The organism is Flavobacterium poyangense (assembly GCF_011751075.1).
Classification (GTDB): domain Bacteria; phylum Bacteroidota; class Bacteroidia; order Flavobacteriales; family Flavobacteriaceae; genus Flavobacterium; species Flavobacterium poyangense.
On record NZ_JAALLN010000001.1, the window covers coordinates 990,157 to 1,047,827 of the forward strand.

At 35.6% G+C, this 57,671-nt stretch carries 46 protein-coding genes and 2 tRNA genes (1 of these 48 running past the window's edge); 5 read left to right on the forward strand and 43 right to left on the reverse strand.

What is annotated here, in order from left to right; all coding sequences use genetic code 11:
- On the reverse strand, positions 1–588 hold the 5' portion of the coding sequence (locus G3A47_RS04060) for an ABC transporter ATP-binding protein (protein WP_166920653.1). It extends 114 nt beyond the left edge of the window; only the first 588 of its 702 coding nucleotides appear in the window; it begins with the start codon at positions 586–588; the stop codon falls past the left edge of the window.
- A gap of 179 nt (positions 589–767) precedes the next feature.
- Between G3A47_RS04060 and G3A47_RS04065 the strand changes: the two genes are divergently transcribed.
- Positions 768–2,174, forward strand: coding sequence for a DUF4403 family protein (locus G3A47_RS04065; RefSeq protein ID WP_166920656.1), 1,407 nt, complete (start codon positions 768–770; stop codon positions 2,172–2,174).
- 22 nt (positions 2,175–2,196) lie between these two features.
- Here G3A47_RS04065 and G3A47_RS04070 read toward each other — a convergent pair whose 3' ends face one another.
- The 29 genes from G3A47_RS04070 to G3A47_RS04210 form a co-directional block, all read right to left on the reverse strand.
- Positions 2,197–2,457 (reverse strand): hypothetical protein, encoded by a 261-nt coding sequence (locus tag G3A47_RS04070; RefSeq protein WP_166920658.1) that lies wholly within the window; start codon positions 2,455–2,457, stop codon positions 2,197–2,199.
- The gene (locus G3A47_RS04075) at positions 2,447–2,989 is read right to left on the reverse strand and encodes a DUF420 domain-containing protein (RefSeq protein ID WP_166920660.1); all 543 of its coding nucleotides are present in this window, start codon (positions 2,987–2,989) and stop codon (positions 2,447–2,449) included. The genes G3A47_RS04070 and G3A47_RS04075 overlap by 11 nt, the downstream gene beginning before the upstream one ends.
- Positions 2,990–2,991: 2 nt before the next feature.
- Positions 2,992–3,681: an SCO family protein gene (locus G3A47_RS04080; RefSeq protein WP_166920662.1), complete on the reverse strand. Its 690-nt coding sequence runs from the start codon at positions 3,679–3,681 to the stop codon at positions 2,992–2,994.
- Between the two features lie 12 nt (positions 3,682–3,693).
- Complete coding sequence (locus tag G3A47_RS04085) at positions 3,694–4,335, reverse strand: hypothetical protein (RefSeq protein WP_166920664.1); 642 nt, start codon at positions 4,333–4,335, stop codon at positions 3,694–3,696.
- A gap of 78 nt (positions 4,336–4,413) precedes the next feature.
- Positions 4,414–4,764, reverse strand: coding sequence for a cytochrome C oxidase subunit IV family protein (locus G3A47_RS04090; RefSeq protein WP_166920666.1), 351 nt, complete (start codon positions 4,762–4,764; stop codon positions 4,414–4,416).
- 18 nt (positions 4,765–4,782) lie between these two features.
- Positions 4,783–5,766 carry a cytochrome c oxidase subunit 3 gene (locus tag G3A47_RS04095; RefSeq protein ID WP_166920668.1) on the reverse strand — a complete coding sequence of 328 codons (984 nt, stop codon included), beginning with the start codon at positions 5,764–5,766 and terminating at the stop codon, positions 4,783–4,785.
- Positions 5,767–5,808: 42 nt separating this feature from the next.
- Positions 5,809–6,396, reverse strand: coding sequence for a cytochrome c oxidase subunit 3 (locus G3A47_RS04100; RefSeq protein WP_166920670.1), 588 nt, complete (start codon positions 6,394–6,396; stop codon positions 5,809–5,811).
- Between the two features lie 2 nt (positions 6,397–6,398).
- The gene (cyoE, locus tag G3A47_RS04105) at positions 6,399–7,301 is read right to left on the reverse strand and encodes a heme o synthase (RefSeq protein ID WP_166920672.1); all 903 of its coding nucleotides are present in this window, start codon (positions 7,299–7,301) and stop codon (positions 6,399–6,401) included.
- A gap of 518 nt (positions 7,302–7,819) precedes the next feature.
- The gene (locus G3A47_RS04110) at positions 7,820–9,958 is read right to left on the reverse strand and encodes an energy transducer TonB (protein WP_243860376.1); all 2,139 of its coding nucleotides are present in this window, start codon (positions 9,956–9,958) and stop codon (positions 7,820–7,822) included.
- Positions 9,959–10,702 (reverse strand): deoxyribose-phosphate aldolase, encoded by a 744-nt coding sequence (deoC, locus tag G3A47_RS04115; RefSeq protein ID WP_166920674.1) that lies wholly within the window; start codon positions 10,700–10,702, stop codon positions 9,959–9,961.
- A gap of 114 nt (positions 10,703–10,816) precedes the next feature.
- Positions 10,817–11,200 (reverse strand): VanZ family protein, encoded by a 384-nt coding sequence (locus G3A47_RS04120; protein WP_166920676.1) that lies wholly within the window; start codon positions 11,198–11,200, stop codon positions 10,817–10,819.
- Complete coding sequence (gene gcvH, locus G3A47_RS04125; RefSeq protein WP_166920678.1) at positions 11,193–11,573, reverse strand: glycine cleavage system protein GcvH; 381 nt, start codon at positions 11,571–11,573, stop codon at positions 11,193–11,195. The genes G3A47_RS04120 and gcvH overlap by 8 nt, the downstream gene beginning before the upstream one ends.
- A gap of 86 nt (positions 11,574–11,659) precedes the next feature.
- Entirely contained in the window at positions 11,660–18,913 is a 7,254-nt protein-coding gene (gene sov / locus G3A47_RS04130) for a T9SS outer membrane translocon Sov/SprA (RefSeq protein ID WP_166920679.1), read from the reverse strand.
- Between the two features lie 24 nt (positions 18,914–18,937).
- On the reverse strand, positions 18,938–19,519 hold the full coding sequence (ruvA, locus tag G3A47_RS04135; RefSeq protein ID WP_166920681.1) for a Holliday junction branch migration protein RuvA: 582 nt from the start codon (positions 19,517–19,519) through the stop codon (positions 18,938–18,940).
- Between the two features lie 336 nt (positions 19,520–19,855).
- Positions 19,856–22,147 (reverse strand): NADP-dependent malic enzyme, encoded by a 2,292-nt coding sequence (locus G3A47_RS04140; protein ID WP_166920683.1) that lies wholly within the window; start codon positions 22,145–22,147, stop codon positions 19,856–19,858.
- A 159-nt stretch (positions 22,148–22,306) separates the two neighbouring features.
- The gene (locus tag G3A47_RS04145) at positions 22,307–22,732 is read right to left on the reverse strand and encodes a CBS domain-containing protein (RefSeq protein WP_166920685.1); all 426 of its coding nucleotides are present in this window, start codon (positions 22,730–22,732) and stop codon (positions 22,307–22,309) included.
- Positions 22,733–23,202: 470 nt separating this feature from the next.
- The gene (gene queG, locus G3A47_RS04150) at positions 23,203–24,126 is read right to left on the reverse strand and encodes a tRNA epoxyqueuosine(34) reductase QueG (RefSeq protein WP_166920687.1); all 924 of its coding nucleotides are present in this window, start codon (positions 24,124–24,126) and stop codon (positions 23,203–23,205) included.
- A gap of 54 nt (positions 24,127–24,180) precedes the next feature.
- Positions 24,181–25,203, reverse strand: coding sequence for a Holliday junction branch migration DNA helicase RuvB (gene ruvB / locus G3A47_RS04155; protein WP_166920689.1), 1,023 nt, complete (start codon positions 25,201–25,203; stop codon positions 24,181–24,183).
- A 380-nt stretch (positions 25,204–25,583) separates the two neighbouring features.
- Complete coding sequence (locus G3A47_RS04160) at positions 25,584–26,153, reverse strand: hypothetical protein (protein ID WP_166920691.1); 570 nt, start codon at positions 26,151–26,153, stop codon at positions 25,584–25,586.
- A complete protein-coding gene (locus G3A47_RS04165) occupies positions 26,140–26,634 on the reverse strand; it encodes an RNA polymerase sigma factor (protein ID WP_166920693.1) in 495 nt (164 codons plus the stop codon). The genes G3A47_RS04160 and G3A47_RS04165 overlap by 14 nt, the downstream gene beginning before the upstream one ends.
- Position 26,635: 1 nt before the next feature.
- A complete protein-coding gene (locus tag G3A47_RS04170) occupies positions 26,636–27,472 on the reverse strand; it encodes an alpha/beta fold hydrolase (RefSeq protein WP_166920695.1) in 837 nt (278 codons plus the stop codon).
- Between the two features lie 528 nt (positions 27,473–28,000).
- A complete protein-coding gene (locus tag G3A47_RS04175; protein ID WP_166920697.1) occupies positions 28,001–29,803 on the reverse strand; it encodes a cytochrome c oxidase subunit I in 1,803 nt (600 codons plus the stop codon).
- A gap of 29 nt (positions 29,804–29,832) precedes the next feature.
- Entirely contained in the window at positions 29,833–31,026 is a 1,194-nt protein-coding gene (locus G3A47_RS04180; RefSeq protein ID WP_166920699.1) for a cytochrome c oxidase subunit II, read from the reverse strand.
- A gap of 19 nt (positions 31,027–31,045) precedes the next feature.
- A complete protein-coding gene (locus G3A47_RS04185) occupies positions 31,046–32,617 on the reverse strand; it encodes a quinol:cytochrome C oxidoreductase (protein ID WP_166920701.1) in 1,572 nt (523 codons plus the stop codon).
- Between the two features lie 27 nt (positions 32,618–32,644).
- Positions 32,645–33,190 carry a c-type cytochrome gene (locus G3A47_RS04190; RefSeq protein ID WP_166920703.1) on the reverse strand — a complete coding sequence of 182 codons (546 nt, stop codon included), beginning with the start codon at positions 33,188–33,190 and terminating at the stop codon, positions 32,645–32,647.
- An 8-nt stretch (positions 33,191–33,198) separates the two neighbouring features.
- Positions 33,199–33,723 (reverse strand): DUF3341 domain-containing protein, encoded by a 525-nt coding sequence (locus tag G3A47_RS04195; protein WP_166920705.1) that lies wholly within the window; start codon positions 33,721–33,723, stop codon positions 33,199–33,201.
- Positions 33,716–35,119, reverse strand: a complete 1,404-nt coding sequence (gene nrfD, locus G3A47_RS04200; protein ID WP_166920707.1) for an NrfD/PsrC family molybdoenzyme membrane anchor subunit — start codon at positions 35,117–35,119, stop codon at positions 33,716–33,718. Before nrfD ends, G3A47_RS04195 begins: the two co-directional genes overlap by 8 nt.
- Positions 35,120–35,152: 33 nt before the next feature.
- A complete protein-coding gene (locus G3A47_RS04205) occupies positions 35,153–38,212 on the reverse strand; it encodes a TAT-variant-translocated molybdopterin oxidoreductase (protein ID WP_166920709.1) in 3,060 nt (1,019 codons plus the stop codon).
- A gap of 32 nt (positions 38,213–38,244) precedes the next feature.
- Positions 38,245–39,573, reverse strand: a complete 1,329-nt coding sequence (locus G3A47_RS04210) for a c-type cytochrome (RefSeq protein ID WP_166920711.1) — start codon at positions 39,571–39,573, stop codon at positions 38,245–38,247.
- 219 nt (positions 39,574–39,792) lie between these two features.
- Between G3A47_RS04210 and G3A47_RS04215 the strand changes: the two genes are divergently transcribed.
- On the forward strand, positions 39,793–40,182 hold the full coding sequence (locus G3A47_RS04215) for an SPOR domain-containing protein (RefSeq protein WP_166920713.1): 390 nt from the start codon (positions 39,793–39,795) through the stop codon (positions 40,180–40,182).
- A gap of 117 nt (positions 40,183–40,299) precedes the next feature.
- Here G3A47_RS04215 and G3A47_RS04220 read toward each other — a convergent pair whose 3' ends face one another.
- The 9 genes from G3A47_RS04220 to rimP form a co-directional block, all read right to left on the reverse strand.
- Positions 40,300–40,773 (reverse strand): hypothetical protein, encoded by a 474-nt coding sequence (locus tag G3A47_RS04220; protein ID WP_166920715.1) that lies wholly within the window; start codon positions 40,771–40,773, stop codon positions 40,300–40,302.
- Between the two features lie 67 nt (positions 40,774–40,840).
- Complete coding sequence (locus G3A47_RS04225; RefSeq protein WP_166920717.1) at positions 40,841–41,302, reverse strand: hypothetical protein; 462 nt, start codon at positions 41,300–41,302, stop codon at positions 40,841–40,843.
- A gap of 38 nt (positions 41,303–41,340) precedes the next feature.
- Positions 41,341–41,820 carry a hypothetical protein gene (locus G3A47_RS04230; RefSeq protein WP_166920719.1) on the reverse strand — a complete coding sequence of 160 codons (480 nt, stop codon included), beginning with the start codon at positions 41,818–41,820 and terminating at the stop codon, positions 41,341–41,343.
- A gap of 133 nt (positions 41,821–41,953) precedes the next feature.
- Entirely contained in the window at positions 41,954–42,394 is a 441-nt protein-coding gene (locus tag G3A47_RS04235; protein WP_166920721.1) for a hypothetical protein, read from the reverse strand.
- 13 nt (positions 42,395–42,407) lie between these two features.
- Complete coding sequence (locus tag G3A47_RS04240; RefSeq protein WP_166920723.1) at positions 42,408–43,778, reverse strand: hypothetical protein; 1,371 nt, start codon at positions 43,776–43,778, stop codon at positions 42,408–42,410.
- 227 nt (positions 43,779–44,005) lie between these two features.
- Complete coding sequence (locus tag G3A47_RS04245; RefSeq protein ID WP_166920725.1) at positions 44,006–44,515, reverse strand: DUF4920 domain-containing protein; 510 nt, start codon at positions 44,513–44,515, stop codon at positions 44,006–44,008.
- 283 nt (positions 44,516–44,798) lie between these two features.
- Positions 44,799–47,690: a translation initiation factor IF-2 gene (gene infB, locus G3A47_RS04250; protein WP_166920727.1), complete on the reverse strand. Its 2,892-nt coding sequence runs from the start codon at positions 47,688–47,690 to the stop codon at positions 44,799–44,801.
- Between the two features lie 48 nt (positions 47,691–47,738).
- On the reverse strand, positions 47,739–48,992 hold the full coding sequence (nusA, locus tag G3A47_RS04255) for a transcription termination factor NusA (protein WP_017498147.1): 1,254 nt from the start codon (positions 48,990–48,992) through the stop codon (positions 47,739–47,741).
- A 13-nt stretch (positions 48,993–49,005) separates the two neighbouring features.
- Entirely contained in the window at positions 49,006–49,470 is a 465-nt protein-coding gene (gene rimP, locus G3A47_RS04260; RefSeq protein ID WP_166920729.1) for a ribosome assembly cofactor RimP, read from the reverse strand.
- A 176-nt stretch (positions 49,471–49,646) separates the two neighbouring features.
- Between rimP and G3A47_RS04265 the strand changes: the two genes are divergently transcribed.
- Positions 49,647–50,471: a universal stress protein gene (locus tag G3A47_RS04265; protein ID WP_166920731.1), complete on the forward strand. Its 825-nt coding sequence runs from the start codon at positions 49,647–49,649 to the stop codon at positions 50,469–50,471.
- A 233-nt stretch (positions 50,472–50,704) separates the two neighbouring features.
- Here the strand turns inward: G3A47_RS04265 and G3A47_RS04270 are convergent.
- Both G3A47_RS04270 and G3A47_RS04275 read right to left on the reverse strand, forming a co-directional pair.
- Positions 50,705–50,775 (reverse strand) — tRNA-Gln (locus G3A47_RS04270).
- 109 nt (positions 50,776–50,884) lie between these two features.
- Positions 50,885–50,955 (reverse strand) — tRNA-Gln (locus G3A47_RS04275).
- A 245-nt stretch (positions 50,956–51,200) separates the two neighbouring features.
- Here G3A47_RS04275 and G3A47_RS04280 point away from each other — a divergent pair.
- Together G3A47_RS04280 and G3A47_RS04285 are read left to right on the forward strand one after the other, a co-directional pair.
- Positions 51,201–54,482: a glycosyltransferase family 117 protein gene (locus tag G3A47_RS04280; RefSeq protein WP_166920733.1), complete on the forward strand. Its 3,282-nt coding sequence runs from the start codon at positions 51,201–51,203 to the stop codon at positions 54,480–54,482.
- A 92-nt stretch (positions 54,483–54,574) separates the two neighbouring features.
- Positions 54,575–55,216, forward strand: a complete 642-nt coding sequence (locus G3A47_RS04285; protein ID WP_166920735.1) for a polysaccharide deacetylase family protein — start codon at positions 54,575–54,577, stop codon at positions 55,214–55,216.
- A 24-nt stretch (positions 55,217–55,240) separates the two neighbouring features.
- Here the strand turns inward: G3A47_RS04285 and G3A47_RS04290 are convergent, their stop codons facing one another.
- Both G3A47_RS04290 and G3A47_RS04295 read right to left on the reverse strand, forming a co-directional pair.
- Positions 55,241–55,543 (reverse strand): thioredoxin family protein, encoded by a 303-nt coding sequence (locus tag G3A47_RS04290; RefSeq protein ID WP_047773070.1) that lies wholly within the window; start codon positions 55,541–55,543, stop codon positions 55,241–55,243.
- A gap of 73 nt (positions 55,544–55,616) precedes the next feature.
- Positions 55,617–56,852, reverse strand: a complete 1,236-nt coding sequence (locus G3A47_RS04295) for a metallophosphoesterase (protein WP_166920737.1) — start codon at positions 56,850–56,852, stop codon at positions 55,617–55,619.
- Positions 56,853–57,671: the final 819 nt, after the last annotated feature.

Consider the following 57,671-nt stretch of genomic DNA (forward strand, 5'->3'; position numbering starts at 1 on the left):
AATCAGGATCGTTTTACCCTCATCGTTAATTCCCTGAATAAGTTCCATTACTTCATACGAAGTTTTGGTATCTAAAGCTCCTGTTGGCTCATCTGCCAGCAAAACTTTAGGGTTTGAGGCTAACGCTCTTGCAATAGCTACACGTTGTTTTTGTCCTCCTGAAAGTTCATTTGGCAAGTGATGCGAATGCGATCCTAAACCCACTTTCTCGAGATATTTCATCGCAATATCATAACGTTCTTTTCTTTTTACTCCCTGATAATACAAGGGCATAGCAACGTTATCAAGTGCCGATTTATAATTGATTAAATTGAAAGATTGAAAAACAAATCCTAAAAACTTATTTCGATATCGGGAAGCTATCGTCTCGTTCAGTTTTTTTATTGGGGTTTTATCTAAAATATAACTTCCGGAATCTGCCTCATCCAAAATTCCTAAAATGTTAAGGAGTGTAGATTTTCCGGAGCCCGAAGACCCCATAATAGCAACCAATTCACCTTCTGCAATATTAAAATTAATTCCTTTTAACACATGCAATTCTGAACTTCCCATCTTATAGGATTTGTGCAAATCTTTGATTTCAATCATGGTGGTATTGTTAAATTTTAAAACAATAATAACATTTTTATTAAGCCGATTATGATAACAAAACGTTAATAATTATGCCTTACTATTCCAATAAGACTCCTTTTACTATCAATTGTTACACTTTTTTAAGATAATATAATTGTTTTCTTAATTTTGTATTATCTTAAATAGTATTACCAATGAAGTTTCTTTCAATTCTCTCTTTGTTCACAGTACTTAATGTACTTGTTGGCTGCTCCACTACTCAAAAATTAGAAACTTTAAAACCGGAGCCGGACGATGCCAGTCCTTTAGTTTATGAAAGTAATCCGTCGTTTATCAACTTACCGATTACGGTAAAACTTCGTGATATCGAAAACCAGACTAACGCTCTTCTAAATGGGTTAATTTATGAAGACAACAATATAGAAGACGACGATATTGAAATGAAAATATGGAAACTGGCACCTATTAAAATTCAGAATGACCCGGCGAATCCGGATAAAAAAATAAAAACCATTCTGCCCCTAAAAGCGACTGTCAAATACAGAATCGGTACTAAAAAACTGGGTGTTGCACTTTATGACATTCGTGAATTTAATCTGAATGGTGTAATCACCCTATCGAGTGAGGTTGCTTTAACCAACTGGAAGCTGAACACCAAAACAGAATTTAAATCCCTGGATTGGAACGAGAGTCCGACCATGATGGTTTTTGGAAAGAGTTTACCTATTACGTATCTAATAAATCCGGCAGTCTCTATTTTTAAATCAAAAATTGAGAAAAGCATAGACGATGCTATCGAAAAATCTATGGATTTTAAACCAAACGTTTTGTCTGCTTTAGAAAAAATCTGTACCCCTTTTCAGATGAGTGATACTTACGAAAGCTGGTTGCGCATTGTTCCACTCGAAGCTTATGCTACAAACGCGAAACTTAAAAACGATCAGTTTTTACTGGATATGGGTATGAAATGCAATATGGAAACCATTGTTGGCAAACAACCCGAATCAAAGTTTAGCGCCAACAAGATTGTATTGAAACCGGTTGCTAAAATTCCAAATCAAATTTCGGCTAATATTGCCGCTATTTCGACTTATACTGATGCCTCTAAAATCATGACCAAAAATTTTGCAGGTCAGGAATTTGGAACCGGAAGCAAAAAAATCACCGTAAAAAATGTTGCCATCTGGCATAAAAATGAAAAAATGGTAATTGCACTGGATGTTCTGGGATCTATCAACGGAACAATCTACCTGAATGGTTTTCCGCAATACAACCCACAAACCAAAGAAATCTATTTTGACAAACTGGATTACGTCCTGGACACCAAAAGTAAATTAATACGTACAGCAAGCTGGCTTGCTCAGGGATATATTCTAAGAAAAATGGAAGAAAGTTGTCGTTATTCTATTCAACCCAATCTCGATGAAGGTAAAAAAAGCATGGCAGCTTATCTTAAAAACTACTCGCCTATGCCCGGAGTATTTGTAAATGGAAAAATGGAAGACATACAGTTTGATAAAATTCAATTAACTAATCAGGCAATTATAGCCTTTATCAAAATAAATGGCACCGTAAATGTCTCGGTTGACGGATTGAAATAAAAGCAAAAAAAAAGCAGAATGATTATTCTGCTTTTTTCTTTTTAGATTGATACATTTTGTAAATTAGAACTCCTAATATCACTACTAACAGATAAGGAATCACCATCAGGAAAACGATCCCGTCATTTACTGCCTCTGCTTTCTTTATATTAGAATCACCTGACAAAGCAGCACGACACATAGCGCATTGCGCATTGGCCGAAATTCCAATTAAAAAAATACAAATTCCAAAAACAAAACTTTGGAATTTGGAGTTTGATCTGTATTTATTTTTAATATACATAATATGGAGATATCATTAAGTAAACCACTACACCGGTTACTGCAACATATAACCAAAGCGGAAATGTTATTTTAGCAATCTTTTTATGTTTGTCAAAACGTTTTGCCAAAGCTCTTACGTAGGTAATTAACACCAATGGGATAATGGCAATAGACAATAAAATATGCGTAACTAAAATAAAGAAATACACATAACGTATTGTTCCTTCTCCACCAAATTTAGTAGAATCAGAAGTCATATGATAAGCGACATACATCACCAAAAAAGCGACAGACAATGCAATTGCAAAGGTCATTAACCCCTTGTGCAGCTTTTGATTTCCGTTTTTAATGGCAAATACCGCCAAAACCAAAACAATCGCTGTAATACCGTTTGTTGTAGCATAAATTGGAGGCAAAAATGAAAGCGGCTCTACATCTACACCAAAATCTTTTAACTTAACTCCAAACAAAATAGCGACTACAAGCGGAATTATAATTGAAACTGCAATAATTAATTTATTGTATTTTTCTTCTAATGAACGTTCTTTCATTTTTATTCTTCTAATAATATTTTAATGTCTTCCTGAATGTCTCTAACTCCTTTTTTATCTAATCCGTCATAATACAAAATTGGATTCCCGAAATCGTCTTTACGACAACGAATATTTCCGTTTTTATCAATCAAGGCAAACAGTCCGGAATGCTCAAAACCACCGTTCACTTTCGCATTTTCGCCTGCATAAAGATTGAAACCTTTGTTAGACAAATCCATAATGGTTGCTTTCTCTCCGGTCAGGAAATTCCAATTAGACGATTTTACGCCTAATAGCTTAGCATGATCTTTTAAAACCTGTGGAGTATCATGACTTGGATCTATTGTAATTGAAACGATTCCGAAATTAGGATTTCCAAAAAAAGTCTTCTCGATTTCAAGCATGCTTAAATTCATCTTTGGACAAATAGAAGGACAGGTTGTAAAGAAGAACTCTAATACATACACTTTTCCTTTGTAAGACTCATTTGAGATTTTTTTATTCTCCTGATTCGTCAATTCGAATTTAGGTGCCGGTCCAATGGTCAGTAACTTTGCCTCTGACTTTGAATTTTTCGAACCCACATTATCCAAACGGTTTCCCTTTACAATTTCTCCATTTGTTACTCTGTCTACAATTTTTGGCACAGCGTAAATTCCAAAGATTAAAACAATAAACGAAATTCCGATATATGATTTATTTTTAAACATTATGATTGAAATTTAAAGTTGTTTAGTGGCATTGTGATTCTTTTTAAGCGCTGCACGGTATTCATACAAGATAATTTTAAAATCATCTAACATCTCGTTACTCAATTCAGACGGGTGAAAAGTATCGTATCCTTCTTTATAATCTTTCTCGTCTTTTCTGCCTCTTAAATTTCTTTCTTTATCTATAATATAAACATTCGAAGTCCCTAACTTATCGTCCAGCTTTCCTTTTAAATTTAACTGTTTATAAAAAGTATTAATTTCGTCCGGTGAAGCAAAAACAAAGTTCCATCCTGAAACATCAGTAAATGGCTTAAGAGCATCTAAAACCTTTTGCGCTTCTACCTCTGTACCTGTTGGACACAGCACTACAAACTGAAGGTCTTCGAAACCGTGGTAACGTTTGTAAATTTTTTCATTTAGATTAAAATAATTCCCGCGATTCTCTAAAATAGCTGTCCCTGAAAAACCTAAAACGGTTATCTTTTTGTTGAGAGAAACTTTTTTACCGTCTAACGATTTCCAATTCCCAAAATCAGCAATTTTTGGTGTTATTACGGGAAGAGTAGTGAAGCTGTTTACGCCCGAGGCAAAAAATAAATAGGCGACAATTGGCAAAATAAAAAGCGAAAAGAGAACTATATTTTTTTTCATTATTTCAGTAGAAGTTATTGAGGTACAAAAATAAAAAAAGCTCCGTTAAACGGAGCCTCTTTTCGAATTAATATCATGTTAAAAATTCCATTTAATAGTAGAATCTTTAAAAACCCCATAAATATAATGTCCTTCTGTAAGTAAAATAAACAATAGATATAAAACAAGGAAAATAACCGGTGATACAACAGACCATCTAAAGCTGCTTTTTTCACCTTCCATGTGCATAAACGCCCATACAATGTAATATGCTTTGAATATGGTTAGGATATAAAATATCCAGTTCAATAAATTCAAGCCTACAAAATGAGTGAATTCAAGAAATCCGGGTTTGTAAATCCCTAAAACTACCTCTACAGTAGTTACTATAGACAACAATATAAAAACAAACCAGATTCTTTTTGTATTTGATACGTGCTCGTGTGACATAATAATTAAAATCTAAAATTAAACTAAGTAGAAAACTGTAAATACAAATACCCAAACTAAATCGACAAAGTGCCAGTATAAACCAACTTTCTCTACCATTTCGTAGCTTTTTCTTTTCTCGTAAGTCCCTAACAATACATTAAAGAAGATAATGATATTGATAATAACTCCAGAGAATACGTGGAATCCGTGGAATCCTGTAATAAAGAAAAAGAAATCAGCAAACAATTTACTTCCGTATTCATTTCTAGTCAGGTTAGCCCCTTCTACTACATATTTTGCAGTACTTAAACGAGTCTCAGATTCGGCTCTGCTTAAAACTGTTTTTTTCTTTTTCTCCGTCAATTGTTCGGTTCTTACCAACAATTCAGGGTGCGCTTTAAAACCTGCTTGTACTTCAGCAACAGTAAAGCTTGGCTGAGTTTCGGCATCTTCCATGAACCAAGAAGTTTTGCTTCTTGTAAGGGCTTCTCTTTGTTCCGGTAATTTAACCGCAAAGTCAGCTAAAGCTACTCTTTTACCATCTTTATCAACAAACTGCAACAAACTTCCTCCTGCTGTTTCAATAGCACCATATTCCCCTTTAATGAAGTTTTTCCATTCCCAGGCTTGAGAACCAACGAAAATAAAACCTCCAATAATAGTTAAGAACATATAGATTGCAACTTTTGTTTTTTTCAATTGATGACCTGCATCAACCGCTAACACCATAGTTACAGATGAGAAAATCAAAATAAAAGTCATTAAGGCCACATAATACATCGGAGCCGAAACACCATGCATAAATGGAAAGTGAGTAAACACTTCATCAGCCAAAGGCCAGGTTTCAATAAATTTAAATCTTGAAAAACCATAAGCAGCAAGGAATCCGGAGAATGTCAAGGCATCTGACACGATAAAAAACCACATCATCATTTTACCATAACTTGCTCCTAATGGCTGGATGTCTCCGCCTCCCCAAGTTTTTTCGTCGTTATTTGCAGTAGTAACTGTCGCTTTCATAAAAGATATTCGTTAAAAAGTTCCCAAATTTACGTTTTTTTCTTATTTAAAGAAATATAAAAATAAAAATAATAATACCCACAATAAATCCAAAAAGTGCCAATACATCGCACCTAGTTCTATACCAAGAGTTTGAGTCGCATTGTATTTTTGTTTAAAATGATTATAAATTATAATTAAAAGTGAAATCAACCCTCCGGCCAAGTGCAATAAGTGTGTAACGGTTACTACATAAAGAAAAGTTGTAGTAATTGAACTACCCTGTCCCGTAAAATAATACCCTCTTTCTACAATTTGTGCAAATCCCTCAAATTGCAAAATCACAAACAAAACACCCAACACTAATGTTGTTAAAAGAAAAGCTGTTGTTGCACTTCTATTGCCTTTTTGAATGGCTTTTTTAGCCAGATAAAAAGTAACACTGCAACCAATAATTACAGCAGTACTGAAATAAAATGCGATCGGTAATTGAAAATCCTTCAACCAGTCCGGTCTTGATTTACTTACTACAAAGGCACTTGTAAGTCCGGCAAACATCATTGTCATACTTACCATTGCGAACAACAAAATCAATTTTGCCGACTTTGATTTTCTTTCTTGTTCTTCACTTATTTTCATTGTCATTTCCATAACTATCTTAAAAATTTATCTACTATATATATAATCTGCAATAATGAAATATACGAAACACTAACCAGCATTAATGTTCTTGCTGCTTTCGCTGTTCGCAATTTATACAGTCGTACCGCATAAAACAGCATCCATAATCCTAATAAGAAAACCAAAATCGCCGCAACAGGCGTAATAAACAACTGTCCTGTAAAGCCTAAACAAGGCAACAATGAAGCTATTATCAGCCAAACGGTATACAACATGGTTTGCATAGCAGTTCCTTTATCTTTTCTGCCTGTTGGCAACATAAAGATTCCTGCTTTTTCATAATCCTCATACAAGAACCATCCAATAGCCCAAAAATGAGGGAATTGCCAGAAAAACTGAATCAAAAACAAGGTTCCGGCTTCTATACCAAACTCTCCACTGGCAGCAACCCATCCTAGCATAAAAGGAATTGCTCCCGGAAAAGCCCCTACAAAAACAGATAATGGTGTTACCGTCTTTAAAGGCGTATAGACACTGGTGTATAAAAATATAGAGATCGCAGCAAACATAGCCGATTTTGCATTAATACTATAAAGCAACGCAATTCCGACAATTGTTAATAAACTTGCCACAATCAAAGCCATTTTTGGAGACATACGCCCTGAAGGAACGGGACGGTTTTTTGTTCGATCCATTAAAGAATCTATATCTTTTTCGATTACCTGATTGAAAGCATTTGAAGCTCCAACCATACAATATCCTCCAATAGACAAAATAATAAGAACACTCCATTTAAAAGGATGTTCATCATTAACACCTAACAAATATCCCGCAATAGAAGAAAACAAAACACTAATCGCCAAACCTGCTTTAGTGATTTCTTTGAAATCGAGAAACAATGATTTAAATGAAAATGTGTTTTTAGTAGCGTTCAATACGATAAAAGTTTTGAATGTTTTTTTTTGAGTGGTGCAAAGGTACAAATTGATTATAGAATCAAGACCTATTAAATTATATTTTTTTTCAATAAAACCTTTACAAAATAAGGACTTGCAGATTTTTAACACAATCTTTTTGAAAAATCTTATTAAAAACACACATTTTCTGTGAAGGAGGTTCAAAGGTGCAAAGGCTCAAAGGAGCAAAGGTTCTGGGCGGTGAGTTTTTTTTTGCCACGAATTTCGCAAATTCCCACGAACTGTTTTGTTTTGGTCTGAATTCAATCGTTGAGTAGTACTATTACTAAATGAATAATCAGGCTTAGATTCGTCGTTTTACTATGCGAAAGAAATGTGTTTCTCTTTTACATTCTTTTTTTCACAAACAAAAGCTATGTTTCTATGTGTTAGAATATAATTTGCACAAATTTCACACAACTGTTTAAACCACTGAAAATCTACATTTAAAAACAAAACTTAGAATCTTAGAGACTTAGAATCTTACCCCTTCCCTACTAGTAATCAAAATACCAGTTAAAGATATCAGAACGCAATCCTACAGTAAACCAGGTAGTACTTTGTTTGAACGTTGTTGCTGTTTCTTGTGTCGGATCAAAATTTCTGTAAATAAAGCTTCCGAAGAGTTTTAAGTTAGACATCGGATTAATTAAATAACCTCCTTGTATATCGGCAATAAAAATATCGGTTTTATTACCCTGACCTACTTTTACTCCTTTATCATACGGGCGTTTTTCGTCGTAACTCTTGTAAATATCACCTCCGTAATTAAAACTGTCTGTAGCGGTATTAAAATCCAGACCACGTTTTCCAACGGTTAGTTTTGCATCGGCAAAATAACGTCCTTTATGGTAACGTGCGATTGCTACTAATTCCTCAAAATTTCCTCCCCATTGATGCCCCATACTTTGGTTATTGTGACCATAGTTGGTAATAACAGCACTATGAGAATACACATACGGACGCACATGATTGTATTCTACCTGCAACAACAGATCTTTTACTTTGAAGGCATTAAAGTACTTCGCTCCTATCTGATATCCTATTTTATTTTTCCAACTGTTATCTCCTCCTTTTATATCTCCGAATGAAAATTCATCAATCAAAAGCTGAGCGTATAAATTAAACTCATTGCTCCATTTGTATTTGGAAGATAGTCCCAAAAGCGCATTCCCACTTTTTGAAGAAGAAGTAAATTCTACCGTACGGTAAAAAATAATCGGGTTGATGAAATTAACATCAAATCCTCTGTTGTTACTGTCGGTCCAGACTACAGACTCAAAGAAACCTAAATTTAACTTATTTGAAACATTCCAACTTAAATAATGATTCGCCATAAATTTTGTTGCATAGGTTTTTTCAACCGTAACATCCGGGCGAACATCTTTTAACCACATGTACGTATTGGTATATTTGATCTTCCAGAAAGTGGTATTGATTTTAAAGTACGGATACGGACTTGGTCCGTCACTTTCTAACAAAGAACGATATCCATCACCAATAAAATTTCTGCCATACCCCAATTGCAAATCGAAAAATTTACTTGGAGCAAACGTAATATTAGCTTCCGCTAAAGGAAAATCGTACGAATCTGTTTTAAATCGTTTTGCAATTCCAACTCCGGGAACAATAGCCGGATTTCCTCCTGAAGGTTTTATAGACTCAGCATAATCATTAAAATAACCTGCAAATCGGCCCTGACTTTCAAAAATTGTGGTTGTAAAATTAATTTGCTTTCCAAGACCACCTCTAAAATTCAAAGCACGTGTATTCACATAAGTCGAAGGATCAATATCTGAAGCCTTACCCACTTGCAAATCAAGAATAGGGTTTAATGCCAGCCAATAATCTTCTCCCTGAATTTGTACTAAATTCTCATTCCAGAATTTTCTTCCTAACCAGGTCGATGTCTTTTTCTGAAGCGATTCGTTAACCGCTTTCAGGTTGTAATATTTAGTAACCTCACTGTAGGTATACGGTTTAGAGGCCGTATGATTGTTACTTCCAACCTGATTCATTGCTCCGTCAAATTGTGCGTAGTAGCTATGCGAAAACGGAATATTTAAATGACTGCTAAACTCCGGATTGTTGTATTTTTTATAGACAATACTATCCAATTCAGTCATTGGTTTTTCTACCGGTTTTAAAATCTGAGCTGCCGCCAAAGCTTCTTCTGCAATCTGATCAGCACTTTTTAATGGTATACCGATTACAATTGTATATTTTGAATAGGTAGGTTTTCCGTTATATGTAGAAGGTTTTATTTTAGGAAACTTCCCAAAAACACGTTTTGCTTCTTGCGATAATGCTTCATTTAATGCATTTACATAAATTACTTTGAACTCTCCTTTTTCATCTACTTCAAAAAGAACTCTCACTTCTCCTTTATACTGAGATTGTTTTAAATCCTGAGGAACTTCAAAATTATGAAAGACAAAATCCTGAACTTCTTTATAAAAACAGTTCTCCAGTTTTTTAGATTGCAAATTTTCACAATTCGGAAAAACAGGAAATTGCTCTGATGCAAAACCGGAAGTAATAGAAGAATTTGGATTTTCCTGCGAAAAAGCAAACAAGACGGTTAATGTAAAAACGAAGGTTAAGAAAATCTTGCTCACGTAAATTTGGGTTTTCATTTAATATTGATTTGAGGTCTTCTCTCCATTGGCAATTGCTTTTGCCGCCGAAGTTCCGATACGTTTAACTCCTAAACGAATCATTTCTATTGCTTCATCATACGATCGCACTCCACCGGCAGCTTTTACCGATAAAGGCGATGCATTTTCCAGCATCATAATAACCGTTGGAACAGTAGCACCATTTGGCAAATCGTCTTTGGTTTTAAAAAAACCGGTAGATGATTTTACAAAAACTGCATTATAATTTTCTTCTTTAAAATTGGAGATAATCACATTTTTTATCAAAGCCGAAAGCTGAATAATCTCTTTATCATTTAAAGCTGCAACTTCAATAATCCATTTTACGGTTTTATTGTGCGCCAGTCCAACTTGTGTTCCAAGTAAAATTTCTTCTTTTACCAGCGCAATATCACCATTTTTAAAAGCTTCATAATTACAGACAAAATCCAAATCGTCTGCACCGTTTGCTATTGCTTCGTTTGCTTCTTTAATTTTTGTACTTATATCCGATTTGCCTTCCGGAAAATCAATTACAGTACCAACAAGCAAAGTCGAATTGGCTTTTAGAATCATTTCGTTAGCCAGACTCACATGTTCAGGACGGATCATAATGAGTTTAAATCCTTCTACAATTGCCTCGTTAACGGCCTTTTTGACCACAGCAAGATTTGCTACTTCAGAAAGCCCTGCTTGCGAAGCTGTTTTTAAGTAAGTGGAATCTAAATAATGCTTGACGTTCATGATTTTGTGAATTATAACCGGGAACAAAAATACGTTTAAAATTCAGAAAAAAAACACTCTTATCAGCACTTCATTTGTGGGCAATAAAAAACCCACCGAAGTGGGTATTTATTCTTATATTTTATCGATTTGCTTCTTTAAAGCTATAGCTGTAAAAATTGCGGTTGTACCTCCAATTGTATTTGCTAAAACATCTGCTACATCCGACGCTCTGGTGGTCGTAAAAACACTTTGCAAAATTTCGATTGTAATTCCGAAGAAAACGGAGAATATAAACGAAATCAGATACGCTTTAAAATCGTCTGTACTTTTTCCTTTTAATTCTTTTTTGAAAAATAAAATCCAGGAAATTGTAAATCCGAAATGAAAACAAAAATGTACTACTTTATCAATATTTGGAAAACTAACAGCAGGAATATTACTTGAATCTGTCAAACAGAAATAGGTGATAATTCCTGAACAAATAATTGCCCAGCAAAGTAATATTTGTTTAGGCACCGATTAGTTTTTTATAATCATCAGCACTTAACAACGAATCAATTTCTGATGCATTGGCAATTTCTAATTTGATCATCCATCCATCACCGTAAGGATCATCATTAACTGTTTCCGGAGCACTTTCTAATTCTTCATTAAAAGCAATGATTTTTCCGCTTAAAGGCAAGAACAAATCAGAAACTGTTTTTACTGCTTCAACTGTTCCAAAAACCTCGTCTCTATCCAGTGTCTGATCTAAAGTTTCTACTTCAACATACACGATGTCACCTAGCTCCTTTTGAGCAAAATGTGTAATTCCTACAGTTGCAACATTGCCTTCAATGCTAACCCATTCGTGATCTTTTGTGTACTTTAAATTTGTTGGTATGCTCATAATAGTTGTGTTTAAAAAATTGATATTTGATTATCTAGCCACAAATGTAATAATCTTCTAATAAAATCTACTTTAGAAATTCAAAATTAATTTCCGAAATTATATCGCAATGTAAATCCGGAGCGAATATTTGTTAATGGAAATGATGTTGAAATTACAGCCTTAGAAAACGAGTGATCGTAATAAAATATAGCCGTTAAGTTTTTACTGAACGAATAATCTGCTGTTAGTTTTAATGACCAGATATTTTGCCCTGCAGCCAGCTGATTGTTGTCATAATCTAAATAACGTACCAATGTTTCGTTATTACGTAAAGAGAAATCCGCTTTTATATTGATATCACTTTTAATAATTCCTGTCGGGCTGTCTGCCAGTCTTGACGAGATAATAACATCTTTGAAGCGATATCCTAAACCTATAATATATTCCATTCCCTTCACCTCAGTCAATAAATTATTATCAAAACTCATTGACAATGCTCTGTCTTTTTTGATTTCCGTAAGTACTCTCAGCGAACTTTTCAATTCGAAATCTACCCGAATAAGCGGACTAAACTGCTCTACCAAATTGACATTTGACATCACGGTTTTATTGTAAAAATTGAAATTTACATCTTTATTATCCGCTCCCGTTTTTTGATAATAATCAAAGTTCGATCGGAATTGATTAATCGTATAAGAAGCACGGTAATTGTGCTGTAAAGAAAAACGCTTAAATGCATTTTTAAAGAACTTATAGCGCATTAATCCGTTGTATTTTACACTCCAGTTCGGAATCGGAAAACTTCTGAAAATATCAGTAGACGCACCTTGCGCATTTTTCCCGGAATAAGCCGCAAGGAAAGAAGGCAACAATACCGCCTGATTGCTCTTCCCGAAACCTATCGGATACCCTACATTTGAGGAATAGATATCTCTTTTCCTTTTCTCAGTATCTTTAGTAGGATCAGGGTCAGTCGGAGGTCCGGGAATCGGATTATTAATATCTCCATATCTCGGGATCGGGTTTCCTGCTCCATAATAGTCTTCTGCCAGTCTATTGGCAATTATCAGACGATTGTTTCTGAAATCATCAAATGCAGCAGATTGCTTCTCGTTACTTGTAGAAAAAGAAGTTCCGATCAATACCGTTGAAATCGAGAACATACCATAGCTATAGCGTGACAAAGGCCTATACTCTCCGTCTTCACTTACACTATATTGTTCAGAACTGTTCTGAGAATACGATCTGTCCATTGCCAGATCAATCTTTAAATCAGGGAATAAATCTACATTGGCCGTCACTTTTAACAGTGTATTGGTTACTTGCGTAAAATTCTGATTGAAGTCCTGATACTTGGTAAGCCATCCATTTTTAGCCGCTTCATAACGCACATCATCCTGGCTACCAAAAACAAATCCTAATGTTGGCCTTGAAGTTCCGAAGAAACCAACGCTTGGCGTATATCCCGGTAAAACGGTTCCACTATTTTTAGTGTAATTGACCTGAATGTTTTTAACACTTGTCAATACCCCAATCAACCCATCATAAAATGGACTGCCACCGGAAACTGTTTTCGGTACATTTACAATTTTCTCTCCCGGTTTCGGCGGTGCTGCCGTTTTAGGTTTTACCGGTTTTTTACCTCCCGGCGTCAAGCCAACGTATTTGTACAACAGACCCATATTAAATGTTGTTGTCAACGTATTGGAGTTCGCATTTTGAATAGTATTTCCTAGATCATAAGTTAACCCATCAGCTGCTTCATATTTTGAAAAAGCCTCTGAAGAGCGTTGCCAACTGTAATCACCCGTATAAGAATAAGTTGCTTTTATAAAACTTAAGGCCGGAATTTTATTGATCGGAATTTCATAATTCAGCACCAATTGTTGTACATGCTGATTTGGCGTTCCGATATCTAAATAATCATCCCAGATTGTAAAATCTTCCTTAGGTGAATTATCATCGTTTAGGAAGTTTCTAACAATATTATTAGAGGCGGCTGTATAGTTCAACTTCAATGATTTTGTCAAATTATACCCGAAACCATATTGATAATTGAAAGCAAAATTTCTTCTGTAAAGCGGTCTTAGTCCAATCCCCTCTACTTCAACTTGTCTAAATTGCTGACGGTTACTTTGTCTTAAAATATTAGTATTGAAGGTAACATTGGAAGGCAGGTAATTAAAATTAAAATCACTTAACATTTTCCAATAATCACTTTTTTTCATGAACTGTGTCTTCTTAAAAGGAACTACTTCTTTGGGCTGAAACGTATAGGCATAATTTACCGCAGTACTTGATTGCTCGTCCTGATAGTCTTCAATTTCATAATCGTGACGTTCGACCTGATTGTAGGATTGCGAAAAGGTAAAATTCTCCACATCGTACACATGTGGTTTCTGCTCCGGAGCTCTGTCTTTTCTAACCCCAATAAAGTTAATACTTCTTCGTTTTGTATAATCAACAGCACGGGTTCTGATATTCTCTTTTTCAGCCTGATTCGTTGTTTCTCTTAACAACTGCTTCAATTTTATATCCTGATTAAACGGATCGTATTCCGGTGTAATTACTTCTTCTCCGATCGCATAATTAAAAGGCAAATTGATTCCCCATTTAGGAGGCAATAACTTCCCAAGATTTAAATTGGTTACAATGTTGTACTGTTGAATGTCTTCACGGTCTCTTTCATTGGCTCCTTGTTCAAGAGCTCCGAAACCAATCGTACTTTTACGTCCGGTAGCAGAAATGGTGGCAAAATCGGCCATATTAGTATCGATACTTAATACAGCTGCCATCCCTCCTTTATTTTCCAGATCGGCCATACGAAGTTCATTAAACCACACCTCACCTTTTATATCTTTATGATCGGCCGCACTTTTTACTCCGACCATTAAAGTTCGAATCAAACCAAAATTAGGATTTCCTTTTATTCCTAATCTTAGTCTGCTGTTACCGTCACCCCCCTCTACTGATATATCGTCATCAGGATAATAAACACCATTAATATCTCTTTTATCCGAATTAATATCCAGAGGCATCGCCTTAATTTTCATACGGGTCAATAACTCCAATGCCAAATCAATATTGTTATCATCATACCAGACATCCTCCGGGCTTACCGCGCAAGAACCGGCCGGTCTTGTTACTTTTAAAGGAATTTCGACTTGATAATAATTCTGCGTAAAGTCATTACCAAAACGAAGAAAACCGACCATTTCACCATCTTCCAACACATCATTTGGCAATGCTTCGGTATGCAAAAACATTTTCATTTTTTTGTACTGACGCATGTCAACACTTACATTTTTAAAAACAGCTCTTGAATCTCTAAACTGCAATCCACCACCCGAAACACGTAAAGCAAGTGATTGCTCATTTTGATTAATAACTGTATTATTATTGTACAACTGCTCTCTTCGCACTCCCGGAGGAATAACATAGTTAACAGGGCATTTTGTATTATTCTCCTGAACATTGACAGCCAAAACATCAAAATCGGTATTATCATCATCCGGATTTGGATCAGTTGCATCTAATGTTCCGGTATACCTTCTCCATTCTCCTCTTACTAAATCTAAAGCTCCGAAACGTACTGTCATCTGATCGTTAAAACCGGTCATAAACATACGCATGAATCGAATTGATCTGAAATCTGTAATATTTCCTATTGTATTCTGAGGCTGAGAAACCGGAATTTTAAACTGAATCCATCTTGCATTAGTGGTACTTCCATTTGGCAATTCGGCATTGCTTACTTCGCGAATATCTGTAATATAGTTTTGTCCTACCTGCATTCCGGGTTTAACATCAATACTATATTCATAATACGCATTGATGGTATTCATCGTATTGTCACGATTAATATCTTCGACATCCGGCAGTGTTGTAGATCCTCTATTCGGATCATTGATACTAACAGGTGAATTCCCTTCAAGACCATTATAATCTCTGTAACGTTCCTTAACACCACCTTCTCTGTTTAAATAATACGTATAGTTATCTGCAGCAGGATCCGCTTCTCCGGCGAAATTAGTATAAACCTCACTTTCTCTTGCATCCGAGATACCATCTAAACCAACGTCCTGATTTCTACGATTCCCTTCATTGGTATCAAAGGCATAAATTAAAGACTGTGATGCAGGAACCTCACCCCACAGTGCACGTGGTTTAACCATTATTTGATCCGGGCCCAATCCGTTTTCATATTGTTTCCTTCCGTCTTTTAAAACATCTTCAGAAACCTCTCCTAAGTTAAAATAGATTTTTCCTGTATTATTTCCTTGGGCCTGACCTGCTCCTACGTAAGGATCGAGTACCCAAAATTGAATATACTCCACATTCCCCTGCTCAAAATTCGTTGAATTTATCGCACGCATAATACCTCCAAAATTAGAGGCAGCCGGTTCTGTATTGAAATTTCGATTGTTGTTATACGGACCTCTTTCTGACGGATAATAACTTAAGTCAAGTGTATTAACCACCTGTATCTGACCCTGGGCTATATCGGTATTTGGATACAACTCTCTGCTATAAATTCTTCTTGTGGTATTGAGCGACAAATCATCGTTTGAAATACCGGATGGTTTGGAAGAGTAAAACACAGGATCAATTGTATACCATGATAATTTTGCTCTTTTTGACCCATACTCTAAAGTATTTGACTTGGCGAAAAAAGGATCGTTTGCTTCTGAATTTACAAATGGTGTTGATGCCAGACTCCATGCATAAGCCGAACGCATGTCAATAGTAGATTGCGAACCTTCAAAATCATCTATATAAATGGTTGGCTCTCCCTCAAAATCACTGGCTTTCGGAGCATCAGGTTTTAAAAAAGCAATTTCACCACGGATCGAAAGATTCGAAGGAACATCGGTATCGATATTAGGTAATTTATTTACCAATCTGGTAAAGAAAGGAACTTCTGTTGAATAATTTCCATTAAACCCAAAAATCGTGTTATTTACAGATTCCTGACCATAACTTGATTTTTGTGTAAAGGGTCTTTCTGTCATCTTTAAGAAAGTCCCCCCAACCACAAATTTATCCGAAATTTTGTGCTCAACATTCAACCCCATAAATCTTCGGGTCTGTTGCCCAAAAATAGAATTGTTTTCTAACGAAACCTGAATAGGTGTATTGGATGCCTGAAGTGAAGGATCTAAAATCTGAACTCTTCCTAATTGATAATCGACACTGTAATCAATACCCTCTACCAAGACTCTTCCACCGGCTGTTACCACAACAGAACCTTGCGGCACATTAAACGCTCCGATCGGAATACCGTTATTTCCCGTAGATTTGTATTTACCTCTTAATAAAAATTTATTTTTATCGGCATCCTGCAAAGCTCCTGACTGGGTATTTCTATACATGTTTCTAAACACGTATTTCTTTTGGTTGTCATTATAAGTCCCCGGATTATTATAATCTTCTCCCGCGGCACCCTTTAATTTCTGAAACAAAAGTTCTCCAAAAGGTTCTTTAGTTGTAAAAATAATTCGTCCGTTTTGAGAATCAACTGTTATCCCCGGTATATAATCGAAAAAACCATCCCCGCCTTTTTGAGGATCATTATTATAATTTAACTGATCAATATCAAAAACATTTAGTAACGGCGTTTTGGTAATATAATAATTAGCGGGATTTGGGTTAGGTCCTTGATCATCCGGAAAATGAGTTCCGGTCACCGGGCTAATATAATTTATAGGAGACGGGTCTGTATAAAGAATATTTAATCTGAAATCATCTTGTTTTATTTGATACGCCTGAGGAATCTGATAAACGTTTTTCATCATCAAATTCCAAACCGGATTTTTTACGTTTGTCAAACTGCTTTTCAGCATTTTTAAGATCAAACTCTGTGTAATAATGGTCTGATTAGGAGTGTTATTTCCTGTAACAAGCGTACCATCTCCTCCATCACTACCAAATTCCCCTACACGGTATATTTTATCTCCAACTGTATATTCATAAGCAACGGCTAAAATTTCATCATTGGCCAAACGCTGTTGCAAAGAGATATATCCTAATTGTGCATTAAAAGTATATTCATTTGAGGTTAGTTTTCGGGCATTTTCCAATACCGAATAATCTCTCCCTTCCTTAGCATCTACCCGTGGATCAAACCCTTTCTCTACTGTTGCAATTTCCCTGATAGTCTGATTCAGAAAACCTCCGCTACCTATAGTCGCGGGATCGAATTTGTTGTTGGTGTTACTACTTGGTTTATCTATACTACCGGGAATAAAAAAATCTGTAGTACTTCCTATTACCACCACTTCATTATCCGGAATCCCGGTAATTTGTGCTTCTCCCAAATCCTGAAGTGCCACAACATTACGCAGGTTGTTATTGGTTGTACTTACCCTGTTTTGTTTATTGGTTACCCAAACTTCAAGTCTTGTAATCTGAACACGACTGTCAATAAAGGGGTATTTTTTTAAAGACGCATCGTATTTATTTCTAAAATATTGAGATAAAAAGAAGTGTCTGTCATTATCATAATCTAAAGCATACAAATCAAAGTTCTGAACTGTACCGCCACCTTCTGCAACTATACTCTTTGTTTGTGACTTTTGTTCTGAGAAAACTCCTGTAATAGTAGTCTTCCCAAACTGCAGTTGTGCTTTTACCCCAAATAAACTTTGGGCTCCCCTGATTAAAGTACTGTTAAGTGGCATGCTAACGTTACCTACTTCAATTTTCTGAACAATATCGTCCTCAGAAGGGGTATAAGCGAGTTTGAATAAATTCTGGAAAGCAAATGTAGATTGCGTATCATAATTCGCATTTACCTCTAATCGGGTTCCCACTTTCCCCATTAAACTCATACTTATCCTCTGATCAAAATCAAAGGTTAGGTTAGATCGGTTTCTTGGCGAAAAAGAAGGATTGTCTTGTTTGGTATAACGAATCCCTAAGTCCATCTCAACTGATCCTGTGGGCTTTACATCGATGGTATTACTACCGAAAATACTCTCGAAAAGACTCGAATTAATATAATATCGCGGTAGCAAATCCTTTTTAGCGGCTTCACTTCCTGATTTTTTACCATCAATAGCATCTGCTTTTTTTCTGAAATAATCTCTTCTGGATTCTTTCAGTACTAAAGCTTCGTACTCTTTTGGTGTTAAGACAATTGGATAATTGATAGAAAAACCATCTACCGATTTGGTATAAATGTATCGGTCTGTAATGGGATCATATTTATAAGCCGAAAGTATACTGGGTGGATTTTCCAACTCTAATTTCCCAACAGAAAACTGAGTTTTAGTTGTATCTTGAACTGCTGGATTTACTTGCGCCCGCAAAACATTACCGCAAAATAAAACCAGTAAAAAAATACAAATTTTACGCATACAATTCGTTTATATAAATTGAGTTTATAAGCTTTTTAATGCCTTTTTAATGATCGTTTCGACAGTCGCCTCCGGATCTTCTTTTACGATTTTTTCGACTACTTTTTCAGAAGTCTTACGAACAAAACCTAAAACCTCCAAAGCAGATAACGCTTCATCACGGTTTGTATTGTTCTGAACTACTGAAACTTCGTCCAAATCGTACAATTTTAACACTTTTTCTTTTAAATCAAGTATAACTCTCTGTGCTGTTTTGTTTCCAATCCCTTTTATAGATTGTATAACTCCCACATCCCCAGAGGCAATGGCGTTTATAATTTGTTTGGGTTCAATTGAAGATAACATTGTTCTCGCAATATTAGCTCCTATTCCCGAAACGGACAATAACATTCTAAATATTTCCCGTTCTGATTTTTCTGCGAAACCAAATAAAGTATGCGCATCTTCTTTGATTTGAAGATGCGTATACAATTTTATAAAATCAGCATTGGGAAGCAACGAAAATGTATGTAGGGATATATTAACATGATAACCTACTCCACCACAATCAATTACGACTTCAGTGGGGCTTTTCTCTACTAATTTCCCTTGCAAATGTGCTATCATAGTATAATTTGTTATTGTCAAATATAATAAAAATAAGACAACATTAACAGTTCATTATGTTTTATACTATTTAACTTAAGTTGCCAGTTGAATAATAATGTATACAGTAAGATGTAAAATGTATAATGTAAAAAGTAATAAGTTTTGTTTAACTGATTACTTTTTTACATTATACAAACATTATAGTTATGTCAGATCACTGAAATAGAGTAACAATATACCCAAATTCGAGCGATTCGCTTAAAGGGAAGAAAATCTGTTAATTAAAGCACACTATACATGATACATTTTACATCTTACAGTATACATTTAACAACTAGTAACTAGCAACTTGAATTATTTAGCTAATTTATTTTTTTTACTTTCTTTTTCCTGAGCATCAATAACCGCAATTGCAGCCATATTAACCATTTCTTCAACGCTCGCTCCTAATTGGAAGATATGAACCGGTTTACCCAGACCCATCATAATCGGACCGATTGAATTTACTTTATACAATTCTTTTAACATTTTATAAGTAATATTCGCTGATTCTAAGTTTGGAAAAATCAAAGTGTTTACTTTTTTTCCTGCTAATTTAGAGAATGGGAATTTTTCTTTAAGCATCTCCGGATTCAATGCAAAATCTGCCTGAATTTCTCCATCAACAATCATTTCCGGGTGGTTTTTATGTAAATAAGCTACTGCTTCTCTTACTTTTGAAGCACTTTCGCTTGAAGAAGAACCAAAATTTGAAAACGAAACCATTGCAATAACCGGTTCAAATCCAAACATTCTAGCTGTTTTAGCGGTCATAACTGCGATATTTACCAAATCTTGCGCTGAAGGATTGATATTTATAGCCGTATCAGACAAAAACATTGGTCCACGGGAAGTCAACATCATATTGGCTGTAGCCACCAACGAAGCTCCTGGTGCTTTTTCTACCAATTGTAACATTGGTTTTACCACACTTGGATAACTTCTTGAGTATCCGGTAACCAAAGCATCAGCTTCACCCTCATTAACCATCATTGCAGCAAAATAGTTTCTCTCGCGCATGAATTTCTGAGCATCAAGCAATGAAATACCTCTTCTATTTCTTGTTTCCCAAAGCGAATTAGCAAATCTGTTGCGTCTTGCTTCTTCTTCTGTCGTTTTTGGATCGATAATCTCAAGTTCAGCATCAAAACCTAATTCTTCTTTAAGTTCTAAAATAGATTGTTTGTCTCCTAACAAAATAGGCAAACCAATACCATCTTCATAAACAATTTGAGCTGCTTTTAATACATTTAACTGATCTGCTTCTGCAAAAACAACACGTTTTGGGTCCATTTTTGCACGGTTTGTAATTAAACGCACCATTTTATTATCGTTCCCCATTCTTTCTAGAAGCACCTCTTCATAAGCTGCCCAGTCTGTAATAGGATTTTTGGCAACACCAGATTCCATTGCTGCTTTTGCAACCGCTGGCGCTACTACTGTAATCAATCTAGGATCAAATGGCTTAGGAATAATATATTCTGTTCCGAAACCTAATTTTGTTGCTCCGTAAGCCACATTTACCTGCTCCGGAACTGGTTCTTTTGCTAATAAAGCCAATGCTTTAACAGCCGCCATTTTCATAGCCTCGTTAATTTTAGTAGCTCTAACATCTAAAGCTCCTCTAAAAATATATGGAAACCCTAAAACGTTGTTTACCTGATTAGGAAAATCAGAACGTCCTGTAGCCATAATAACATCTTTACGGGTTTCTACCGCTAAAGTATAGTTAATTTCAGGATTTGGATTTGCCATTGCAAAAACGATCGGATTATCGGCCATAGTCAACAACATTTCTGCTGACATAATATCACCTGAAGACAATCCTAAGAAAATATCTGCTCCTTTTAAAGCTTCTGCTAAATCAATTGGAGCGATATCAACCGCATATTTTTGTTGTAAGTCTGATAATGAAGGATTGTCTTTTGTTAAAAGTCCTTTACTATTAAACATTAAGATATTCTCTACTTTTACTCCTAACAAAACATATAAATCAGCACATGCCAATGCAGCCGAACCTGCACCGGAAACTACCATTTTTACATCTTCTGCTTTTTTTCCTGCTAATTCAAGTGCATTGATCAATGCGGCAGAAGAAATAATTGCCGTACCATGCTGATCATCGTGCATTACAGGAATATCCAACTCTTCTACCAATCTTCTTTCGATTTCAAAAGACTCAGGAGCTTTGATATCTTCAAGATTAATCCCTCCAAAAGTTGGGGCTATATTTTTTACGGTCTGAATAAATTCTTCAACATCTTTTGTTCCGATTTCAATATCAAAAACATCAATATCCGAGAAGATTTTAAACAACAAACCTTTTCCTTCCATTACTGGCTTAGAAGCTTCCGGACCAATGTCCCCAAGTCCTAAAACGGCAGTACCGTTTGAAATTACAGCTACTAGATTTCCTTTTGCTGTGTATTTGTATACGTCATCAACATTTTTTGCAATTTCTAAACATGGCTCGGCAACACCTGGTGAGTATGCCAGAGATAAATCTCTCTGAGTTGCATATTTTTTTGTTGGAAGTACTTGAATTTTTCCGGGAGTCGGCTTCGAATGATATAATAACGCCTCTTCTCTTTTACTGTCTTTACTCATTGTTTTTAGCTTTTATTCTAGCTTACAAAGATATAAGTCTTCACTTAAAAAGGCATGTTTTTGTTGCTTTCTTTTGTTAAAATAACAATATGAGGTATCGAAAAAAAAATAGTCCGTAACGATACGGACTATTTTCTAAGATTATTTTGCGAATTTCACTTACTGCGAAATATAAGAATTTAAATGATTAATGGTATCTTTCTGAATCTCTATAATTGCCTTAACCACATCACTGATAGAAATAATTCCGACTACAATTCCGTTTTCTAAAACCGGTAAATGTCTGATGCGTTTTGTACTCATAAGCTCCATGCAATCCTCGATTTTATTAGCCAGTTGTACAGAGAAAACATTACTTTCCATAATCTCATGCACAAACGTTTCTTTTGAAGATTTATCTTTCAAAACAATTTTTCGGGCATAATCTCTTTCGGACAATATTCCTTTCAGATCCGATCCGTCTATAACCAGAATTGCTCCTATGTTTTTTTCTCCCATTACTTTCAGTGCTTCATAAACAGTGGTCGTAGAAAGCACGGAATAAACATTTTTCCCTTTTGCGTTTAGTATTTGATCTACAGTCATATCTGAAAAATTTTAGTTCTATAAAGTTAAAAAAAAATGCACATAAATAACAACGAATGTTATTTTTAAGAAGCCAAACCCTTCATTTTAAACATAATACATCATATTTTTCATTTTAGATTTTTTCTATTAAAGAAGGAGGTTGTTTTTAAAGTTTTTTTGCAGAAAAGCCAGTATTTTGAATAAGGTGTCGTAAATTTCTCGCAAAGCCGCAAAAGCGCAAAGTTTTTTATCCGCAATCTTGTCACTTCGACAAAGCTTGATGATATACTGTATGGAGTTACTTATGTCATTTCGACTTTAGGAGAAATCGCAATAGTATTTCGACAAAGATTGGAGACATTCTGTGTGGAGTTTCTTGTGTGATTTCTCCTAAAGTCGAAATGACAGTACTGTGTCGTCAGCTTTTGCTTTGGAATTTGGAGTCTGGAGTCTGGAGTTTCAAAAATTGGAATTTCCAACCAACATCCTTATTCCAAAAACTTAATATTCCTCTTCAAACCGTCGAATTTTGTTCTTTTAATGGGGGAATTTTTAAAAACAGCCCGAAAGGTTTCTTCGGTAATTTCAATCCAGTCTTTTTTGGAGAAAGAAAGTAGTTCTGGATTGGGATTAAATAAAGGCTCTGAATGGGGTTTTGAGAAACGATTCCACGGGCAAACATCCTGACAGGTATCACAGCCAAATGCCCATTCATCAAATTTTCCCTTCATCTCCATGGGGATATTTTCTTTAAGTTCAATCGTATAATAGGAGATACATTTACTCCCGTCAACAACATAAGGAGCCACTATTGCCTGCGTTGGACAGGCATCTATACAGGCTGTACAGGAACCACAATGATCTGTTGTGGCGTGATCATACTCCAGGTCCAGATCTAAAATAAGTTCGGCAATAAAATAAAATGACCCCACTTTTTGAGTGAGCAGATTACTGTTTTTTCCAATCCAGCCTAAACCGCTTTTTGCAGCCCACGCTTTATCTAAGACAGGTGCCGAATCAACAAAGGCACGTCCGGAAACATCACCGATATGTTCCTGAATGGAGAAAAGAAATTCTTTTAGTTTTTCTTTTATAACAGTATGATAATCTTGCCCGTAAGCGTATTTTGAAATTTTAAAACTCTCCTGATTTTGAATTTCATTTGGATAATAATTAAGCAAAAGAGAGACAACACTTTTTGCATCATCAACCAATAAGGTGGGATCTAATCGTTTATCAAAATAGTTTTCCATGTAGGCCATTTCACCATTATGGTTTTTCTTCAGCCAGTTCTCAAGACGAGGAGCTTCCTGCTCTAAAAAACCTGCTTTAGAGATACCACAAGACAAGAAACCTAGTCTTTTAGCTTCCTCCTTTATAAATTTTGAATATATTTCTTTAGCATTAATCATTATCTCTTTGAAGAAACAACTTTTTCAACAACAGGATTTACTATAATAAAAGAATTAAAATAATCCGCCCTGAATATTTGTATTGATTTTACCTAAATGTTTATAAGCCTTATCTGTAACTTCACGTCCGCGTGGTGTACGCATAATAAAACCTTCCTGAATCAGGAAAGGTTCGTATACTTCTTCTATTGTTTCACTACTTTCGGATACGGCAGTCGCCAGAGTAGATAAACCAACCGGTCCGCCCTTAAATTTATTAATGATAGTAAGTAAAATTTTATTGTCCATTTCATCAAGACCGTGTGCATCAACATTTAATGCTTTCAAAGCATAACGGGCAATTTCTATATCAATAGTTCCATTACCTTTTATTTGCGCAAAATCACGAACTCGTCGAAGCAACGCATTTGCAATACGAGGTGTACCCCTACTACGTCCGGCAATTTCAATAGCCGCATCAAGTGAAATTGGCATTTTTAATATAGAAGCACTTCGTTCGACAATAGTCGTCAAAAGTTCAGTGGTATAATATTGCAAACGGGAAGAAATTCCAAAACGTGCCCGCATAGGAGCTGTCAGTAATCCTGAACGTGTTGTCGCTCCGATTAAAGTAAAAGGGTTCAAATTGATTTGAACGGTTCGCGCATTTGGACCCGATTCAATCATAATATCAATTTTGAAATCCTCCATTGCCGAATACAGATATTCTTCAACAATTGGACTCAGACGATGTATCTCATCGATAAACAAAACATCTCTCTCGTCCAGATTAGTTAGCAAACCCGCCAAATCTCCGGGTTTATCTAAAACCGGTCCGGAGGTAATTTTTATTCCAACCTGTAATTCATTAGCCAGAATATTAGCCAATGTCGTTTTCCCTAGTCCCGGAGGCCCATGAAACAAAGCATGATCTAATGCCTCACCACGTTGATTTGCAGCGGCAACGAAAACTTTTAAATTTTCTAAAACTTGGTCTTGTCCTGCAAAATCATCAAATGACAGCGGACGCAATCTTTTTTCAAGATCTAGCTCTTCCGGGTTGTATCCTTTTGTGGTAGGATCTAGGTTTTCATTCATCTTACAAAGATAAACAAAGTAATCAGTTTGTAAAACAGTTAAATTCCAATTAAAAAAATCAAATTTTAAACTCCAAATTCCAACTCAATAATAAGCCTTTTCGGAATTTGATTTCTGTCATTTCATATTCGCATTCAAAGTAAAAAACAAAACAATTCATGAAAATTCGTGTAATTGCTTCGCCTGTTCGCTATCGCTCGAGTCACGGCAAAAAACTTAGCTGCCACCAATTACACGAATTTTCACGAATTGAATTTTATAAAGTTTCGAAATAATCGCTTTAATCCTTTTAATCTGCGGCAAAAAAAACAGCCACTGATTTCACAGATTAAAAGGATTTTTTTTCTAATTTAAAAGTACTCTTCCAGACTCGTATTCTGTTACGAGATATTTTTCAAGAAATCTAAAAGTCTCATTTCTTTTTTGATTATTCTGATCATTAAAAATCCGAAGAACAGTAAAAACCCAAATCCGCTTACTAGTATATAAAGGTAAAATCCTTTTGAAAAACTTTCCTTAAAAATGGGTAAAAGAAACATGAACCCGGCAATATAACTGAGATAAACTATAGGTGTAAAGATATAATGGATTTTTTTTCTCCATTGGTAAAATTGATGCGCCTGCTTACCGTATTCAATTAAGGAAACATCTGCTTTTATACTTTCTAATTTTCTCACACTAATCCACTCTAAAACAATACGCAATAAAAGCATTGAAATCATAATCCCTAATCCTAAACTGAATAACGTTTGTTTGTAAGCCCCTACCCAAACATAATAGAAGATCAGTATTATCATGGTCACACTCAAAATTATTCTGGTCCAAAAATGATTGCGCTTAATTTTTTTAGTATGCGTTTCTGCCTTGTCAATAACATCGTCGGCTGCCGGTTTTGCATTGGATTCCCCTTGCTGATCCCATATATTTTGTAAATCTTCAAATGTTTTCATTTTGTACGCATTGAGTTAAACTTTTTTTAATTCGATGAATTCGAACCCGAAGTGTTTCTTCCGTGATCCCGATTACTTCTGCAATTTCAGGATATTCGATACCATCCAAAGTCATAAGAATTATCATTTTATTCGTTTCTTCCAGCTTTTGTATACATTGATACATTTGTTGAAGCTGTTCTTCCTTTTCGTTTGAATAGGTCTCTAAAACAACCTGTGGCAAAATAGCTGTTCTGATTTCTTTTTTGGAAGATGACTTTCGCAAATACAGAAGACAGGTGTTTACTGCTATCCTATAAATCCAGGTACTGATACTGGATTCGTTTCGGAACGTATCTAAATTTTCCCATACTTTAATGAAAATCTCCTGCGTTGCATCGGAAGCAAAGGCAATATCTCCGCAAAAATAACCTTTGCACAAACGAAATACTTTGCTGTAATGCTTGTTGTATATATCGTTAAATTGTTCCTTTTTGACCACCTTATTTCATTTCTGATTTAATTTTTTCCATATACCACTCCGGTTGATCGTACATCACAAAATGGGCTGCCTTTTCTGCATAATAAATTCTAACTGAGGGAAGATTGGCATACTGCGCTTGATATGTTTTTTGAACAGTATTGATATCCGGATTAGTTGCAGCTAAAATTACTACCGGAATTTTAATTTTCGCAATTTCTTTGCGTAAATCTAAATTGAGCATATCGATATAACCGTAAACATAGGTTTTTCTATCGGCACTGTTCATCCATTCATTGATTGTTTTTTGCTTTTCTTTGTTTAAACACATATAAGAAGTCATCTGCGTATTCATAGCATTGAATGCCATTTGGTCCATTGCTAACATCGCTTTGCTCTGTGCGTTTTCGTAAGGAATAATTTCTCCATTATAATTAGGAATCATCAAGGCAGCACTTGCCGGCAAAGCGTCAACGATAATCACTTCTTTGAACAAATTTGTTTCTTCTGCTGCAAGCCACAAACTTAAAGTACCACCCAAACTATGACCAATTAATGTGGCTTTCTTTAATCTTTTAGTTTTTACATAGGAAATAATTTCATTCTTTATTGTACTGAGCCAAGGGCTTTCAATTGGAGGAACGTTCCCAAATCCTGCAAAAGTAAAAATGTGGCATTCTTTAGTTTTAGAAAGTTCGGCTACCGTCTCCTTCCACACTTCACCTGTACAACCAAATCCGGGAAATAATAAAACTGGTGCTCCTTTTCCTTTTACTTCTACCTTAAAAGCAGTTTGAGAAAAAGCAGATTTAGAGACAAGAAACATAAATGCGATAAGTAAAATTGATTGTGGTTTCATAATGTTTAATTTTTTAAAGTTTCCCTTTTGATGCAGTGCTCTATTAATTGTTACATCAAAAAAATATTTTTTTCAAAACAAAACACAAATAGCTAAAATTCAAGACATTAATCCAAAATAAAATTAACAAAAAGCCTTAACTTAGCCACCAATTAACTGTAAATCAGCTCACATTTAAGGATTTATTTATATACAACATTATTCATACGCTTCAAACTCCCATTCGGGATAGCTAATAGACAGGCTAAATCGCAAACAAAACTTTCTCCTCTTTGTCGAATTACAATGCGATTTCTCCTTACGTCGAAATGACAAACTAATTCAATTTTATCTTGTAACCACTTCAACTGTTTTTAATTTAATTTTAGAAAAACAACGAGGCGTTAACTGAACATTTTTGAATGTTCAGTTAACGCCTCGTTTATCGCTAATCAATTCTTCACCTCCAACTAAAATATCACACTATTTTTTCTTCCACAGATTTAAAACAAAAAAGGCTGTCCAAATGGACAGCCTTTTAAAATATTTTTAGTGGTGTAAAACTTCTTCACCTTCTTTCATTGGTACATTTTGAGGTACAAAATCTACATCGTGATTCGGGTTACTGTAGTCATACGGCCAACGGTGTACGTGAGGAATTTCTCCTGGCCAGTTACCGTGGATATGTTCTACCGGAGTAGTCCACTCTAATGTTGTAGATTTCCATGGATTCTGAACTGCTTTTTTACCGTAGAAAATACTGCTAAAGAAGTTGTATAAGAATACTAACTGGAACGCACCTCCAACAAGAGCAAATGTTGTAATCAATACATTCACATTTTGCAAATCGTCAAATAATGGGAAGTTTGTATTGGTATAATAACGTCTTGGTAAACCAGCTAATCCGATAAAGTGCATTGGGAAGAATACTCCGTAAGCACAAACTGCTGTAATCCAGAAGTGAATATAACCTAAGTTTTTGTTTAACATTCTTCCGTACATTTTAGGGAACCAGTGGTAAATACCGGCAAACATTCCGTAAAGTGCAGAGATACCCATTACTAAGTGAAAGTGAGCAATTACGAAGTAAGTATCGTGAACGTTAATATCTAAAGTACTATCTCCTAAAATAATTCCCGTTAAACCTCCAGTGATGAAAGTAGAAACCATTCCGATAGAGAATAACATTGCAGGGTTGAATTGCAGGTTACCTTTCCATAAAGTTGTAATCCAGTTAAACGCTTTTACAGCAGAAGGAATTGCAATCAATAAAGTTGTAAATGTAAATACAGATCCTAAGAAAGGATTCATACCTGAAATAAACATGTGGTGACCCCAAACAATTGTAGATAAAAATGCAATTGCAAGAACTGACATAATCATCGCTCTGTATCCGAAGATTGGTTTACGAGCATTCGTAGCCATAATTTCAGAAACAAGTCCCATTGCAGGTAAAATTACAATATATACCTCAGGGTGTCCTAAGAACCAGAATAAGTGCTCAAACAAAACCGGAGAACCTCCTTGGTAGTGTAAAACCTCTCCTGCAATATAAATATCAGATAAGAAGAATGAAGTACCGAAACTTCTATCGAAAATCAATAATAATGCTGCAGATAACAATACCGGGAATGAAATAACACCAATAATAGCTGTTACGAAAAATGTCCAGATTGTAAGTGGAAGTCTGGTCATAGACATTCCTTTAGTTCTTAAATTGATAACCGTTACAATGTAGTTTAGAGATCCCATTAAAGAAGATGCAATAAAGATAGCCATCGAAACTAACCATAAAGTCATACCAGTACCTGATCCAGGGATCGCTTGTGGTAAAGCACTTAATGGTGGGTAAATTGTCCAACCTGCAGAAGCTGGTCCAGCTTCAACGAATAAAGAACATAACATTACTACAGCAGATAAGAAGAACAACCAGTATGAAATCATATTCATAAATCCGGAAGCCATATCTCTTGCTCCAATTTGAAGCGGAATAAGTAAGTTACTAAAAGTTCCACTCAAACCGGCGGTTAGTACAAAGAATACCATGATGGTACCGTGAATTGTAACTAAAGCCAAATAAATATCATTTGCCATTACACCATCCGGTGCAAATTTATCTCCTAATAAAACATTAAAGATTTTAAAAGACTCTTCCGGCCATGCCAATTGCATTCTGAAAAGCAATGACATTGCAATACCAATAATCCCCATGATAATACCTGTAAGCAAGTATTGTTTGGCAATCATTTTGTGATCAATACTAAATATATATTTGGTAATGAAAGTGTCCTTATGATGATGTTCGTGCTCGTGATCGTGTTCGTGTCCGTGATCGTGTGCTTCTGCTGACATATATGTATACTTTAAATTTTCTTAATAAATTATTTCATAGCTACTTTAGCAACAACAGCTTTTACAGTATCAATAACTGCTTTTACTGTGTCCTTAGCTGTACTATCTGTATTAGCTTTTGCACTTTCAGCAGCAGCTTTTTCAGCATCTGCCGCAGCAGCAGCTTTAATATCCTGCGCTAAGGTAGTTTTTTCGCTTAACCATTTTTTATAATCTTCAGGAGTATCTACTACAACTTTCATTTGCATGTTGTAATGAGAAGATCCACAAATTTTATTACATAATAATAAATAATCAAATGTATAAGGATCTAAAGCAGTACCACCTTTAGCAACTAACTCAACGCTTTTTTCAGCTCTAAGTTTGTTGATGTGTGCTACTTTTTCAACCATAAATGGCAACTCTCTGTATTCAGCAGTAGTGTAAGTAGGAATGAATGCAAATTCAGTAACCATTCCAGGAACACAGTTCATCTGTGCTCTAAAGTGAGGGAAGTAAGCAGAGTGCAATACATCCTGAGAACGCATTTTGAAATGTACTTTTTTTCCTTTTGGGATATGCAGTTCAGTTACAACGATATCATCTTCAGAATTTTTATCTGACATATCAACCCCTAAAGTATTGATACCTTCGATCAAACGAACGTTTGCTTTTCCTAAAGTATTATCGTTTCCTGCATATCTTGCAGTCCATTTAAATTGTTGAGCGTATAATTCAATTTCAATAACATCTTCATCTTTGTCAACAAACATAATGTTGTTCCAAGCATACAATCCGTAAAGAATCAAACAAGCCAAAACTACAGATGGAATAATACTCCACAATGCTTCTAATTTATTACTATCAGCAAAGAATAATGCTTTTTTATCTTTGTGTCCTCTGTTTTTAAAAGAAAACCAGTGCAATAAACCTTGAGTAATAACCTGAACTGTAAAAATTAAAACCCAGGTAATATTCATTAAACTATCCACTAAAATACCGTGCTCTGAAGCAGGAGTATGAAGTGCTAAATTACCCCATTTTAGTAAACCGTATATTGTAAATATATAGATGAATGCCAAAAAGCCAAACATAATATATCCCTGAATATTATTATCATTATCTGAAGCAACCTGAGAATCGTCAGAAGAAGATCCTACTTGAGTAAGATCAAATATTCTGGTCAATTGCCAAAGTGCAACTGCTAATAAAACTAAAACTATAATTACCAACAAACTTGTCATCTGTTTATCTCTTTAAATATTAATAATGAAAATGTTTACTTTCTTCTATGAAAGGATTTCTTTTTGCTAACAAAGGAGATTTAGTCAATGCAGTAAATACAGCAAAAATAAACAAACCTAAGAAGAAAAGAATAGATGCAATTTCAGAAACTCCAATAAACCATTTATCTCCAACAGTACCAGGCATAATCATATTAAAGAAATCTAGGTAGTGACCTAATAAGATTACAACTCCAGCCATTACAATAACCCAGCTTAGACGTTTGAAATCAGTATTAATTAATATTAACAATGGGAAAACAAAGTTCATAACAACAGCTCCAAAGAAAGGAAGGTTGTACAATTGGATTCTTGTTACGAAATACGTTACCTCTTCAGGAATATTAGCGTACCAGATCAACATGAATTGAGAGAACCATAAGTAAGTCCAGAAAACACTGATACCAAACATAAATTTAGCTAAATCGTGAATGTGGCTTGTATTTACAAATTCTAAATATCCTTTAGATTTTAAGTAGATAGTAACTAAAGCGATTGTAGTAATACCACTTACAAAGAAAGAAGCGAATACATACCAACCGAATAAAGTACTGAACCAGTGTGGGTCAAATGACATAATCCAATCCCAAGACATGATAGACTCAGATACGATAAAGAAAACTAAAAATCCAGCAGAATAGTTAAAGTTCTTTTTGTAGTTCAAATCATCATTTGCTTCGTCCTGAGCTAAACAATTTTTTCTAGCGAAATAATTGTATACGTTCCATCCTAATAAAAAGATTCCCGCTCTTACAATCCAAAAAGGAAAGTTTAAGTAACCTGATTTACCTGCAATAATAGCATCGTAATTTTCACTTTTAGGATCTGTTACCCCTTCTCCTAACCATACAAAAATATGATTAAAGTGAAGTCCGCATAAAACTAAGATTATAAAGAAAATTACAGAACCATAAGGTAAGTAAGCTGTTATTCCCTGCATTACTCTAAACAACACCGGAGACCATCCTGCTTGTGCCACTTGTTGGATAGCATAAAATGCTAAAACTCCCATAGAAAGCAATAAGAAGAAAATACAGGCAACATATAATGCTGACCAAGGTTTGTTTTGCAATTGGTGCAATACGTGTTTTAAATGTTTTTCATGCTCACCTGCTGCATCAACATTAGCATGTTCTCCGCCTTCGTGTGAGTCGTGTGAAGCTTTTGCAACTTCATGAGCAGCTGCTGGAGCTTCTGCATGTGCAGCACCTTCGTGTGCGTCATGTGCAACGGCTGCTGTATCATGTGAAACTGCCGGAGCTTCTGCATGCGCTGCACCTTCGTGTGCGTCATGCGCAGCTGCTGCTGTTTCATGAGAAGCCGCTGGAGCTTCATGCGAAGCTTCTGTAGCTTCATGACCTGCAGACTCATGAGAAGCTGCCGGAGCTTCTGCATGTGCAGCACCATGAGAACCATGTGCATCTGCAGCTAGTATTTTTTCAACTTCTTTAATATCTTTAGGTGCACTTAAAAAACCATACCCAATCCCTAATAAACCTACGGCCATTAGGATGATAGAAAAAGTTTTTAATTTACTTGAAAATGTATACATATCTATTACGATCAGTTTGTTCAACAATTATAATTGGCTTTTTAGTTTCAGAACATAGTCAGCAACTAACCAACGTTCGTGAGCACTTAATTGATTTGCATGCGAACCCATTGCATTTAAACCATAAGTTTCAACGTGAAAGATACTTCCTTCCGTAATAACTCTGTCTTTATAGCTAGGTACTCCAAGAAATTTTTCTCTCTCAACCAATTTACCTTTACCGTTTCCGGTTGCACCATGGCAACTCATACAGTAAATTTCGAAAAGTTCTTTTCCTTTTTCAGAACTTTTTTCTTCTGCAGTCAAAGGTGATTTTAAATTAGCTTTTGCCAATTCATAACCAGCCGTTGAGTTTTCATATTCATAAGGCTCAAAACCTCTATTGATAGTTCCTTCTACAGGAAGTTGTCCTTCTTTTCCTCCTTTAAATATTTTTGCCTCTGTATATGGCTCGTAAGCAACAGATTCATACATATTAGGGAAATACTGATAGTTTGGTGCCGAATTATTGTGGCATGATGAAACTAAAATAGTTATACCAACTAAAAGTGTTATTTTATATATCCTTTTCATAGCTACAATTAATTCTTTTCAATTACTTTAACTTCAACTGCTCCTGTACCTTCGAAAAAAGAAACCAGTTCTGCCTCGTTATCGTTTACAGCAACTTCCATTAAGAAATGGTCGTCTGTTGTTCTTACATCCGGATTTTCAGCTTCTTTAAATGGCCATAATCTACTTCTCATGTAAAAAGTGATTACCATTAAATGAGCAGCAAAAAATACAGTCATCTCAAACATAATAGGCACGAAAGACGGCATATTCTGGATGAAACTAAAACTTGGTTTTCCTCCAATATCCTGTGGCCAATCATGAATCATGATATAACTCATCATGAATGTTGCAACAGAGATACCAACACAACCATATAAAAAAGCGCAAATTGCTAATCTTGTTGGTGCTAATCCCATAGCTTTATCCAATCCGTGAACTGGGAATGGAGTAAAGACATCTTCAATATGATGATGTGCAGCTCTGGTTTTCTTTACTGCATCCATCAAAATATCATCGTCATTATAAATGGCGTATATTACTTTATTACTCATGGTGTGAATCTTTACTATTTGCTCTTTCTCTAATGTAATTATCTCCTGTTCCTTTCAAAATTGTTTTAACCTCTGCCTGAGCAATTACAGGGAATGTTCTAGAGTACAATAAAAACAATACAAAGAAGAAACCAATCGTTCCGATGAAAATTCCAATATCAACAAATGTTGGTGAGAACATTGTCCAAGAAGATGGAAGGTAATCTCTATGCAAAGAAGTAACAATAATTACGAATCTTTCAAACCACATTCCGATGTTTACTACAATCGAAATAATAAAAGAGAACATGATACTTGTTCTTAGTTTCTTGAACCACATAAATTGTGGAGAGAAAACGTTACAAGTCATCATCGACCAGTATGCCCACCAGTAAGGTCCGGTAGCTCTGTTTAAGAATGCATATTGCTCGTACTCTACTCCTGAATACCAAGCTACGAATAACTCAGTGATATACGCTACACCAACAATAGAACCTGTAATCATGATTACAATATTCATTAATTCGATATGTTGAAGTGTAATGTAAGCTTCAAGGTTAGAAACTTTTCTCATAACGATCAACAAGGTGTTTACCATTGCAAATCCTGAGAATACCGCTCCGGCAACGAAGTACGGAGGGAAAATCGTGGTATGCCATCCCGGAATTACAGAAGTAGCAAAGTCCATCGATACAATTGTGTGTACAGAAAGTACAAGTGGAGTAGCTAAACCTGCAAGTACTAAAGATACTTCTTCAAAACGTTGCCAGTCTTTTGCTCTACCGCTCCATCCAAAACTTAGGATAGAATATACTCTTTTATTAAAAGGTGTTATTGCTCTATCACGTAGCATAGCAAAGTCAGGTAATAAACCAGTCCACCAGAAAACTAATGATACCGAAAGATACGTTGAAATTGCAAATACGTCCCAAAGTAATGGCGAGTTAAAGTTTACCCATAAAGATCCAAATTGATTTGGAATAGGTAATACCCAGTAAGCCAACCATGGACGCCCCATGTGAATAATTGGAAATAAACCTGCCTGAACTACAGAGAAGATAGTCATCGCTTCTGCAGAACGGTTAATAGCCATTCTCCAACGTTGACGGAAAAGTAATAATACCGCAGAAATTAAGGTTCCGGCGTGACCAATACCAACCCACCAAACGAAGTTCGTGATATCCCAGGCCCAACCAACTGTTTTATTTAATCCCCATGTTCCGATACCGGTAGATACAGTGTAAATTATACAACCTAACCCCCAAAGGAAGGCTATTAATGCAATTGAAAATACTGTCCACCATTGTTTGTTTGCAGGCCCCTCAACAGGTGCAGCTACATCTACTGTTACATCGTGATAAGATTTATCACCTATAACTAAAGGTTTTCTAATGGGTGCTTCGTAGTGAGACGACATAATCCTTTATATTGTTTCTAATTAATAATTTTACTAAGTATTTCTAACTTTTACATGATAGAAAACGTTCGGTTTTGTTCCAACATGCTCTAATAAGTGATACATTCTTTCACTTTCAGCAAGTTTAGCAACTTCACTTTCTTTATCATTTACATCTCCAAATACCATCGCTCCAGAAGAACAAGCAGCTGAACATGCACAAGCATTGTTAAATTCATCTTTCGCCACTACTCTACCTTCACGTTTAGCTTGAAGAATAACAGCTTGAGTACTTTGAATACAGAATGAACATTTTTCCATAACTCCACGAGAACGAACGTTTACGTCTGGGTTTAATACCATACGACCTAAATCATCATTCATGTGATAATCGAATTCACTGTTTTTGTTGTACAAGAACCAGTTGAAACGACGTACTTTATACGGACAGTTGTTTGCACAGTAACGAGTACCAACACATCTGTTGTAAGCCATATGGTTTTGACCTTGACGACCGTGAGAAGTCGCAGCAACAGGACAAACTGTTTCACATGGTGCGTGGTTACAGTGCTGACACATTACCGGTTGGAAAGCCACTTGTGGGTTATCCCCAGGATTTTCCATTTCGTTAAATGTAGACAATGAACTAGATAAACCAGCTATATTTTCTTTTCTTTTGTTATCTCCTTCAAAAGTGCTTTCAGAAGAATAATATCTGTCAATACGCAACCAGTGCATATCACGGCTTCTTCTTACCTCTGCTTTACCAACAACTGGAACGTTGTTTTCAGCATGACAAGCAATAACACATGCTCCACATCCGGTACAAGCATTTAAGTCGATAGAAAGGTTAAAGTGATGTCCGGTAGAACGATCAAATGACTCCCATAAATCAACTGTTGTAGCTTTAACCTCTTCGTGGTCTAAAGATACCATTGGTTGTGGATTCCAATGCTCTGCATTTTCCTTATTAAATACGTCAAGAGTAGTTTCTTTAATGATATCTCCTCTTCCCATTAATGTTTTCTGACCTTGTACACAAGCAAACTCATGCTCTCCACTTGCCTTAGCAATAGAAACAGTCTGAACACTATTAAAGTTTTTATATAAAGCGTAAGCATTTAAACCTACTTGCATTTCTTCTTTCAAAGCTGCTTTACGTCCGTAACCAACAGCCATACCAACTGTACCAACAGCTTGTCCCGGTTGAACAATTACAGGAACGTTTTCCAACTTAACACCATCAGCTGTTGTGATTGTAGCATAACTACCATTCAAACCACCATTGGCAACAATTTCATTTGATAATCCTAATTTCTTAGCATCTGCATTCGAAACGGTAACATAGTTATCCCAAGAAACTCTTGTAATCGGATCCGGGAACTCTTGCAACCAAGGGTTGTTTGCTTGTTGTCCGTCACCCATACCCGTTTTAGTATACAATACTAATTCGAAGTCTCCGGCAGCTTTTGATTTAGCAACTGCAGTTGCAGCAGCATTATAATCAAATGAACCGGCAGCTAAAGCAGATGATCCAATTACAAAAACACCATCATGTAACACTTTATTCCAAGAAGAACCTGCAACAATACCAGCCGAATTAGCTTTGATATAATCGTAGTAAGTTCCTGAAATTCCGTTTAACGATAATAAAACGTCTTCAAATTGTTTTGTATTAAATATAGGACGAATAGTTGGTTGAGTTAAACTATACGTTCCTTTTGTAATCATAACATCACCCCAAGCCTCTAAATAGTGAGCAACCGGAGCAGCAATTTTAACAATAGATGCTGTTTCGTCTTCTTTTAAAGAAAAAGCAACAGTAGTATCTACTTTTTTCAATCCCGAAACAAAAGCAGCAGAATCAGCTAATGTATAAACCGGGTTAACACCACTCATAATTAAAGTATGAACACTACCTGCATTCATATCTTTTATCAACTGAGTCACAACTGCATTAGATCCTTTTCTAATTTGTCTTGTTCCTGCAGTACTAAAAGCTTCACTAGCCAATATTTGATTGATAGCTAAAACTAATAATTGAGCATTTTTATCTTCAATTCCAGATACTAAAACTCCTTTTGATCCGGCAGCTTTTAATTGCTGAGCAGCTTTTACTACTTCAGCTTTAATCGCAGCATCCAAAGAAACTCCAATAGAAGTACCTGCAATAACATTATATATTTGAACTAAAGCTTGTTTCTGATTTGCAACAGTCATCGAAAAACGCTTATCAGCAGCAGCTCCAGACAATGTCATGTTTGATTCAAACTGGAAGTGACGAGACATTTTTCCTTGTTGAGGAATACGTCCTTTTGCATATCCTGAATCGTATGCACCACCTTGCCAATCTCCTAAGAAATCAGCTCCAACAGAAACAATTAAAGTAGCTTTTGAAAAATCATAATCAACTAAAGCTCTCTCACCATAAACTGTTTCAAATGCATCTAAAGCATCTGATGAAGAAACTGCATCATAAACCACATGCTTAGCATTTGGGTTTTTAGCAATAAATTCAGCAATTAATTTTTCACTAGACGGGCTCGCCAAAGTATTTGTCAGCAATACTACTTGACCTCCTTTTGCTTTCGCAGCTGCAATACCGGATTTAATTCTTAAATCAACAGCAGACCAGCTACTATTTTTTCCATCCAATTTAGGTTCTTTCAAACGCATACTGTCATATAGTGACAAGATAGACGCATGAACTCTCGCATTGGCTGAAAACTTAGCTCCGGAAATAGTATTGTTTTCAATTTTAATTGGACGACCTTCACGAGTTTTTACTAAAAGGTTAGCAAAATCAAAACCATCAAAAACAGTAGTTGCATAATAATCTGCAACACCAGGAATGATTTGTTCCGGTTGTAACACGTAAGGTATAGACTTGTGAACAGGGCCTTCGCAAGCTGCAAGCGTTACGGCTGCAGTACTAAACCCTACGTACTTTAAAAAGTCACGACGTGAAGTTCCGGATGAAGCTAATGCATCAGCATTACCTAAGAATTCATCCGTTGGAATTTCTTCAACAAATTCGTTATTTCTAAGCGCCTCAACAATAGAACTATTTTCTAGTTCCTCAACACTTTTCCAGTATTTTTTGTTTGATGACATTGTATATAAATATTAAAATCTTAATAATTCGATTAATAGTGGCATTTACCGCATTCTAAACCTCCCATTTGCGCTGCAGTCAATTTCTCTACACCGTATTTTTTAGAAAGTTCAGCATGAATTTTATCATAGTAAGCATTTCCTTCCATCTTAACATCGGTTTTTCTATGGCAATCAACGCACCATCCCATTGTTAATTTAGAGTATTGCTTCATGATTTCAAATTCTTCTACCGGTCCGTGACAAGTTTGGCACTCAACTCCTGCAACAGAAACGTGCTGTGAGTGATTGAAATACACAAAATCAGGTAAATTATGAATACGAACCCATTTTACAGGTTTTGTTTTTCCGGTATAAGCTTGTTTCGCTTTATCCCATCCAACTGCATCATATAATTTTTGAATTTCTGCATCATAGAAAGCTTTGCTGTACTCAGGAGTAGCAGTAGTTTCAGCAACTTCAGAAATGTTTTTATGACAGTTCATACAAACATTCAAAGAAGGAATACCAGCCGTTTTACTCACACGAGCAGCAGAGTGGCAATATTTACAATTGATCTCATTATCACCTGCGTGAATTTTATGAGAATAGTGAATTGGCTGAATTGGCTCATAATTCTGATCAACACCTACCTGCATCAGGTAACCGTACACAAAATAACCACTTGCCAAAAGTAAAAATATAGAAGTTACTAAAACCAGAAATTGGTTTTTAATAAATACTTTCCAGATTGGAGTTCCAGCTTCTTTCGGAGCTACTTCAATACCATTATTACGAGCAACCTTAGTTAACACTTTGTTCACCATGAACAACATTACAACCAAGATAGCCATCACAAGAGCAAGAGCACCTAATATAATGTTATTTGAGATTCCGCTTCCACCTTCCTGAGGACCTGTTGGCAATTGACCAGCAACCTTAGGCGCTTCAACTTTTACTTCAGAAGTATAGGCGATAATATTGTCTATATCACCTTCAGATAACTGAGGAAAAGAAGTCATTACAGACTTGTTGTATTCCTCAAAAAGTTTTACGGCTGTAGCATCACCTGACTTAATCATGTCAGAACTGTTGTGAACCCACTTGTAGATCCAAGCCATATCATGCTTTGCAGCAACACCCCTTAGAGCAGGACCTGTTGACTTAGCATCTAATTTGTGACATGCAGCGCAATTTGCATTAAAAAGTTCTTTCCCTTTTACTGGATCACCACCGGCAGTTGCAGCCGGAGCAGCAGCTTCAGGTGCGGCCGGAGCAGCAGCTGGATCTTGAGCAAATGAAGTTAGGGAGAAAATCAGCGTTAGCGATAAGCTAAGCAGCAATTTTCTTGAGATCGAATTATGGTTACCCACCTTTTTCATATAGTATAATAATTATCTACTAATTTTTGGTATGATTTTTTCTGTAGTAAATCAACAAAAAACTAATACCTTCTTTTAAAACTTGCACAAAAATACGACTTATGAACTATTCTCAAAACCTTAAAATACCCTTAAATACCAATTTATATCAATTCTAAATAAAATTAAAATTTTCCATACAAACTTTAAATACTACTTTTGCATAAAAACCATCACATTATGAGAATTTTAACTCCCTCTAAAAGAGTCTACCTAACACTAGCAATGATCGCTTTAGCTTCTAATATTAACGCTCAGGACCAAAATTTAACCCTAAATCAGGACCCAAAATTTGAGCAATTGCTGAATGACAAACGCAAAATTAACACATCGTTAAGTACAAACGATACCTATAGAATTCAAATTTTCAGCGGCAAGAGCGATGAGGCCAAAAAAACGCTTACCGATTTCAAAAGAGAATACACTACCCTTGACGGAACGATAATTTTCAACACGCCAAACTACAAAGTAATCGTTGGAAATTTCAAAACAAAAATAGAAGCAGAACGCAACTTAGCAGAAATCAAAAAAAGATACAAAACAGTCTTTTTACTGAAACCGGGCAAATAGTTCTCAGCAGAAAAACAAAACACAAAAAAAGCAACTCTGATCGGAGTTGCTTTTTTTTTATATGACTTTGTGTCAACATCATTTAGTTTTAGCAATTGAAGCATAGGAAGATCAGAACTACTCCAACTTATTAAGCTCTTCTTGTCTCTTATTGCTCATATAAGAACCTACACAGTCATAATCAGGACTTGTATCTTTCACCACATAAAAATCAATTTTGATCTCACTTGCATTTTTAAGATCAATCGGTCTTGTTTCTACATTTCTATGCGAAAGAAGAACTACTAATAAACTAACAGGATCATAACCTGCTCTTTTTACCTTAAAAGAAAAGTTACCTTTAGATGACGGCAAGATCATCCGACAACCAAAAACAAACAAACCTCCCTCTATTGACTTACCTGTTTCTCTATCTATTACTTTTCCGCTAATAGTAACTTCATCCAAATTTATCTTTTGGTCATCATGGATTATAGTCATACCATATCCACCTTTATTATTAGTCGGTATCAACTTCTTTTGCGCAAAAGAACATCCGCACAAAACAAACAAGCAGACAAACCACAATATCTTATACTTACACTTTTTCATTTGCACATAATTAAAATACCCCAATTAAAACTGATTTCCAAACCACTCGGCTTGCCAACTTGTTTAATCATTCTTCCGGCGTTTCCTCAATAATTCGCGATCCCTTACAATCAAGCAAAAAACTGTTGTTTTTATCCAGATAAAAATCTATTATAATTTCCTTATTACCGTAACTATCAATGCTATTCGTTTCAATTGACAAAAGCCCTTCTTTATCTGCTTCGACAAAAAAAGAATCATCTCTACTATTTCGAGTTTTAAAGGAATACCCCCCATCTGCCAAGGTTGTAAGAATGAGGCAACCATAACTCACTTTTGCACCACCTAACGGCAAATTTGTTTCCAAATCATAAACATGTCCCCGAATAGTAACAACCTTATTCATTTTACTCTTAGACGCCGGTTTAACAAAAGTTAAGATATAACCTCCTTTGTTATTGTTTGGCAGCAACTTTTTTTTAAAAGAAGAGCATCCAACTAAAGCAAATGCAAAGACAAACAGTAGCAAAACATTTTTGCTTTTTTTCATAATTTTGATTTTACGTAAATCTTAATCATTAAAATAAATTACTTGAGATTATTTAATTCATCCTGCTTACGTTTATGCCATTCTCCTCCTACCCCCTCACACTCTATCAATGGTCTATTAGATTCTGCTAAATAAAAATCAATTACAACCTCTTTTCTATTATAAATATCAATATAATCTGTCTCTACTGCCAAATACGGATAAACCACCGCTTCCACATAAAAAAAACCTTCCTCCAAATTTCTGGATCTAAAAGAATACTCTCCCTCAGATGTTGTTTGAAATTTAAAACACCCCGAAGTCACTTGTACATTACTCAAAGGCTTACCTGTTTTAACATCATAAACATGTCCACGAATAATAACATCTTCCTCTAAATTTTTTAATTTATCTTTACTTAGAACCACAGTATACCCCCCTGAATTATAGGTTGAGATTAACTTCTCCTTTGTAGAAACACATCCTATCAAAACAAACAGACACAGAAACAACGTTAAAAAAAATCTATCCTTTTTCATTATACAAAAAATTAACAACCAGCTCTCTTCCCTTTTTGTGGTCTTGGGCTTTGACTCATATTTTTGCCATGTAACTCAATGTTAATCGTATCGAAGATTCTTTTTCTTCCCGCTTTAGGCAATGTCATAAATGCTAATCGTTCAAGTATCCTTCACAATTCAAAATTGGATTATCATATTCCTCCAAATAAAAATCAATTTGCAATTCGTCCTTATCCTGTATATCTAAATATTTTGTGTCTACTGATTTATAGTTATAACAAATAGCCTCTATAAAGAAATACTTATAAGCCGATTTTGTTGTCTCATACAAGTATTCTCCTTTTATTGACGCCTTAATTGTAGAACACTCAATCTTTAGCACTGCAATTTGTAATGGTTTCCCAGTTTTAGCATCTAGCACCCGCCCTTTAATTATAAGCCGATCCGGATTTATTTTATCCTGTTTTTGAACTACAAGCACTTTATAACCTCCAGCATTATTATTTGGTATTAAGCCTTTTTTTATAGAAGTGCAGCCAACCAAAACAAATGCAAAGGAAATCAGCAGTATATAACAATTACTATTTATCATAACAAATCAACATTTAACACTTAGACCTTTTACCCCTCTGAAATTGTACATCTCCATCGACATCTTTACCCGTCAATTCTACACTAAGAACATCCTTAATCCGTGCTTTTTCTCTAAACGGAAGCGCTTTAAACGCTTTTGTCTCGGTCAAACCTCCCCATGCCATATCCTGATAAAATTGCCTATCCAACCGATACCCTTTACTTACACCGTAAATCTCTAAAGCATCCCTTACTTGCGCCACCAGACTTATAGCCATTTCCTCATGATGAGCTACCTCTATGTTCTTTTTAGCATTCCATTCCTCAACCAAGTGAGGATATGCTGTATTTGCACCAACACCATCTACCCTGAAATAAACTACAAAATAAGCATGAATCGATTCATGCAATATGGTTCGAGCCCAAGACAAATCTGTCGCATCTGGCCAAGCTCTATTATAAAAAGTAGTCGTAACCCCCGTTACTTCATTATACAACCTTGAAGTCTCACCCGTAAATGGTTTATCACCTACTTTAGTATCACTGATTACTGTCCAATTATACCTAGTGGCATTCCAATCACCTGTAAAATTAGTAACCATATTACCCGGACTTGCTATCGTCTTTTTTAAATCATTTAAAACCTTTTTCAAACACTCATCAAGCCGAGCATCCATAATACCATCATCAAATTTTTTATTATTCAGCTTTCTGAAATAGGAAGCGTAAGCAATCCCCATTGACGAACCATTATTCCGCGATCGTACAAACTGATAATTTAGTCTGGTACGGGCATCATTTGTAGGAGGCGTTATATAGTTGTTTTTAATTATAACTTCTTTTAGGGGTACAGGATCAATCGCAGAAAGTAAGGTATTATAGGAGCCGGCAACATTTCCTTTATCAATCTTAAAACCACTTAAAACCTGCCCTTTTATATCGGTAGAATAAACAGATCCTGTAAACGCAGGATCCGCCGGAGCCCTGCTGATATGCTTATTAGTCCTTTTTTCAGGAACACGATGAAACAAAACAGTCTGTACTGCTCCGTCAATCTCAATTTGTAAAATTTCTGTCTCTACTCCTTCAAGGTTTGTCTTTGCACTTGCTATATTCAATTTAGCATCTGTATCTGTTATGTCAATCTGCTCCAAGGTCGACAAATCTATCTCCAATCCTATATCTGCAACATCGACTCTCCTACTCGTTAACTGTTTGCGGTTTAATTCTTTAAAAAAATCAAGTGATTTTTCCAGTGTCACGGTTTTTAGATTATAAACTCCGGGATCTGATGCCTTGCTAACTGGTTCATCCGGACTATCCTCCTTACTACAATCACCCAAAAAGATAGCCACTGCTAAAATAACTGTACCCTTTAAAAATTGTTTCACTACGTTTTTCATTGCTAAAAGTTTTAATTTTTAGCAAACCTAAAGCCTTTATTTAAAAAGTAGTATTTTTCTTTCTTATAGATTTATAACTGCAAGAGATCAATAGATAATCGCATGCCAAACCATGCTCTAATTCCAATCCTATATTGATTTTTCCTAAAACCTAATCAAACAAAAAAAGTCCCAACTTTCGTTGAGACTTTACAATATAAGTGATGTACTTAAAACTAAAAGCACGCTTAGTTAACTACCTTAATTCCACTGGCAAGAAATCGAATCTCTTCTTTTGGAGCTGTAATCGCATCTATTTCTGATTGTGGTTTCTTACCATCTTTAGCGTAATGTTTGAGCTCTTCAACAGAGGTAATTTTCTTCTCCGCAACACCTTCCAAAACAACATTTTTTCCTTTTAAACTTGTTGGTACAAAAAAGGCATACTCTTTCATTTTTACAAAAAACGAAGACCCGTCTTCTGTTTTAACCGCAACCCAGCATCCTTTCTTCGGACAAACATCGGTTACAACTCCTCGTACCGAGATATCTTCAATTTTCTGTACATTATTTAATTCCTTTTGCAATTTCTCAACCGAGATCGCCTTGCCTTCTGAAACCTTAGAAATATCGGCTCCATAATAATCCCCAACTAAAGCATTCCCCGCCGGAGGTCCTTTTTTCTCTACGGCTTCTTGCGAAAAAGACAGCGTAGATAGACTTAAGAAAAGGAATCCTGTGTATAATAATCGTTTCATATCTATATATTTTTTTAACCAAAAATAACACAAAATTTGAAATAAATAAGCCCCTTTTCCGCATCAAAAAAAACATCCTATTACACAATCACCAAAACACAATAACCTGAACACGATTGTCGAATAGCAGCTATTGAATACTTTAAAAAAATCCTTTAAATCTGTGAAATCTGTGGCAGCTTCATTTTGTTTTGCCACAGATTAAAAGAATTAAAATGATTCTTTATAAGCTATAAAAAAAGTCCCAACTTGCGTTGGGACTTTAAAATATAAATATTGAATCTTATTTCAATTTCTTTTTGATCGCTACTTCATGGTAAGCTTCAATAACATCTCTTTCTTCAATATCGTTGAAACCTTTAATTTGAATACCACAATCGTATCCTTTCGTAACTTCTTTCACATCGTCTTTGAAACGTTTCAATGCTACAAGTTCACCTGTATGCACCACTACACCTTCTCTGATCACTCTGATTTTAGAAGCTCTCATAATCTTACCGTCCGTAACCATACATCCGGCGATAGAACCTACTTTAGAAATTTTGAAAATCTCACGGATCTCTGCTGTTCCTAAAATCTCTTCTTTCATCTCAGGAGCTAACATTCCTTCCATCGCATCTTTCAAGTCATCGATAGCAGCATAGATAATAGAGTAGTAACGGATATCGATTTCTTCTTTATCTGCCAGTTGTCTCGCATTTCCTGCAGGACGAACGTTAAATCCAATAATGATCGCATCAGAAGCAGAAGCCAACATAACGTCAGTCTCTGTAATGGCTCCAACACCTTTATGAATAATATTAATTTGAATTTCTTCTGTAGAAAGTTTAGAGAACGAATCAGACAATGCTTCAACTGATCCATCAACGTCTCCTTTAAGGATTACGTTCAATTCTTTAAACTGACCCAATGCAATACGACGACCAATTTCGTCCAATGTGATATGACGTTGTGTACGTACCGATTGTTCACGCATTAATTGAGAACGTTTAGAGGCAATTTGTTTGGCTTCTTTTTCGTCTTCAAAAACATTGAATTTATCACCGGCAGTAGCAGCACCATCCAAACCTAAAACAGAAACCGGAGTTGAAGGACCTGCCTCCAAAACAATATGTCCTCTTTCATCATGCATTGCTTTTACTTTTCCATGGTGTTTACCGGCCAGCATATAATCTCCAACCTTTAAAGTTCCATGTTGTACTAAGATAGTAGAAACATATCCTTTCCCTTTATCCAAAAATGCTTCCACAACAGTTCCCTGTGCTGCCTTATTCGGATTCGATTTCAGATCCAAAATTTCTGCTTCTAATAAAACTTTTTCAAGTAATTCTTTTACTCCTGTTCCAATCTTTGCAGAAATATCATGTGATTGAATTTTTCCACCCCAGTCTTCAACAAGTAAATTCATACTAGCTAAACGCTCTTTGATTTTCTCAACATTTGCATTTGGTTTATCAATTTTATTGATTGCAAAAATAATTGGTACTCCCGCAGCTTGTGCGTGAGAAATCGCTTCTTTAGTTTGAGGCATGATATCATCATCGGCAGCTACCACAATAATAGCAATATCCGTAACCTGCGCTCCACGTGCACGCATCGCGGTAAACGCCTCGTGACCCGGTGTATCTAAGAATGCAATTTTCTGACCATTATCTAAAGTTACTCCATAAGCTCCAATGTGCTGTGTAATACCTCCCGACTCTCCGGCAATAACATTTTCTTTACGGATATAATCCAGTAAAGAGGTTTTACCGTGATCGACGTGACCCATTACCGTAACAATCGGCGCTCTGGCAACTAAATCTTCTTCTTTATCTTCAACAACTTCTATTGCCTCTTCGATATCAACTGTGATAAACTCTACTTCGTAACCAAACTCATCGGCCACAATAGTTAAAGTTTCAGCATCTAAACGCTGGTTCATGGTTACCATGATTCCAAGTGACATACAAGTTCCAATTACTTTTGTAATCGGCACATCCATCATGATCGCGATTTCACCCACAGTAACGAATTCTGTAACCTTAATAGTTTTACTTCCTTCGTCAAGTGCTCTTTGCTCATCATCAGATTTCTGACGGTGTGTCTCTCTTTTATCTCTTCTGTATTTAGCAGCTTTTGATTTTCCACCTTTTCCTTGAAGTTTTTCAAGAGTCTCTCTAATTTGGTTTTTTACTTCCTCTTCAGTTGGCTCAACTTTAGCTACAATTGCAGGGCGGTTTCCTTTTACGAAACCAGGTCTAGCACTTCTGTTAGCATTAAAACCTCCACCACCTGTATTTGGTGTAATTTTATTAGGATTTGGTGTTCCCGGTGCATTACCTGTTGCAGGTTTTGGTGCTCCCGGTGTACCTGGCTTCGGAGCAATTCTTTTACGCTTATTTTTGTTAGCGTTATTTCCTGCACCCGGAGCTCCCGGTTTGTTTGGAGTTATTTTCGGATCTTCTTTCTTTTTCTTAGGCTTGTTAAATTGAGATAAATCAATTGTCTGACCTGTAAGTGTCGTTCCTGATAACTTTTGATATTGCGTAGTGATCGTCTCTTCTGAAGTTGTAGGATCCGTAGATATAATTGGTTCCTGAGCTACTTTCGGAGCTTCCACTTTTACTTCTTTTTTCTCTGTAATAATAGGTTTTTCAACTTTGTCCTCAGCAACTACAGGCGCAACCACTACCGGCTCCGGCTGTACGATTTCTTTCTGAACAGGTTTTTCCTCTTGAATCGGAGCAGCAACAACCACTTTAGGTTCTTCAACTTTCACCGGTTCCTCTGAAGGAGTAGAAACAATTGCAGGTTTCTCAGGTTTCTTTGGATTTAAATCAATTTTACCCACTTGAACAGGTCCGGTCACAACAGCTCTTGCTTTTATAATCTCTTGTTGTTTTTGGCGCTCTTCGTCTTGTCTGCGTTTGTCCTCAATTTCTTTCTCACGCTCTACACGTAATGCTTCTTTCTCTTTTCTTTTCTCTTCTCCTACCTCTTTAGAAGCTTCCTTATTCCCCTTATCGCCCGCAAATTGGCTTTGTAGGATATTAAACTCGCTATCAGAAATTTTTGCATTCGGATTTGCATCAATAGCAATTCCCTTATCTTTTAGATAATCAACAGCTCTTTCTAACGAAATATTTAATTCCCTTAAAACCTTGTTTATTCTTATTACTCTCTCTTCAGACATATAACCTTTTTATTATTACCTTTTTCGTTGTGTTGTTAGAGCAGATAACTAACTATCAAACTCTTCTTTTAGTATTTTCATAACATCAAGAATAGTTTCCTCTTCCAGATCTGTTCTTCTTACTAAATCTTCTACTTCTTGTTTCAAAATACTTTTTGCAGTATCTAAACCTATTTTAGCAAATTCTTCAATTACCCAGCCTTCGATTTCGTCTGAAAACTCTGTTAATTCAACATCATCTTCATCTGCCGTTGCACCTGCAACATCTCCTTCACGAATAACATCCAGTTCGTAACCTGTCAACTGACCAGCTAATTTTATATTATGACCACCTCTACCGATAGCCTTAGAAACTTCTTCTAATTTCAAGAAAACTTCAGCTCTTTTATTTTCCTCGTCAATTTTGATAGAAGAAACTTTTGCAGGGCTTAATGCTCTTGTAATAAACAATTGAATATTGTTTGTATAGTTGATTACGTCAATATTTTCGTTTCCTAACTCACGAACAATTCCGTGAATACGAGATCCTTTCATACCAACACAAGCTCCAACAGGATCAATTCTGTCATCATAAGAATCTACCGCTACTTTTGCTTTTTCACCAGGAATACGAACTACATTTTTAACCGTAATCAAACCGTCGAATACTTCCGGAATTTCTTGTTCAAATAATTTCTCCAAAAACTTCTCAGAAGTTCTTGACATAATGATTTGAGGTTTATTTCCTTTTAATTCAACACTTTCAATGATTCCACGAACGTTATCTCCTTTACGGAAAAAGTCAGATGGAATTTGTTTTTCCTTAGGAAGTACAATCTCATTTCCTTCATCATCTACCAAGATTACCACTCTTGGACGTACGTGATGTACTTCTGCGGTGTAAATATCGCCAATAATATCTTTAAATTGCTTATAAAGATTAGTATTATCGTGTTCGTGAATTTTAGATATCAAATTTTGACGCAAAGCCAAGATCGCTCTTCTACCTAAATCAATCAATTTAACCTCTTCAGAAACTTCTTCACCAATTTCAAAATCCGCTTCGATCATTCTAGCTTCAGTCAAGGTAATTTCTTCGTTCTCAAAGTCCAGATCTTCATCAGCAACGATTACTCTTCTTCTCCAAATCTCCATATCTCCTTTATCAGGATTAATGATAATGTCGAAGTTATCATCAGAACCGTATTTTTTCTTTAATGCATTTCTAAACACGTCCTCTAAAATTGCCATAAGCGTTACACGATCAATAAGTTTATTATCTTTAAACTCTGAGAATGAATCGATTAATGCTAAATTTTCCATGCGAATTCTTTAATTAAAATGTTACTGTAACAATTGCCTCTTTAATTTCTGTATAAGGTATTTGTTGCTCTTTTTGAACTGTTTCTTTTCCTTTTCCTACTTTTTTCGGTTCTCTTGCTTTCCAAGACAAAATTATAAAAACATCGTTAGCTTCCACTAATTCTGCCTCAATTTTTTCAGTATTTGTAGTAACAATCAAGGTTCTACCAATATTTTTCTTGTATTGTCTTGTCATTTTCAAGGGAGATCCCACTCCAACTGATGCTACTTCAAGAGAAAAATCCTGCTCTTCGCGATCCAGATTGTTCTCGATTGCACGACTAATATCAATACAATCCTGCAACGCTACTCCATTATCCCCGTCTAAACCAACACTAATCTTGAAAGAATCCGAAATAGACAAATCAATCAAAAAGATTGATGGCTTTTCCTGAAGAGCTTCTGTAATTAATGTGTTTACTTTTTCTTTAAATGTCATAATTTTATAAAAAGAGGGGACACTTAGTCCCCTCATTATTTAGATTTTAATAAATAACGGTGCAAATATAGTGTTTTTTTTATAAATCAAAATAAATTGATTGCTCTAAAAATATTTCTTATCTTTATGTAACATTAAATATAAGCGAATATTCCCACTATCTAACCCAAATCACTATGAAACGAATTTTAGTACCTACCGACTTCTCCGAACATGCTGAAGACGCTTTAAAAGTCGCTGCACAAATTGCCAAAAGAAACGATTCAGAAATCATTGTACTACACATGCTCGAGCTCCCGCATCAAATGAATGACGCCATTACGGGAGGCGCAAGCATACCCGAAACCATGCTTTTCATGCAAAAAGCGAATCAAATGCTCGACGAAATCTCCAACAGACCTTATCTGGAAGGAGTTCCCGTGACTGAAATCGTAAAAATGGACAAACCCATCCACGGCATCACACAAGTAAGCAAAGAGCACGAAATAGATTTAATCATAATGGGATCTCACGGCTCTTCGGGTGTCGAAGAATTATTAATAGGATCGAACACCGAAAAAGTGGTACGCAATTCAGAAGTCCCGGTTTTAGTTATCAAAAAAGACATTGCAGACTTCAACGCCACAAACATTGTCTTTGCCTCTGATTTTTCCGAAGAGACCAAAAAACCTTTTGAAAAATTCTTAAACTTCACCAAATTCTTTGATTCAAAAATACATTTGGTCACCATTTGCACTCCCAACAGCTTTAAACCAACTCACGTTATCGAAAAAGCCATGCATGAGTTTATTGCCGAATTCAACCTGACCAATTACTCTACAAACATTTATAACGACACCAATATCGAAAAGGGAATTTTAAACTTTTCAAACCGAACAAATGCAGATGTTATCGCCATGTGCACACACGGAAGAACCGGATTTGCCCATTTTTTCAACGGAAGCATCAGCGAAGGATTAGTCAATCACGCCGTCAAGCCGGTTATTACTTTTAAGATTTAGGTACAAATAGAGAGAGTTTCTTAAACCCAAAACAACGCCTTTTCTGTCATTCCAACGCAAGAGCCTGTCATTCCGACGAAGGATCCTGTCATTCCGACGTAAGGAGGAATCACACTCAGGATTCGACAAAGACAAACAACATTCTGCACGGAGTTTCTTGTATGATTTCTCCTTACGCCGAAATGACACGAGGACATAAAAAAAAGCCTCTCAAAATTGAGAGGCTTTTTATGTTGGTCTACTAGGACTCGAACCTAGAAAGACTGCACCAAAAACAGTTGTGTTACCATTACACCATAGACCAGCAGTGCGGTTAAGCGAGTGCAAATTTAAACCTTTTTTTAGTTTATACAAACTTTTTTTGAAAAAATTTTATTGCATAAAAAAAGCCTCTCGATTGAGAGGCTTTTATGTTGGTCTACTAGGACTCGAACCTAGAAAGACTGCACCAAAAACAGTTGTGTTACCATTACACCATAGACCAGCAGTGCGGTTAAGCGAGTGCAAATTTAGAGCTTTATTTAGTTTGCACAAACTTTTTGAGCAAAAATTTTCATTTTTTTGCGTTTTTTTTTCTTCAAAACAGCTAATGTTTCCGCAAGTATTTCACCAACAACCAATTGCTTTTACCAAATAGTTTTGCAGAATTTTTTGTTAATGCTCCATTCTTTACACAAAAAAACATTTTCTTTGTAGGATAGAAAATATCTAAAATTATAACACCTAAATATGGCACAATTCAATTTCAATAAATGGAATACAATTATTGGTTGGTTTGCATTCGCAATCGCTTTAATCACCTATACACTAACTGTTGAACCTACTATGAGCTTCTGGGATTGTGGCGAGTATATCGCTACAGCAGCCAAACTAGAAGTGGGTCACCCACCCGGAGCTCCTTTATACCAAATGATGGGTGCCTTTTTTGCCATGTTTGCAACAGACAACCAACATATAGCCTTAATGGTAAATATGATGTCTGTTTTCTCTAGCGCATTTACTATTCTATTCCTGTTTTGGTCTTCTTCTATGATCTTGAAAAAAATCATAGCCCGTTTCACAGAAATCAATCAAAACAATTCAATCGTAATTTTAGGAAGCTCTTTTGTTGGAGCACTTGCTTATACTTTTTCAGATAGTTTTTGGTTTAATGCCGTTGAAGCCGAAGTTTATGCGATGGCTTCTTTGTTAATTGCCTTACTTTTCTGGCTTGGTCTTCGCTGGGAACAAGACATGGACAAACCAAAAGGAAACAGATGGTTACTGGTTATTTCACTTGTGATTGGTCTTTCTTTCGGAGTTCACTTTATGGCTTTACTAACCATTCCGTCGATAGGGTTTTTATACTACTTTAAACATTATGAAAAAGTTACCATCAAGAACTTCCTGATTGCCAATGTTGTTGTTATTGGTGTATTATTGTTTATCTTCAAATTACTCCTTCCGCTAACCATGGCATTCTTTGGTAAAACTGAGATATTCATGGTAAACAGCATGGGACTTCCTTTTAACTCAGGAACTATTTTTGTTGCTTTACTTTTTGTTGCCTTCTTTTATTTTGGATTAAAATTTACCAAACAAAAAGGATTGGTTTTCTATAACACTATCATTCTTTGCATCTTGTTTATTTTAATTGGTTTCTCAACCTGGATGATGTTGCCGGTTCGTGCTAACGCAAATACGGTAATCAACGAAAACAAACCATCAGATGCTACCGAGGTTTTAGCTTATTACAATCGTGAACAATATGGTGTGAATCCATTGTTTTATGGACCGCAATACACAGAAGTTTTTGCCGGTTTAGATGCAAAAACGCCTTATTTAGACAAAAAGCCTAACTACGAAAGAGATTACAAAACCGGTAAATATATCATTACCAACAACTATAAAAACGCAGATCAAAATACAGACGACAATCAAAAAACGATTCTGCCAAGAATGTGGAGCACCGAACCGGGACACATTGAAAATTACATCAGCTTTACGAATCCTCCGGGCTTCAGAATCAATCCTAATTATCCGTACGAAGATGATTTAGGAAAATACGGAATTGACGCCAGCCAGTTAAGCGAAGAGGAATTCAACAAAGCTACCGCCCAATTGCGCAACGAAGTTGAAAAAACCGTTTCCGAATTCAGAAAAGCCTATGCTCAAAAACAAATTGACAACGAAGGTTATGTAAAATTCTTAAAAAGCTACGGTGACTACTTAATTATCGAAAAACCGACAGCCACAGATAACTTTAGTTTTATGTTTGAATACCAATTCGGATACATGTACTGGAGATACCTGATGTGGAATTTTGTCGGACGTCAGAACGACGTTCAGGGAAAATACGACAATCTGGACGGAAACTGGATTAGCGGAATCAAACCTCTTGATTCCTTACATCTTGGCTCTCAAGACAATTTACCTTCGGATGTACTAAACAACAAAGGAAGGAATGTGTATTACTTCCTGCCTTTCATCCTTGGACTTATCGGACTTATGTACCACGCCAATAAAGACCTTAAGAGTTTTTATGTCCTTTTGGCTTTATTTTTATTCACAGGAATTGCCCTAAAAATATACTTAAACGAAAGACCTTTTGAACCTCGTGAAAGAGATTATGCCTTGGTAGGCTCCTTTTATGTCTTTGCCATCTGGATTGGTTTTGGGGTTTATTCTTTATACGAAACTATTCAGAATTATATCGCTCCAAAAATCGCAGGACCGGTAATTATTGCCGCAACTTTCCTGGCTGCTCCTGTTTTAATGGCTTCTCAAAACTGGGACGATCATGACAGATCAGACAAATATACAGCTGTAGCAATGGCAAAAGCTTATTTGACTTCCTGTGATAAAGACGCTATTTTATTTACAATTGGAGACAATGATACTTTCCCGTTATGGTATGCTCAGGAAATCGAAGGCGTACGAACCGATGTGAAAATTGTAAATACCAGTCTTTTCATGACCGATTGGTATATCGATCAAATGAAAGCCAAATCGTATGAATCTGACCCGCTACCAATCTCTTTTACACATGCTGAATATGTGGGAGATAAATTGGATTATGTAGCTCACATTCCTAAAATAGAAACCCGTTGGAACATTAATGATTTTATCAGTTTTATTAAAAACCCAAAATCAACTGTAGACTTACAAAACGGACAAACCATTCATTTTTATCCAACTAACAAAATCAGAGTTAATGTTGACAAGGATTTAATTATCAAAAACAAAGTTGTTAATCCAAAATACAATGACTCTATAGTTCCTTACATGGACATCGACATCAAAGGAAGTGCTTTATACAAAAACCGCTTAATGATGTTAGACATCCTGGCTAATAACAACTGGAAAAGACCAATCTACTTTAGTGGAGGTGCTTTTGACAGCGAAGATTATTTATGGCTAAAAGATTATTTACAATTAGACGGAATGGTTTACAAATTAGTTCCGATTAAAAACGTTTCTTCAAAAGAAGGCGGACCATTAGACATGGGACAAATTGACAGCGATAAAATGTACGACATTGTAATGAAATGGGATTGGGGTAATAGTGAAAGCGAAAAAATCTATCACGATCCAGAAACCAGAAGAAACAGCATCACGTACCGCACCAATCTGTCTCGTTTGATGAATCAATTGATCGCAGAAGGTAAAATTGACAAAGCTAAAAAAGTCATTAATCTGGCTATGACAAAAATGCCGATTGATAAATTTGGCTACTATTCTTTAGTTGAGCCTTTTGCCGGTGGCTATTACAAAGTTGGTGAAACAGCAAAAGCGCATGATTTGCTTAATAAACTGGTTCAGAAATACAAAGAAAACTTAAACTATTATGCTACCTTAAGCGCTGCTGACCAAACGGATCTGGCAATTGATATTATCACCGATATTGAACGTTACAGAAGTTTATTGGAAGTTATGAAAAACAATAACGACAATGCTTTCTACGAAAAACATAAAGTAACCTTTAATACTTATGTAAATGTTTTCGAACGTTTCGGAAGAGAAAAAGAATAATATACGAAAAATTTAACAATTAAAAAAATGCAGTGCTGTTTGATAAATAGCACTGCATTTTTTAATTTTACATATCTCTAAATCATTTCACAATGAGCTTTTATTGGGTAAAAACGAATTCATTTATAAAAAGGGTATTTTCTAAATATTGCTGGGACATTCCCAACAACGAAAAGAAAATATACCTAACATTTGACGACGGTCCGACTCCGGAGATTACGGATTGGGTTTTATCTGAACTAAAAAAATTTGACGCCAAAGCCACCTTTTTTTGCATTGGAAAAAACATAAAAGCCAATCTATCATTATTCGAGAAATTGATCACAGAAGGACATTCGATCGGAAATCATACGATGAACCATGTAAATGGCTGGAAAATTCACACGAATGATTATATCGAAAATGTAAAGAATTGCGCCCATGTATTAGAAGAACAAGAGAAAACATGCAATCGCTTACTCTTTCGTCCTCCCTACGGAAAGATCAAAAAAGGGCAATCTAAAATTTTACGTAAACTAGGCTACAAAATAGTAATGTGGGATGTTCTCAGCGCCGATTTTGACCAATCTATTACGCCTCAAAAATGTTTGGAGAATGTTACTAAAAATGTAAAATCAGGAAGTGTAATTGTATTTCATGACAGCATAAAAGCTTCACCGAATTTAAAATTTGCACTGCCAAAAACCTTGCATTTTTTAAAAGAAAATGGATATACCTTTGATATTATTCACTAAACAATATCAAATCGGAGTGTAGTATTACATATCGAATTGTTCCTGGACAATTCCGATTATAGTATTGGCATCAAGCTCACCTGACTGCCTCCAGATCATTTGACCTTCTTTATAAATCATCAAAGTCGGAAGTCCTTTTATACGAAGCGCCTCCGCCAGTTCCTGATTTTTATCTACATCAATTTTGATTACTTTGGCTTTATCACCAAGCGCAGCTGCTACGTCCTTAATAACAGGATGCATAGAAACTGACGATTCGTTCCAATCTGTGTAAAAATCTATCAACACAGGGACCTGGGCATTTATTAGTTCTCCAAATTTTGACATAAAACCAAAAATTTAATTTTTTAAATCTACTAAAAAGAGATAAATATTTTACAAATGTAGCATTTTTACTGAACTAAGCGACATTGTTGCCCTTTTTTAGTTCAATGACCGTTATTTCGGGCATGATACCAACTCTTCCGGGATAAGCATGAAAACCGAAACCACGGTTCACATAAACATACCTGCCAACCTCTTCATACAAACCAGCCCATTGTTTATAAATATACTGTGCCAAACTCCATTTAAAATATCCCGGTATTTCAATACCAAACTGCATACCATGTGTATGACCTGACAGTGTCAAATGAAAGTTCTTAGGGTGTTTTTTAACTTCATATTCCCAATGACTTGGATCATGGCTCATTAGAATTTTAAAATCCTTCTGATCGAGCTGTTCTGAAGCTTTATTTAAATCGCCTGCTTTTTTAAAATCCTTTCCCCAATTCTCTACACCTACTAAAGCTATCTTATCCTCCCCTTTCTGAATATAAGTATGCTCATTCAGCAAAAGTTTAAATCCGATTTGGTTGTACAATTCTTTGATCGCGTAAAAATTGGCATCCTTTTCTTTTTCAGAAGGCCAGGTCACATATTCTCCGTAATCATGATTTCCCAAAACCGAAAATTTACCGTATTTATAACTCTTTATTTTATTAAAAGTCTCCAGCCAGGGATGCATTTCTGTGGCATGTGTATTGACAATATCACCTGTAAACAAAATCATATCCGATTCCTGCTCGTTGATCAGATCAATGGCGTAGCTAATTTTCTCCGGATTATCAAAACTTCCACTGTGCACATCCGAAATCTGAGTGATTTTAAACCCATCAAAAGCCTCCGGAAGATCAGGAAAAAAGATAGTCTGTTTGATTACTTTATAATTGTATTTCCCTTCAAAAATTCCGTAAATCAAAGACAGAAAAGGAACCGCCGCCAATCCCAAACCAATCTGACTGATAAATTTACGCCTTGAAGGAAGGATATTTGTATCGTTTGAATTTTCTACAAAAAAATTAACTGCTCCTGCACCCAGCCTAAAAACGTCTTCTCCTAACAAAACCAACGTAATTACAATTTTAGGCACATAAATCAACAGCATTAAACCTGTAGTAAACATGAATTGTTTCGTTTGTCCAACGGAACGTTCAACCTGCGAAAAAGAGTAAATGATAAAAATTAAAAGCAGCAAACTTATTACTTGATAGCCAATCAAAACCCATCTCAGTTTGATTAAAGTACGAAAGGCTTGGTAGGAATAAAACTCAATGAAAAAAAGAAGAGCGCAAAGAATTATAAAACGAATGATCATTAGGTATAGTTTTAAGCAAAGTAACAAAGAAAGGTGTTTTTATTGCTTTTTATTATCAAAAATTTAACTCAAATCTGTCGAATACAATTTATAAAAATCATAGCTACCCAATATAAGCCTCAAGAGACACTAAGTCACAAAGTTTTATTCACGCCGATTTAGCAGATTTAGCGGATTATTTTATTGGAAACGCAAAGCAAAAAGAGCTGCTGAATCTGCAAACTGGCGAAGCAAATCTGTGTGAGAAAATTTGCCACAGCGTTTCTTTTATAAAACAACTTACAACATGAACTTAATTATTGAATAGTAATTAATTCCAGTTACTAGTTACAATTGCACAAAAAAAGGAGAGGTTCAATAAATTTGTTTCTGAATCAACATACAAGATTAGGAAGGCTTTTATATGAATTAGTCTAAAAAGTGTATGTCTTTTTTTGAATTTTTGATTGACCTATATCAATTGCCTCCCGTTTTTAACTGGAGGTAAAGAATTGATTAATAATAAAGAGGCTTTAGCCAAACTCTTTGAAGGTTCGGCTAAAGCCTTTGTCTCCTTCCTAAACAAACAACCTCCAGTTAAAAACTAGAGGCAATTCAAATAAAACCTACATTATTTGTATTCGAATTACAAGTAAATAAAGTAATCAACCAGCAACTTAAATTAATTAGTAAACCAAGAAAATCATTTAAATCTGTGAAATCTGTGGCAAAAAAAAGCAAAAACAAGTTAACTGAAACACAAACTAAAAGGCCGATAAATTTCTTTACCAGCCTTTTAACCTATTTAAAATTTATCCCTATTAACCATTTCATAAGCCA

What these genes read in the sequence shown, in the direction of transcription:
- G3A47_RS04065 (WP_166920656.1), top strand. Translation starts at nt 768, where the DNA reads ATGAAGTTTCTTTCAATTCTCTCTTTGTTCACAGTACTTAATGTACTT.
- G3A47_RS04070 (WP_166920658.1), bottom strand. Translation starts at nt 2,457, where the DNA reads ATGTATATTAAAAATAAATACAGATCAAACTCCAAATTCCAAAGTTTT.
- G3A47_RS04075 (WP_166920660.1), bottom strand. Translation starts at nt 2,989, where the DNA reads ATGAAAGAACGTTCATTAGAAGAAAAATACAATAAATTAATTATTGCA.
- G3A47_RS04080 (WP_166920662.1), bottom strand. Translation starts at nt 3,681, where the DNA reads ATGTTTAAAAATAAATCATATATCGGAATTTCGTTTATTGTTTTAATC.
- G3A47_RS04085 (WP_166920664.1), bottom strand. Translation starts at nt 4,335, where the DNA reads ATGAAAAAAAATATAGTTCTCTTTTCGCTTTTTATTTTGCCAATTGTC.
- G3A47_RS04090 (WP_166920666.1), bottom strand. Translation starts at nt 4,764, where the DNA reads ATGTCACACGAGCACGTATCAAATACAAAAAGAATCTGGTTTGTTTTT.
- G3A47_RS04095 (WP_166920668.1), bottom strand. Translation starts at nt 5,766, where the DNA reads ATGAAAGCGACAGTTACTACTGCAAATAACGACGAAAAAACTTGGGGA.
- G3A47_RS04100 (WP_166920670.1), bottom strand. Translation starts at nt 6,396, where the DNA reads ATGGAAATGACAATGAAAATAAGTGAAGAACAAGAAAGAAAATCAAAG.
- G3A47_RS04110 (WP_243860376.1), bottom strand. Translation starts at nt 9,958, where the DNA reads ATGAAAACCCAAATTTACGTGAGCAAGATTTTCTTAACCTTCGTTTTT.
- deoC (WP_166920674.1), bottom strand. Translation starts at nt 10,702, where the DNA reads ATGAACGTCAAGCATTATTTAGATTCCACTTACTTAAAAACAGCTTCG.
- gcvH (WP_166920678.1), bottom strand. Translation starts at nt 11,573, where the DNA reads ATGAGCATACCAACAAATTTAAAGTACACAAAAGATCACGAATGGGTT.
- sov (WP_166920679.1), bottom strand. Translation starts at nt 18,913, where the DNA reads ATGCGTAAAATTTGTATTTTTTTACTGGTTTTATTTTGCGGTAATGTT.
- ruvA (WP_166920681.1), bottom strand. Translation starts at nt 19,519, where the DNA reads ATGATAGCACATTTGCAAGGGAAATTAGTAGAGAAAAGCCCCACTGAA.
- G3A47_RS04140 (WP_166920683.1), bottom strand. Translation starts at nt 22,147, where the DNA reads ATGAGTAAAGACAGTAAAAGAGAAGAGGCGTTATTATATCATTCGAAG.
- G3A47_RS04145 (WP_166920685.1), bottom strand. Translation starts at nt 22,732, where the DNA reads ATGACTGTAGATCAAATACTAAACGCAAAAGGGAAAAATGTTTATTCC.
- queG (WP_166920687.1), bottom strand. Translation starts at nt 24,126, where the DNA reads ATGATTAATGCTAAAGAAATATATTCAAAATTTATAAAGGAGGAAGCT.
- ruvB (WP_166920689.1), bottom strand. Translation starts at nt 25,203, where the DNA reads ATGAATGAAAACCTAGATCCTACCACAAAAGGATACAACCCGGAAGAG.
- G3A47_RS04160 (WP_166920691.1), bottom strand. Translation starts at nt 26,153, where the DNA reads ATGAAAACATTTGAAGATTTACAAAATATATGGGATCAGCAAGGGGAA.
- G3A47_RS04170 (WP_166920695.1), bottom strand. Translation starts at nt 27,472, where the DNA reads ATGAAACCACAATCAATTTTACTTATCGCATTTATGTTTCTTGTCTCT.
- G3A47_RS04175 (WP_166920697.1), bottom strand. Translation starts at nt 29,803, where the DNA reads ATGTCAGCAGAAGCACACGATCACGGACACGAACACGATCACGAGCAC.
- G3A47_RS04180 (WP_166920699.1), bottom strand. Translation starts at nt 31,026, where the DNA reads ATGACAAGTTTGTTGGTAATTATAGTTTTAGTTTTATTAGCAGTTGCA.
- G3A47_RS04185 (WP_166920701.1), bottom strand. Translation starts at nt 32,617, where the DNA reads ATGTATACATTTTCAAGTAAATTAAAAACTTTTTCTATCATCCTAATG.
- G3A47_RS04190 (WP_166920703.1), bottom strand. Translation starts at nt 33,190, where the DNA reads ATGAAAAGGATATATAAAATAACACTTTTAGTTGGTATAACTATTTTA.
- G3A47_RS04195 (WP_166920705.1), bottom strand. Translation starts at nt 33,723, where the DNA reads ATGAGTAATAAAGTAATATACGCCATTTATAATGACGATGATATTTTG.
- nrfD (WP_166920707.1), bottom strand. Translation starts at nt 35,119, where the DNA reads ATGTCGTCTCACTACGAAGCACCCATTAGAAAACCTTTAGTTATAGGT.
- G3A47_RS04205 (WP_166920709.1), bottom strand. Translation starts at nt 38,212, where the DNA reads ATGTCATCAAACAAAAAATACTGGAAAAGTGTTGAGGAACTAGAAAAT.
- G3A47_RS04210 (WP_166920711.1), bottom strand. Translation starts at nt 39,573, where the DNA reads ATGAAAAAGGTGGGTAACCATAATTCGATCTCAAGAAAATTGCTGCTT.
- G3A47_RS04215 (WP_166920713.1), top strand. Translation starts at nt 39,793, where the DNA reads ATGAGAATTTTAACTCCCTCTAAAAGAGTCTACCTAACACTAGCAATG.
- G3A47_RS04220 (WP_166920715.1), bottom strand. Translation starts at nt 40,773, where the DNA reads ATGAAAAAGTGTAAGTATAAGATATTGTGGTTTGTCTGCTTGTTTGTT.
- G3A47_RS04225 (WP_166920717.1), bottom strand. Translation starts at nt 41,302, where the DNA reads ATGAAAAAAAGCAAAAATGTTTTGCTACTGTTTGTCTTTGCATTTGCT.
- G3A47_RS04230 (WP_166920719.1), bottom strand. Translation starts at nt 41,820, where the DNA reads ATGAAAAAGGATAGATTTTTTTTAACGTTGTTTCTGTGTCTGTTTGTT.
- G3A47_RS04235 (WP_166920721.1), bottom strand. Translation starts at nt 42,394, where the DNA reads ATGATAAATAGTAATTGTTATATACTGCTGATTTCCTTTGCATTTGTT.
- G3A47_RS04240 (WP_166920723.1), bottom strand. Translation starts at nt 43,778, where the DNA reads ATGAAAAACGTAGTGAAACAATTTTTAAAGGGTACAGTTATTTTAGCA.
- G3A47_RS04245 (WP_166920725.1), bottom strand. Translation starts at nt 44,515, where the DNA reads ATGAAACGATTATTATACACAGGATTCCTTTTCTTAAGTCTATCTACG.
- infB (WP_166920727.1), bottom strand. Translation starts at nt 47,690, where the DNA reads ATGTCTGAAGAGAGAGTAATAAGAATAAACAAGGTTTTAAGGGAATTA.
- nusA (WP_017498147.1), bottom strand. Translation starts at nt 48,992, where the DNA reads ATGGAAAATTTAGCATTAATCGATTCATTCTCAGAGTTTAAAGATAAT.
- rimP (WP_166920729.1), bottom strand. Translation starts at nt 49,470, where the DNA reads ATGACATTTAAAGAAAAAGTAAACACATTAATTACAGAAGCTCTTCAG.
- G3A47_RS04265 (WP_166920731.1), top strand. Translation starts at nt 49,647, where the DNA reads ATGAAACGAATTTTAGTACCTACCGACTTCTCCGAACATGCTGAAGAC.
- G3A47_RS04280 (WP_166920733.1), top strand. Translation starts at nt 51,201, where the DNA reads ATGGCACAATTCAATTTCAATAAATGGAATACAATTATTGGTTGGTTT.
- G3A47_RS04285 (WP_166920735.1), top strand. Translation starts at nt 54,575, where the DNA reads ATGAGCTTTTATTGGGTAAAAACGAATTCATTTATAAAAAGGGTATTT.
- G3A47_RS04290 (WP_047773070.1), bottom strand. Translation starts at nt 55,543, where the DNA reads ATGTCAAAATTTGGAGAACTAATAAATGCCCAGGTCCCTGTGTTGATA.
- G3A47_RS04295 (WP_166920737.1), bottom strand. Translation starts at nt 56,852, where the DNA reads ATGATCATTCGTTTTATAATTCTTTGCGCTCTTCTTTTTTTCATTGAG.